We start from the raw sequence: 57553 nt of genomic DNA on the forward strand, positions 1-57553 counted from the left end.
AACGAAGCAGGCAGTTTAATGACAAATTCATTGAACGAAGGACCATCGAATATCACTTCCACCCCTTTTGCCATAATTGCTTTTTTCGCATAATGAGCTTTTTGAATATTTTGCACGGCCATTTCTTTGACACCCTTTTTCCCAAGCGCGGTCATTGCAACAGAAGCTGCCAACGCATTCAAAGCTTGATTGGAACAAATGTTGGATGTGGCTTTGTCACGGCGAATGTGCTGTTCACGAGCTTGAAGCGTCAGTACAAATCCCCGTTTACCATTTTCATCCACTGTTTGACCGACGAGTCGGCCCGGAACTTTCCGAACAAGTTTATTAGTAACGGCAAAATATCCACAATGAGGTCCACCGAATGCCGCTGGAATGCCGAATGGCTGAGCATCCCCCGTTACGATATCTGCACCAAGTGCACCAGGGGATGTCAATGCTCCCAATGCAAGCGGATTACTGGAAACGATAAACATCGACTTGACGCCATGAATGATTTCCTCCATTTCTTTCAATGGCTCGATGCGGCCAAAAAAGTTCGGATATTGCACGATCACTCCTGCAATGTCCTCATTCGCCAATTCCCTTAAAGCAGCTAAGTCCGTCACACCGTCTTTAAAAGGAATTTCGATCACTTCCACGCGTTGCCCTTTCGCATATGTCTTAACGACTTCTCTTGATTCAGGATGAACGGCTCCTGAAATGAGAATCTTTTTGCGTCGTGTCTGGCCTGAAGCAAGCATGGCTGCTTCAGCCAGCGCTGTACCGCCGTCATACATGGAGGAGTTAGCCACATCCATGCCCGTCAATTCACATATCATCGTTTGATATTCAAAGATGGCCTGAAGCTCCCCCTGTGAAATTTCAGGCTGATAGGGTGTATAAGCCGTGTAAAATTCAGAACGGGATAGAACATGATCGACGATGACCGGCGCGTAATGGTCATAGACACCCGCACCAAGGAAGGAAGCATAGTTTTTAAGGTCCGCATTCTTGGCAGCAAGCCTTGATAATTCTTTCATTAATGCAGGTTCAGATTTAGCAGGCTTGATATCGTATTCTCCTTGAAAACGAACGCTTTCAGGGATATCACTGAAAAGTTCTTCAGCAGTGGATACCCCTATCGCTTTCAGCATTTCTTGTTTATCTTGCTCTGTCATGGGTAAATAACGATGTTTCATCTAATGACCATTCCCCTCTATTTACGTGGTTTTTTATAAAAAGGTGTTTGTATTATAACGGCTTTCAAACGTTTGGAACGGATTTCCACTTCGACTTCCGCATCCAGCACCGAAAATTCCTTATCGATAAGTACCAAACCCACGTTTTTCTTCAACGTTGGTGATTGGGTACCGGTCGTGACCTCGCCAATGACTTTATCACCGCTGTAGACCTTATACCCATGACGTGGAATGCCACGGTCAATCATTTCAATTCCCACAAGCTTGCGGGAAGCTCCTTTCTCCTTTTGCTCAGCAAGAACGGCTTTCCCGAAAAAATCAACTTCCTTATCCACTTTTACTGCAAAACCAATCCCGGCTTCTATCGGGGTGATGTCCGCTGAAAGCTCCTGCCCATACAGCGGCAGTTTCGCTTCAAAACGCAGGGTATCACGAGCACCTAAACCAATCGGCTGAACCCCCTCTTCGTTTCCGGCATCCATAATCGCCTTCCAAAGGGCAGGACCATTTTCACTGTCACTATATATCTCAAAGCCATCCTCACCAGTGTACCCAGTACGGGATACCAGCGTGGAGATGCCGTTAATCATGACATTTTCCTTGAACTTGAAAAATCCTATTTCACTTAAGGCAGTATTTCCCGATAGTTTTTGTAATATCTTCTCTGCAGCTGGTCCTTGAAGTGCCAGCTGTGTATAGTCACTCGATACATTCGTAATTTGGACATCTTCCGTTAAATTAGCTTGCAGCCAATTGAAATCTTTTTCTGTATTCGCTGCATTGACCACGAGCAGATAGTCGTCCTCAGCCCTTTTATACACGATAAGATCATCGACCGTGCCTCCGTTTTCATAACACATGGCGGTATATTGGGCACCGCCCTGTTGCAGCTTTGATATATCATTGGTCAGCATCTTCTGTAAAAAGGAAAGGCTTCCGGGACCCTTAACATCGACTTCACCCATATGGGAAACATCGAATAACCCCGCTTTTGTTCGTACGGCTTCATGTTCGTCCTTTATACCCGAAAATTGGACAGGAAGTTCCCAGCCGCCAAAATCAATCGTTTTACCTCCGTATTCACGATAAACCTCAAATAGTGGTGTTCTTTTTAAATTGGTCAAAAAATGACCCCCTTCAGATTTTTTTTAATTAATTGGCTTCATTATCAAAAGCTTCTTGTCATTACGCATCAGATATTTCCTGATTCATGATGTGAAAAAAGCACAAAAAAGGACAGAGAAAGCCCGTTTGAGCTTTTTCTCTGTCCTGAAACCTGAAAGTTTACCTATGTAATAGGTTTTCCCCTTTGGTGGCCGTCCCAAAATGGGCGGCGCTCTCCAGAGTTGCGTCCAATAAGAGTTCTTTTGCCTGAGAGATTCACTGCTAAGTTTGCTCCTTCGGCGCTACATCCGTAGTCTCTCCCCTTATCTTCACCCGCATATAAATGGTCTACCAATGAAAGGAAGCGAATAAGCCACCAAGCATCGGTAAAACCCCTGAGCATCGTGGAATGCATTCTCTGCCAATTCTCCTGAAACTTCAGAAACCGTTTGATTGGTCTCCTTCAGTAATCTTGGATAAATTAGGAGCCTATAGCCCATACTAAGAAAACGCGAACTGCAAAATCGATGTACAAAGATTCTTTGTAGCGTTTGGAAATTGGAATTTTCTAAATATACTTATATCCTACCCTAAGAAACTTATCTCTGCAATATCTTTTGAAGAGAAATATTTTTCTTACTTCACATATGAAATGTTCGGGTTTTGACCTTTTATTAAGGAAATTATGATTTAAGAGGGAGTTATTTCTATGAAAATCAATATATCCTTTAATTCTGAATGGACTGACGAGTTTCTGCAAAAGATGGAAAATGACGGTCCATGGGGGAATTGGGAGCTTTATAAGCTGGCGGTTCAAATGGAGGAAAATCTTATCATCCCTGATTTTGAAGGTTTACAGGCGCCCAAGCACCTTCCGCAGTTAACCCCGCTTCCGCATCAATTGGAAGCAGCCAAGCAAGTGGTGGAAAAGATGAATGGAAAGGCCATTTTAGCTGATGAGGTAGGGCTCGGAAAAACAATTGAAGCTGGATTGATACTAAAAGAGTATATGATTAGGGGCCTTGTAAAAAAAGTTTTGATCCTTGTTCCGGCTTCCCTTGTCACACAATGGGCTTTTGAATTGAATACCAAGTTTCATATACCGGCAGTCGTTCAGAGAAAAAGTTATGTTTGGGACTCCTGTGATGTGGTCATTTCATCCATTGATACAGCCAAACGCGCTCCACATCGAGATATCATTTTCAAGCAGGAATACGACTTCATCATTATTGATGAAGCTCATAAACTTAAAAATAATAAGACAAAGAACTATGAATTCGTCCAAAATCTGAAAAAGAAATTTTGTTTACTCCTGACAGCCACTCCGATTCAAAATAAAGTCGAGGAAATTTTCCACCTCGTTTCGTTATTGAAACCGGGCCACTTGGGAAATGCCTCACTTTTTTCGGAAAAGTATAAAGGTAAAGGCCGGAACATAATTGAAGATGAACACCTAAAGGAACTTGTCAATACTGTCATGATTCGAAACCGGCGGGCCGATACTGGCATTGAATGGACAAAACGGCATGTGGAGACCATCACCATTGAATTTTCTCCAACGGAACAAGCATTGTACGATGCCGTTTCCAAATTCAAACCTATTTCGGATGGTTCTAAAGGAAGCGCATTTTCGGCTCTCACTCTCCAAAGGGAAGCATGCAGCAGCAGAGAGGCGGTCTTTTATACATTAAAGAATATGAAAGCTAAATATGATCAGCCTTCCCCTGACTTTTTGGCAAAGCTTGATGATTTATTTTCTAAAGTGAATGAAACGGTTCAGAACTCCAAGGCTGAAAAAGCTTTGGAACTGATCAAGAAAATTGATGATAAAGTCATTATCTTTACCGAATACCGGGCGACTCAGCTATATCTACAATGGTACCTACAGCAGAATGGAATTTCTTCAGTTCCTTTCCGAGGCGGTTTTAAGCGCGGAAAGAAAGACTGGATGCGAGAATTATTCCAAAAGAATATACAGGTATTAATTGCAACAGAAGCTGGCGGGGAAGGGATAAACCTTCAGTTTTGCCATCACTTGATTAATTTTGACCTGCCATGGAACCCGATGAGGCTCGAACAGAGAATTGGACGGATACACCGCCTTGGTCAGGAAGAAGATGTGATGATTTATAACTTTGCCACGAAAAATACAGTAGAAGAACATATTCTGAAGTTACTATATGAAAAAATAAATTTATTCGAGAAAGTAATCGGCGAATTGGATGATATTCTAACCAAACTGGATATTAACAACATTGAAGAATATTTGATTGATGTGGTCGGCGAATCCAAAACAGAGGGTGAAATGAAAATTAAGATGGATAATTTTTCATCGTTAATCCAATTCGCTCAATCAATGAAGGAAGGTGAGGTTCATGCAGCAACGGGAAATTCATGATTTTTTATTAACTTACTTTAAAGCCAACGATTGTGAAATACTGGATAATGCACCAACCCACCTTACAGTCCAATTGACGATTGATATGGATAAAGAATTAATGAACAGACCCTTTTATTGGCATTATCTAGAAAAAACAGGTGGCGTTCCGAACCCAGCACAGATGACTTTCATTACCGATCCAGAACAAGCTCCATCCGATTTAAAGGGAGAAATGATTCATTTTGGCTCCCCTCGCCTTCACCAGATTATTCAATCTACCAAAAAGCTGGCAGGGTATACTAGACTTTTTGAGGATACCCCTCCAACAAAAGGGGGAAATAATCCTTTGTTTCCTTGGCTGACCCTGAATGTGAAAATATCCTATCAATGCGACCGTAAAAAGGATACCTTCATGTCGATCGGACTGAATTTAATCTCAGGTGAGATCATGGAAAGATTTCACCATCGGGTTTTACCGATAAAGGTCACCCCAAAAATACCGGATTACTCCTTTACGCTTTCACCGCTCATCATGCCCAAGAGCGGATTGGCAAGACTCGATACATACATCAGGACCAGTTTCGAGGATGATGACCATTCCTGGGCAGAGGAAGCAATGCTTCGCTGGCAGAATGACTTGAATTTATTGGAGCATTTTTACAAGGATATGGACGAAAAAAGTGAGAGCTATTTTACCGAAAAAGATGCCTTAAAAGCTCAATATGAACCCAACATCCGAATATCCATCATCAACGGAGGGTTATTTTACCTTTCAGATAGGGCATTGGGATAAGTAAGAACAATAAAAAAACAGATGCCCTAAGTTCAGGACATCTGTTTTATTTTTTGATATTTTTCCTTACGAACATCGACAAAGCAAAAGGGACAATGCCAAACCAATGGGACATACCATGATTTTTATCCTCTTTTCTGTGTCGGCGCTTTTCTTTTCGTTCTTTTTTCGTCAGATTAAAATACTCGACAAGCTGCTGAGTCAGATATTTAATATAAGCGTTTGTAGACATATAAAATCATCACCCTATGCAAAGTATGCCCCGTTTACGCTTCTTTTATTCTTTCGCTTGTTCCCTGAACACGTGTACCTGTCGCTTTCCGTTTAATGTTGATTTTGCGTATTACACAGCCTGCTTTTCCAACCATTCTTTCACTTCCCCCGCTTCTTTATCATATTGAATGATGACCCTTCCCTCGCGGTCATTTTTAGTCGTGGAAGAAAACTCGATATAGACGTAAGGCCCTTCTTCTTTCATTAAGGAATACCGCACCACACCATTAGGGTATGAAATTTCCCCCTGGATGATTTTGGGGATCTCTTCGCCCCACTCTGCCGTCACATCCTTGATCGCTAAATGGACAAGATGGTCGGCCACAAGCGATTCTTCCACTTCTTTATAAAACTTTTTATCGATGATAAACTGATCGATCATTAGTATCGTGAACATGATGAAAACACTCGCTACAATCATGACCATCGGGAAAACGACTCCTTTTTGATTATTCATCGACTTTCGTGACATTCCTAAAGAAAGGATGAAATCTTCGACTGAAAGTAGTCCCTGCTTTATCCGTTATATTTATAACAATGACACTGCCATCCTTCTCAACCCCGAATTTCGAAATGTTCTGTAAGATGACCTCATGCCCCATACCATTCACTCGTCTTCGGACCTTATCTTCATATTGTTCAAACGATGATAATTGTTCATCTGAATGCAGCAAATATAATTTATTTCCCATTACATCCTGAGCTTTGGAACTCCGGACCTCCTGCTTCATTTGCATGGTAAAGACCTCCCACTCTTTAGAATGTAATTCATCAACGGACCCCATCTGGTTGTGAATGATTGAAAAAAGCTGTAGAACAAAAAGGGACGTCGTCATTAATATCATTAATGAAAAAAACATTTCAATCATCGTAAAGCCATCATTTTTTCGCAGCATCACAAATGGATTCAAGATTACCCGATTCATCTTCATAACGTACACACCCTTCAATCATCCCCGGGAAATCCCCATGGTCCTTCCAAACCAATTCATAGGATTTTTTTTTGTAGAAGATTTCCTGACCAATTGCTTTTATCTCCCCATCCATGAACGCCGTCAATCTTTCATATAATAAATGGTGGGCTTCTGTCCTTACGGCAATATCTTTCCGATGCGTCATTAACTCTTCAAGAATCGGTAAAATGGCAAGGACCAGGAAAATACAAATGGAAAATGCGGCCATCAGCTCAAGGTAAACGTAACCTTTACAATTTCTCAATCCTGAACCTCCCTTTACCGATATTGAGGACTAATTTGTACATTCCTTTTGATGTATCAATCATAATCGTCCCGGCTTTTGAAGCATTTCCATACTGATTAAAATGGAAGCTGAACCCCAAAGTGTCACTTAAAAACTGAATATCCTTTGGTATGCTTCTCTCTAGAACGATCCCCTCCGTATAAGACGAAACGGTATAAACCTTTTTGGCATTATCTATATGGAGGTAAATGAAGCTCTCATGACTGATGGCATACTGTTGTGCATAGAAGAGATCTTCATGGAATTGAGAAAGAAATAGCCTATTTTCCATGCCTTTAGTGAAGCTAGGATATAGATTAGGACCGATGGAAATCAGGAGTACAACAATAACGAGGACAATAAGGGTTTCAGATAGTGTATACCCCCCATCGGAATGCCGTATATTCCCTTCTCTCCTACTCAACGACCGTTATCTTTCCTTTACTATCCAAACTAATATCATCCCCATTAGGACAGGATGTCTGTTTGAGATAGCCTTGACTTTCCAATTCCCCGATACTTCCGGGCAGTTTAGCATTATCAATCTCATAAGCCTGTACCTGTGCTTGGGCCATCTTCACGAATGCTTCACATCCTTTGGACTGAATCGTAGATTGGTTCTTTGTGATATTGGGGATTGTTATAATCAAAAGGATGGAAATTACCAGTAAAACAATAAGCATTTCAATTAGTGTAAAACCACGTTCATTCATCACTTTCTTCAACATATCCATCATGCTCCTGAAACCACCTGAATACCAGATGGCCTTCGAGCATTTTCACCTCCGGAATACAATAATAAAATTCTATATACTTTCGAGCAGTGAGAACATCGGCAGCAAAACCGCCAAATAAATGGACACGATCAACAGACCTATCAGTGAAAACATGAGAGGCTGAATGATTTTTAAGATTACATTCATTCTCTCTTCAATTTTCTCCAGTATAAAACGACTGTAATGAAGTAGCTCCGCATCAAGTCTGCCGTATTTTTGACCATTTGCAGCGACCACCGGCAAATTACCATCAAAATATGGAAGCTCCCGAAAAACCAATTCAAGTGATCTGCCCTCGATCAGATCATCCTTAATGATATTGCATAGTTTTTGGTAAAAAGGCTGCTGTTGATTTATCGAGAATAATTTAATGCTATCGTTAATCGATAGCCCTCCGGAGAGTAAGCCACTTAATTGGCTTGCAAAAAAATAAGTTTCGTATAATTTGATGAAGGTCCCGAATATCGGAATTCCCATCAAAATCCTCCGCTGCCTTAATGGGCACAATCCGTTAAACCAAAATCGTTTGAGTACATACAAGAATAGGAGCAATCCGAGTAAAAAGAAGGGGAGTGCTGGAAGAATGAATGTGAAAGCTGACATTAATCTCAAGAGTGTATGCTGATCGACATCCATCGTGATATAGATTGTCTGGAATTTAGGAAGGAGAACACTCTGAAGAATATAAAAAACGATACCTACAAAAAAGACTAAGAATACAGGATACACCATTAACTTTTTTACTTTATCCATATCCTCGGTTCTTTTCTTCCAATATCGCCCGCCTTCTTTCAACGCCCGTTCCAGGTCGCCGTATTGTTCTCCATAAAATATATAACTTACAAGCTGCGGATGAAAATTCAGATGGGACAGCACCAAGTGCAGCGGGAAACCGTTCCTTAAATCGGCTTTAGCCTGAGTGAAGTCTTCCGCTTTCTTCTTTGATTCCTGAAATTCAAGAAAATGTAAAGCCTCCGCCAAGGGATAACCATGCTTCAATAATTCACCTAGCTTCGAAATAAAGACCGCCTGCTCTTTTACCCTCCATTTACTTTTTGGTTTCATGGTATACCAGCCGTTCATATTCCTCTGAATCCACATAGCCCATCGCAACCGCTTTTCCGATTTCATCCTTCAATTGGCGGTAGCCTACCGTTGCCATTCCTTTTTCATCTCCCATTATCCTGAGAACCTCAGCCAGGCTTTTTCCATAGAGCAATTCATATACACTGGCCCTTTTATTCCTGGCAGTCATTTTGCAAGCAAAAGCACAGTCCCCTTTACATGGAAGACATCGCAATTCAACCAGCCGCTGTGCTGTCACGCCAATCAAACTCTGTTCAACCTCAAGCAAGCTGACACCAAATTCCAGTAACCTGGAGATGGCTCCCTTGGCATCCCTTGTATGCATGGTTGTAAGTATCAAATGACCGGTTAATGCGGCACGCACTGCAATTTTGGCAGTTTCTGCATCCCTGACTTCCCCAACCATAATCACGTCGGGGTCATGTCTCAGGACAGCTTTTAGACCTACAGAATACGTAATGCCCGCCTTTTCATTGATTTGGACTTGCAGTACCTTTTCGGATACATTTTCAATGGGATCTTCAAGTGTAATGATATTTCGATTGATCATTTCGTGGGCATGGTGAAGCAGGGAATATAATGTCGTGGTTTTTCCACTGCCGGTCGGGCCGGTAAAAATAAGCATGCCATGGGAATGCTTCAGGAGTGCAATCAATTTTTGGACGGTGTTTGGAAATAAGGATAACTGTTCGAGAGGGAGGATATTCTGTTGGGGTATTAAACGGATGACCAAACTTTCGAGATGGGCAGTGGGTAAAGTGGAAAGGCGGAGTCCGACAACCTGGTTAGCCAATTTAATGGTGAGGGCACCACTCTGGGGCCTCCTTTTCTCCCCTATATCCATCGAGGCAAGGAACTTCAAATGAGCGATCAGCCTCTCAGCTTCAAAGAATGATAATGTTTCCTGGGGTACAAGCTTATTGTCTATCCTGAATTGGATGAGAGGTCCCTCCCTCCGAAAAAAAATGTGGATATCCGATGCAGATTCCTGAATGGCACGGGTTAATATTTTTTCTGCGGTCTTTTCAATCGATATCAATTCATTCATCACCTCCTATATTTCTTGTTGTAAGGATTCGACAATCCACGACAAATTCCTGCTCCAGAATAAAAAAAATTCCCGAAAAGAACTTCGAGAATCATTTACATGCTAACTTTCAATTCAAGCCTTTGGGAAACCAAATTTCTTAAAGCGTCTACATTATGACCTATCACCAGTTTTTCCCCGTCTATGAGGATGGGCCTTCTTAATAACTTCGGTTCTTTTGTTAATAATTGGATGACATCAGAAAGCATCATTTCGTCAATATTAACTTGTAAGTCTTTGTAAGCTTCACTTCTTGTAGCTAATACTTCATCAAGTCCTTCCGTTGTCAATTCAAGGATTCTTTTTAACTCTGCTGCAGTTGGAGTTTCTCTGAATAAATGTCGTTCATCGAAGGAAACATGATTGGCCCTTAACCATTTTTTTGTTTTACGGCAAGATGTACAACTTGGGTACGAAAAGAAAGTTAACTGTGCCATACTAATCACTCCCCGTTCACATTTTGTATACAATTATATTTTATATAATGATTGTATAACATTTGTACAATTAATGTATATTTTTTTGCATTATAAAACAGTTTAATTTGTGAACTTTTTTTAAACTAAAGGGAGTTAGCGCTTTCTATTATTCCATTTTTTTCTGCCTGCATTATAATGGACATAGGTAAACTATGGAATACAGGAGGGGTGTAATGGAACAAACGTTAAAAATAACAAACGTGTTAGCAGATCCCACCAGGTATTATATATATCAGCATATTGTGAACAACCATGGCGCTGTATCGGTACAGCAAATTGCCGATTCTTTTAACATCCATCCAAATGTTGCCCGTCTACATTTGTCAAAACTTGAAGATATCGATATGTTGACCTCGGATGCCCGAAAGACCGGTAAAGGCGGTCGACCGAGCCGGCTTTATCGATTATCTGATAAAGTCATTCAGCTTCATTTTCCATACAGGAACTATCAGCTGCTTTCCAGAATTGCAATCCAGACGATGATGACATTAGGGGAACAAGGAAAACAGGCTTTTTATGAAACGGGAAAAGCTTTCGGGGAGGAACTGATCAAGCAGCAACTAGCCCTGAACTCGAAGTCAATCGATCGAATTGCTTTTGCAGAAAAAGTCAGCATGCTTAAAAATGCGGCTACCATCGCAGGGTTATCTCCTGAAATACAAGCAAGCGAAGAAGAAAATAAAATATCCTTCCGTATCTTCAATTGCCCGTTTAAGGAAGTTACTGAAGTGGATCCAGGGACAATCTGCTCCATGCACAATTCATTTTTAGAAGGTATGTTCGAAGCCTTGTTTGATAATGTCAATATTGTGGAATTAGAAAATATGATGTCCAATTGTGCAGCATGCTCATACCAAGCTTCGGTTCTCACATAGAAACAAAAGGCATCCTTTACATTACCTTACAATTTCATTTATAATTATTTAGAATGTACACGACTAGACATAAGGAGGGATTCGGATGGAACGCATGTTCAGAGTATGTGGATTTTGGACAGGAATTATGGCAATTTTCTTTTATCTTGGCCATATGCATCAAACGTCTTTGCTTTTCTTTGCACAAACGATCTTTTTTGTACTTTTAAGTTATTTGAAATTATCTGAGCGCATGTATATTTATGTTTTCGGCGCCTATCTTACCGTTTTCTTTGCAGGATTTTCCTACTGGAGCGTATTTATGATGACTCCTGGTACTGCGCATTAAGAACAAGCAATATTACATAACCCATGAATTTTGATTCATGGGTTTTTACTTGTCACCATTCAGGAAAGATCCTTACATCATTTGCTAAATTCTTCAATTGAAGCAACACTTTGAAATGTTCACTAACTCCCCCTGGAACGATAAGTCCGCGAATTGCACGATTACGCTTCGCCGTTTTCGAGAATGGATCAGTTCCTTGATGGTCCCTCAGTTCCTCTAATATCCCTGCTTTAAGCAAGAATTCATTTTGAAGAAAAAGCCCCTGATTGGAAAGACCCTTTCTTTTTCCAATCTCGATTAATGTGTCAAAATGGATATGTGTCGTCAGATCCATATCACCAGGATACATAAGTGGATCTTTAATCATTTGGTGCTCATAATAGCCCCTCAAGCTCCCTTGAAGATGAGCTGGCTCCTTCCATTCCTTTTCGGTATAGCCATAATCAATTGTAAGGAGTATACCCGATTCGATACAGGAAACGATCTTCTCATATTCACGGACCATTTTTAACGGAACTTCATATCGTTGTTTTTCATTTAAGGTGACAGTTCGTTCTGTAAGGTAAGATAGAATGTCAGGGTTGTCCAAAGGTTCCCTCACCTCTACCAACTCGCCTTCCTTTTCAGTGACGAATACCTCTACGAGGGCTCCCTTATACTTTTCAATCACATGTATAGGCAACGCGTCGAAAAGTTCATTTGAAAAGAGGATACCATTTACCTTCGTCCATTTTTCCAAACTGGCAGCAGAAACTGCCTGTTTGAACATCCCTATACGTTCTTGCTGAAGCCTTCTATGAAATGGACTTTCATCCACAAGGATATAAGTCAAAGAGTCCCATATCTGCGGTTCCATTTCCTTCATGGAAACGAGGATATCATAAGCGAGCTTACCGTCCCCTGCGCCGACCTCGATGATTTTTGGTGAAACTCCGCAGTTTTTTATTAAATAAACGAACCATCTGGCCAGAGATCTCCCAAATGCATCCCCAACATTGCCAGACGTATAAAAATCCCCTCTGGAGCCAATCTTCTTTTTTGCGCGTACATAGTAGCCTATATTTGGCGCATATAAAACAGCTTCCATATAGTCATGATAGGAAATTCTTTTTTGGGGGCTTCCTGCAATCAATTCCTTTAAGTGATTTTTCAACACAATGCCTCCGTCTCCATGCTTCCATTAAATGAAAATTAAATGTCCTTTCTTTACAAAACACATAAATAAGTTTTTATCGACAATCATACTCAAAACAAAATTTAAAGTTCACAAAATGTTCAATTTTTTCATCTCGCAGTCATAAGCGTGCCATGATTACAAAATGAATGTTTTCCAAATCTTAGTTCAGAGCTGAATTAAAGTCTGCACACAAGGCAAGGTTCCGGTTTCTATATTCAGTATAGTTTGGTAAATGACCCATTTCAATATTTTTACATAATTAAGAACTTAAAATAAAACAGGTGCCAATCGGCACCTGCAAAAGTCATTATCTCAAAAAGGGATTAGTATTCTTTTCATCCAGAATGGTCGTGACAGGCCCATGACCAGGAAAAACGATCGTATCATCAGAAAGTGTCAGCAGCTTCGTTTCAATGCTATTTAACAGCACTGCCTCGCTTCCGCCTATTAAATCGGTTCTGCCTACGCTTCCTTGGAACAAGACATCCCCTGAAAAGAGGAGCCGTTCGTCCTTTACATAATACGAAACGCTCCCTGGTGAGTGTCCGGGGGTTTCGAATACTTCGAAAGTGAATCCCCCAATAGTAAGTTGTTGCTCATTTGCCAGGAAGTGATCGGCAGGCTTCATGCGCATTGGATTTTCCGGGAACCAGTTTTGAGAACCATTCAATGCGGGATCAAGTAGCCACTTGGCCTCTTTTTCATGAATATATGCAGGTATCCCATAATGATCCCGAATAGCATCAAGAGCACCGATATGGTCAAAATGTGCATGTGTCAATAAAATCGCCAAAGGCTTTAAATTTTTTGTTTGTATGTACTGTATGATTTTCTGCGGCTCTTCACCCGGATCGAAAATGATGCAATCCTGTCCATCAGAAACTACATAACAATTCGTTTGCAGCGGGCCTAGAGGTATTTGTGTCCATTTCATTTCCATCAACTCCAATATGATTTTCTATCTTCATCTTACACTAATTAAGCTGCTAATGTTAATCCAGTTTACTCAAGTCATAGAAGTGTCACCTATTAAACCTCGACAAATAATTGAAAAAATATTAAGATATTAACAAATGCAATCTTTTCTACATATTTTTGGTAGTTGCTTTATTCTCTGGGTATATTATTAAGGATTAAGTTATTCATTACGAAAAAGGGGGTTTTGACATGATATTAATGGTAGTTTTCGGACTTGTGGCTATATTAGGAGTAGTAGCTGTGTTTACCTCATTAAAAAAGAGAAACTTCTTAGGATTCATTTTTGCTGCCGGCAGTGCAGTCGTGTTTGGCTGGTTCACTGTCATGACTGTCATCAACAGCGGTTTTCCAGTTGCCCATTGAAGAAAAAAGCTCGCCAATCCGGCGAGCTTTCAGTTTGTAGACAAAAGGGGTGTAGAATCGACGAATACGCATTCTGCACTTTAACTTTCTATAAGCTGCTGTCTTTAAGAGTGCCTGGAACGGAAATCAACGTCCAATTGTACAAGCCATAAAAAAACTGTAGGCAAACGATTTTCATCGAGTTTCCTACAGTCTGAAAGCTCGCCATCCGGCGAGCTTTTGTTTTAGGTCATCATGTTTGTTTGAACAATCTTTGTATTTGATGGGTTTTCATATCAATGATTTTCTCAAATTGATATCCATATAAGCAGAAGTTGCCATCAAGCGAACAGCTTAATGGTTCATTTTCCATGTCCTTCATCAATTCTTCTTGTGTGCCTTTTTCCCAATTTAATTTAGTTAAGGTAAACCTTCCCTCATATTGGTCCGCATCTTTTGATTCATTAGGAATAAATGTTATTAATTCCTTGTCTTTTTCAATGAAATCATAGGAGGGAATCATCCAATCTGAAAAGCTTTTCAATAGTGGTACGGAAAAAGAGTGGATCGGCTTGTTTGTTGGATCATAAAATGCATATGTACCCCGATCTTGTTTTTCTGTCTCCACTTGAATCGTCATTAGCGCTTGTTTCATTTTTTTAAAGTGAATGACATCGAGCATAAGGCTGTCCGTTCCATCCCCATTAAGCGCTTTTCTTTCTAGGGGTGCCGTCAAAGCAGGTTCTTCCCTGTCCCAATCGAGAAACATCAAATCTTTTTCACTTGCCCATTGAGCAAAGGGCTGTGGAAAGTCCAGAGTTTCCATTGTTTGTTCATCTGGATTCAACACATAACTGTTGTATGTCCAATCTTCATAAAAACTCGATAAAAACAACTGGCCATCTTTAAATGAATTCCACTCATAAGCTAATTCATAGGCTGGGATCGCCACGGAATACAGTGGATCTCCCGTTTTATCGAGTATTGTGATTGATGCTTTACTCGAAGAGGTGAAGGACGATAACAAAATATGCGTTCCAGACGGACTGATCGATACTTCAGAAAACTCAAAAGCCGGCTGATAGAAAACGGAAGTATCATTCGTTTCCAAATTCCATGCCATCAACTGGGATAATTCATTACCATCCCGCTTCACAGAATATAAAATGGTTTTAGAATCCAGCCATCCAACAATGGCTTCGATTTTATCCGTTTCTGCAGTCGGGACCTTTAGATTGCTTACTGAAGTTTCCAGGTTTGATTGGGAGTGTTCTTTTTCCGTATCATTTACGGGTTTACTAAGGTCCTTGGAAGGCTCACAAGCCGAGATAAGAAGGATAGTGGAGATAAATAATGGGATGAAACACAACATCTTACAAATGGAAAGCCGCATACAAAGTGCTGCTTTGGATACTTTAATCTCCACACACCTCCCACTTCAAAACTAAAACGCCTGGCATATGTGAGCGAGACATTAGAAAGAGAGTAAGGATTAACCAATCGAATCCTTACGACTTTCATTATAAAGTAAAAAAGAGAAAATGTGGCGAATAATGATCTTATATTTTTTTGGAAGTATATCCCTTAGGGGGAAATGTATCACATATAAAGGCCTGCCACCAATATCTTGACGGTATCTTCATATATACCAGGCAAATGGGAAAGCGGAAGCGGATTGATGCCCTTTCCCAATTCGATTGTGAAACCGCCGCGTTTGAATTCCTGAATGAACCAATCTTTATACCCGGCATGGCTGTCAACGTATTGTACTGCCCGATATCCGCTGCGTTCCTCAAACTCCCTTGCAACATTCGCTGCCTCTTCAGGTTCATGTCCCTCATATCCCCAATAGAATTCTTTTCCCTGGGTGTGAAGTGCAAGCACTCTTTCAAAATTCCGCTTCATTGCCAGCTCCTTCATGGCCAATGCTTCTGGTTCTGATAACGCGGTCTCTCCTGGGAAATCTCTTGGGGCAGGGGCTTTTGGAATCTTTCTACGCTTTTCAATCTCCCAATTGGCAGGATATTGATTATTCAGATCTATACCGCGTATATTGGCTTTCCAAGCATAAAAGGCAGGATTGCCATTGTTTATTTTTAAAACATCGACCTTCCCCTCTGCCGCCTCCTCCCCCTTTAGGACAAGCTCGACTCCATCCGGATTCACCATTGGAACCATCGAAATGGTCATATCCCGATAGAAGGGCATACAATCCATTCCGCAAAGTGTACGATCATTCGTTACTGCCAGCAGAAAATCATTCAGCCATTTCATCAAAACCGCCGAAGTGATCCATTCATTAGCATGGAATGAACCGTTATAATGTATGATCTTATCGCCTTGACCGATCCTTACCTCAAGGAGTTCTTTTCCCAACACACTCCTCCCAATCGATTCAACCTTAATAAAGGGGTAATGAAAAGATAGAGTATCAAGATCGTCAAGAAGTGATTGATAATCATAGGGCTTGTCGGTGACAATCATGGGATTCATGACCCGGACGGGTACGGAAAAAGGTTTTTGTCCACCTTGATTCAACAATGATACCCCATCGATGGGCAGGTGATATTGTAAAGCGATTTCGGCTAAATCGATATCTAACCGGGACTCTTCCTGAACAATGTATCCAGGTATCTGTACTTCCATGCCATTTGGCAAAACCCCGCCAGTAATGGCGGGATTGGCATCCTCTATCAAAACCCGGGGAATTTGGAACAATTGACTGTAATATGCCAAATCATCCCCGCTTCTGCTCACGACTTTCATTCAGCCTCCGCCCCTTTCATTGTTTTATCTTTATGAAGGGAAAAACAGAAAGATGTTCAGGAAGTCTCTTGTTTCATAATTGTAATGGGTACTGATTCTCCTGAAAAAACGAAAAAACCTGGATTGCGCCAGGTATCAGTAGACAAACTCGATGAAAATCTCCTACCGTTTTTTTAGGTTTTGTGCAATTTGAACGTCGATTTCCTCTTCAGGCACTCGCTTTCCGCGGGCGGTCCGGGAGCCTCCTCGGCGCCTTTGCGCCTGCGGGGTCTCCCCTAGACTCGCTTTTCTAAGCAGGAGTCTCGTATTACGTTCCAATCAACTTTGTTTTACCTTTTAGATAGAACACTTTTGTCCACAGTCTTTTTTGTTTAGTATTAAAACTTGAGGTGACTAAAGATTCTTTCAAAACATGATTGTATTCAGCGATATCGGCTTGAAATGATTACTTTAGATAATTGATCCATTTAAAACGTTATTTTTAGCCAGTACAATCGTAACACCAGATACCACCTCGATACCTTTTTGTCTACAAACTGAAACCTGGATTGCGCCAGGTTTCTTTTTTCAACGTTGCTCATAAAATCGGAGCAAATCCCCGTAAATGATTTTGTCGGAGTAATCAAGCTCTTGTTTCGCCTTTTCCAAATACTTCTCACATGAAACTTTTTCAGTCGCCGCTCCAGTCTTTTTATCATAGCAGGTATCCATCGTATAGAGATAATCCTTCGTGATGAAACTGCTATCGCGAAGAACGGTGAATTCTAATTTCTCTTCAGAAAATAGATCTTTGCCGAATTCGATATAATCATCATTATCAATCCCCAATAAATGAAGGAGTGTCGGCCTTACATCAATTTGGCCGGAAACGGTGGAAATCGTTTTTCCCTTCTGACCGGGGATATGTATGATGAGCGGGACACGCTGAAGTTGGATGGATTCGAAAGGCGTGATTTCCTTCCCAAGGAACTGGCTCATGGCAGAGTTGTGATTTTCCGAAATTCCATAATGGTCCCCATATAGCACAATTATGGAATCATCATATAATCCATCACGTTTCAAATCGCCGACAAATCGTTCCAAGGCTTCGTCCGTATAACGTACGGTCGGAAAATATTGATTCAATGTTTTGGAATTGGAATCGTATGGCTCCAATGTCCGGTCTTCCTCATTCAAAGTGAATGGGAAATGATTGGTTAACGTTATGAACTTGGCATAAAAAGGCTCAGGCATCCTCTTCAAGTGAGAGATTGATTGTTTGAAGAAAGATTTATCATTCAAACCCCAATTGATGGAATTCCCTTCAGAGACATTGTATTCATCACTGTCATAAAACCGCTGGTATCCAAGAGAATCATACATTATGTCACGATTCCAAAAGCTTTTATTATTGGCATGCAAGGAAGCCGTATAGTAACCTTTTTCCGTTAAGATTTCGGGGGTGGCTTTGTATTCATTTTGGGCATGAGTGAAAAATACTGCACCTCTACCTAAAGGATAGAGGGAATTCTCAATAATGAATTCTGAATCGGATGTTTTCCCCTGGCCAGTTTGGTGATAAAAGTTATTGAAATAATAGCTTTCTTTAATGAATTCGTTCAGAAAAGGAGTGATTTCTTCACCGTTGACAGTTTTATTGATGACAAAGCTTTGAGTGGATTCCAATGATACAAGTATCACATTTTTGCCTTTTGCCAGACCATAGAGATCATCATTAACCTCTTTTTGATTGGCACGGACATAATTTTCAATTTCCGACAATTCACTGCCGTCCGCAAGGGCACGTTGAGCTGATGATTTCGTCTGTAATATTGCATCATAGAGGTGATAATGGTACGTACCGATATTCTTAACGAGGATTTCGCGGTCAAACGTTCTTGTCAATAGTTCAGGACGCGCCGCTTCAGCTAAAGCTAAGTTAAAAAATGTTACTCCTAAAGCGATTAACATAAAGAATTTACGATCCTTTGGATTGTATCTACATTCATGGAATGTTTTTGGTTTGTATTTCAGCAGCAGCATCAAGAAAAGAATATCGGCAAAATACAATAGGTCACTCGGATTGATCAATTCATGTACACTGCTTCCAAGGTCGTTCATATTGCTCGTTTGAAAAAGAACGGGAATGGTTAAAAAGTCATTGAAAAAGCGAAAAAAAACAAGATTGGCAAAGAGGATGAAGGTGATGGAAAAACTCATGATCAATAAATATGCTGTCCTTCTATTTTCTTTTAAAAATATATGCACGCCAAGAGTAAGCAATAGGAAACTGACAGGATTGATGAATAGTATGAATTCCTGGAGCCAATTATCAATATCTATCTCAAAACTTGTTTTATAAGCAATATATGTTTTAAGCCAAAGTGAAATGAATACGGCCCAAAACAATGAATACCCCTGTTTTTTGAAGACCCTTTTCAATCCTGGTCCCTCCTCATCGAAGAAGCGCTGGAGCCATGGTCCGGAGCGCCTCAATCATGGGTCCTGGTTCTCCCCTCTATATAAATGCAGGAACGATTGCCCCCACCCCTCAAAACGGGGAACTTTTTTCAAGATTCCATTTTTTTCTTATAACCCTGTTACACAGGGCAGCAAGGTATCACGTATTCAGTTGGCTTTTAATGAGCCAGGCTCCACCTATCACTCCTGCATCATTGCCTAGTGTGGCCAAGCTGATTTTCGTTGATTTACTAACCCGTTTGAATGCATACTTTCCGAAGGCAGTACGGACAGGATCAAGCAAAATGTCCCCAGCTTGTGAAACTCCCCCGCCAATGACGATTTTATCTGGATTCATGACATTCCCAACATGTGATAGTGCCAGCCCCAAGTAATTGCCGACCTTATCCACCACAGCTTTGGACAAAGGATCACCTGATGCAGCGCATTGGAATAACAGTTTGGAAGTAACCGCATTTCCCTCGTCGACTTTCTGCTGAAGCAATGACTTTTCATCAGCGGTATTCAAGGCTTCTAAAGCCATACGGACGATTCCCGTTGCCGAAGCAACCGTTTCCAGACAACCAGTCTTGCCGCAATTGCATGGTGCCCCTCCGTCCGTTACGACCGTTATATGCCCTATTTCTCCAGCAGCCCCACTGGTACCATGGACGATTTGCCCATTATGGATGATCCCGCCGCCTACACCAGTTCCCAGAGTGACACAAACGAGGTCTTTGGCACCATTACCGGCGCCTTTCCACATTTCTCCCAAAGCTGCCATATTGGCATCATTATCGATCACAGCTGGAAGAGATGTCTCCACTTCCAGTAAATCTTTTAAAGGATAGTCCTTCCAGCCTAAATTGACGGCTTCATATATGGAACCGTTAACAAATTTCACAGGGCCTGGAGCACCCATTCCTATCCCTACTATCTTACTCTTCGGTTCATTAAGTTCCACGAGCTTCGCATCAATTGCTTTGGCTATATTAATCGTAATGAATTTTCCCTTTTCGGAGATGTCCGTGCTGATCTCCCATTTATGTATAATCTCTCCGTATAAATTGATCAGAGCCAGTTTGGTAGTTGTACCGCCTAAATCCACACCCATCAGCCACTTTTCCATCATTCTCACCTTTTTTATCAATTTTTTTTCTGTTTTTCCCTTTCAAGAGACAATTGCTGTCTAATTAAAAGGATCGCCATTTGATAATCTTTCGTATCCATCATCTGCATACGGTGGATTTCCCTTATTTCGGCTTCCATCATTTCAAGCTCGGCTAAGCGATCACCAATATAGATAAATGTACCGAATCTTTTCAAGTATTGTTGAAGATCATAATATGTTTTCATAGTAAACCTCTTTACTCTTTTCTTTAGGAAAGTATATCGAATCAGCCTTTTTGTAACAAGCGACCAATTCCCCTTTTGATAATTTCCCCCATCCCCTCATACATGTCCAACTGTATTCATATGATGAAATATCAAGAATGTGGACTCTTTCGATTTGATTCAACAGCTTAATGTTTTTAACCACTCATCACGCGCGAAAACGGAGGGGAAAAATGAAAGTACAATTGAAGTATACCGTCTTTTTGGTCTTGACCACCATTTTTGTCATCCTATATTTATCAAATCATAAAAGGGCAGAGGAAACCATCATTTTTTTTCCCATCGATTCCTCGCTCCATTTTGAACATGCTTCCACCCACCTGACACCGGAGGGTACCGGGGATTCAACCTATACCATCACTTGGAGGGTGGATTCTTCATTGGACCAGACAGCTTACTTGCGTCAGGACGTATCGCTTTTATACAAAAATGGAAAATTGGCAGGAGCTTTAAAAAATTGGCGCCAAAATAAACAAGAACTCTCTCAAAAAGCGAAAACTAAAGAAACCGAGAGTGGTCGTTATGAAGCGGTAACATTTCATTATGCCGAGGTTCATCCAAGTGATACAATTTTCACCAGTGCCCAGCAGCTCAGTAAAGATAAACTCTATACAGTAACGACACCGGTTTTTCAATATTTCCACCGTCCCCTTTCAGAAGAACAGGTTCAGTGGAAAAAAACGCTGGACGGCTTGACAGATCAAACGGTTCGAAATGGTTTGGAAAAAGCCGGTCAAGCATTTCAGGTTAATCTGGATCAGTACAAAATCATCTCTTTAACAGATCTGCCGTCAAAGAAAAATCAATGGCTTGCTGACTTCCCCCAATTCAAACGGGAAGAAATTGTGGGAAAACTGTGGGAAGGACTTTACAAAAATTACGTGTTGGGAATAAAAAAGGAGGATGGATCCACTGTGAGTCCACAAGGCAGCACCATCCCCCTATTGCTCATGGCGAAGAATCAAAGTGAAATACTTGTCTTGTTTACCCTGAAAGACGGTTCCCCAATCATGCTGCGTCAAAAGTTATAGTCGCTTTTCAATTTCTGCCAGCAGTTTAGTATATGATTTATTATCCGGGGCAAGCTCAATAGCCTGAACAGCTTGCTCCTTAGCTTGATCGAATGATTCGAGATTCATGTAGACTAGGGCAAGATTGTAATGGGCTTCATGCAAATCCGGATTGCTTTCAATCGCTTTTTCATAATAATCCCTGGCTTTATATATGTCCTTATTATCAAAAGATAAATTTCCCAGCATAAAAAGCGATAGCGGTGCATCAGGATTTGCATCAACATAATTGTTTAGCATCTCTAAAGCTTTATCCTCTTCATCATCATCAATATACTTTTGGGCCAGCATGGCCATCGTATTATCATCTATAGCTGCACTTTCCTGATGATTGAAACCAAAGTGAAGCAAGGCATAGGTCAGTATTGCCGACCCGATCAGAAAAGCCAGCTGCCGAAAGACATTCCTGGATTTTGGCAGATGCACCACTCCAGCAGCCAAGAACCCTCCGATCAAACCTCCGATATGCCCTGCATTATCAATTCCCGAAACGGTGAAACCATATATTAAGTTAATGATGATCAACACAATCACCGATGAGCCCATCGAGCGCATGAATAATTTCGGATAGACGATGCCAAAGTACAGAAGTGCCCCAAAGCAGCCAAAAATGGCTCCGCTCGCCCCTGCGGAAAGATTCGGGGTCATGATGAAGCTGCCTAGAGTTCCAGCGAAACCAGCGAATATATAGATGAAAAGGAACCTGGCATTACCGTAAATCCTTTCAACTTCAGCTCCGATTAAATACAATGAAAATGTATTCATCAATAAATGAATGAACCCAATATGGACGATCATCGGTGTAAAGAACCGCCACCATTCCCCTTGTATGATATAAGGGGAAAATTTAGCGCCAAACTCAATCAAAGTTTTGGAATTGGTGCTGCCCCCATTAAACACCATCAAGATGAACACAGCTATTTGTAACGCCATGAATATATATGTAAAGAATGGCTTATTGGCATTTTGAAATACCTTCTGCTCAGCCTTAGCCTTTTTGACTGACTCCGAGATGGCGTCTTTCTTTACTGCGAGAATCTTTTCCTCATCTATTTCATTATCTTCAAGAACTTGAATTGAAAGTGGTTTTTTCAAAACATGTTCAAGGTTTTGCAAAGAGTCATGAAAGTTTTCACAAGTTAAAAGAAACGTGTTAACATTCGTTTTTTTAAAGGAAGCCACGCGTGAGCTAAAGTCATGATCATCCACCGGGGCGAATTTACTAACATAGATACTTAATATGTTAATGGGCTTTTTATACAATTTCCTTCTGATCCTTTCCCCATTCTGTAAAGTTCGGTCGATATCGCGTTTCAGCCAATTAGCCCAATCCAAATCATGTCGAATGAGTCTTATGACAGGAAATTCTTTATTCTTATCGCTTTCAAGCCAAATCTCCTGATGGTTTTCCGTGACAGTGATCATTCGATAATCATAATGGGCTGACAACTCCCTTATGGTTTCCCAAAACAAATAATCCTCTTTAAATCCCAATGCCTTCCCCACTTTCCAATGAAACTTAAGCTTCTAAAATTCCTGTTTCTTAATTAAAACTATAGACGAAATCATGAAAAAAGTAAAAAAGGAGACTGCTTTCCCGGTCCTTAAAAATAAAAAAGGAACCCCTGATCAGGTTCCTTTTTAAGATGCCGGCATTCTCATTTGGTCTGACTGAACATGCTTTGCATCATTTTATCCCTGAACATTGGCATATCCAAGGATTTAGTCACTAGAAATCTTCTTAAAATGCCGTTGGACAGCGCAACATTTATCAGGCGGTACCGGTTTTTGTAACCTGCATAAACAGCTAAACCAACCAAGAAGATTTGAATAATTAATCGAAGCATAACAATCCCTCCTATCAATAGTGTGATACAGGACAGGATTTTTATGAGCTAAAAGTGATAATTAATAAACTTCTTCTAATGGGCGTACGTACGTATTACCCTGGATGGGGTAATGAGTTTGCCTACCGCTATATCATGGACTTCTATCGGGAGTTCATCCATTAATTGAAGCTCGTATGTAAGTGCCAATGTATCTCCTCGGTAATAAGATAGGAAACGGTCATAATAGCCGCCTCCAAAGCCTAGGCGATACCCTTCCTTGGTAAAAGCAAGACCGGGTACGATCAATGCATCCAATTCCTCTTTCCGAGCCTTGGCTGTTTCAGCCACTGGTTCAAGCAACCCGTAATAAACAGACTCCAGCTGATTGAAGGACGAGATTTTCTTGAATTCCATTGTCTTTTTTTCAGGATCACATTTTGGTACTGCCACTTCTTTTCCTTCACTCCATGCTTGTTCGATGATCCGTACAGTTGGAACTTCGGGCGGTATGGAGATGGTGATGCCTATGGTTTTTGCTTTTTTCCATTCCTCCAGTGAAAATAAGTTTTCAGCAATTCTATTCGAAAGTTCTTCATGTTCCTCTTTAGTTAGCTCCATTAAACGGGACCTAACTTCTTGGCGGAGCTTATTTTTGTTTTCTCTCATCTCTTCTGACTCCTTTAGTCTGCTTCTATCATTATCTCATAATATTTGTTCATATACGAAAAATACGGTGTCGGAAATCGCCGAACCATTAATTCATCTGAAAATATCCACTAAAGGAAAGAGAGGAAGAATGGATTAAAAAAATGTATAAAAAAAACAACAGGAAAAATCCTGTTGCTTACTTTGTTTCACGGTGAGTCGTGCTGCGTTTTTCTCTTGAGCAGTATTTTTTAAGCTCAAGACGGTCTGGATTGTTACGTTTATTTTTTTTAGAAATATAGTTACGGTCTCCACATTCAGTGCAAGCTAATGTAATATTTACGCGCATTGTGTATTTCCCTCCAAACATATTGACTTTTTCACATAGGACTTTTCTATAATAGCATTATTCAATGCGAATTGCTAGTATGTTTTTTGGGAAATCCAACATTAACTTTTTTGAATTCTTAATTGTTTACGTTTTGCATCGTCAGGAGGAGCTGATTATTTATGACTTTCGCTTCTTCTTTCGTTTCAGCATGAATGACCCAGGCCACAGCTTCCACACATTCCTTCGGCAAAATTTCAGTCTCTAGCGTAAACACGCTGGTAACTTCCCCTTTGGCGAGCGGTGAATAAGCCAGGAGCCCCTCCTTCAATGATTTGAAGCACCCCTCTTGATAAAGGCTTCCCTTACCTTGGATGCAATATTGAGAGATGCTTTTTCCTTTCACCAATCCACCCAATAAGGCAATCGATTGGGGGGCTACATGTAAAATCGCCCGTTCATTCGGGCTGTAAAAAGCCACCGCCTGCCTTTCGAAAGCGTTTTCATAGTGAAAAAACACTTTTGGGCGCTTCGTCTCGAATGAGGTATTTCTAATCGTGAACTTCGAAAAGGTCACCTGCCCTTGGGTATATGTTTGTGAAAGTGTCCGGATCTCTCCATTAGGATGACTCATCATATCTTCTTCAGGATACCAATCAAAACTCTCATCCATCCATAACCCAGCTTTTAATCCCTTACGAAATATATCCTGGTTATCCTGCGGCATATACGCGAATAGCGAATTCATATAATCATCCCTTCCCCTTCTTTATCCTTATATATAGCTTATCGTTAGGCGCTGACAGTGAGACTATCCACTTTAGAAACTGCACACCATTTTCTTATAGGTAAACGATTTTTAACTATTCAAAATATTTTGTTTTTTCGATTTATTCTATCTTTATGTTAGCACTGAATTGGCTGATGGACAATAAACACATTTTGTCGAATTTTATGTATGTTATCTCTTAAAGGTTTTTTTCCCATTTTGATGCCTAATTTTTTTTCTTCATCGACTGTCTTAAGGATTTTCGACAATATCTGAAACAAAACAGACAATAAATGAAGTTGAAGGCCCACTTCCGAAAATATAAAAATATGAAAATCTCCAATTTTTTTTAAATATGTGTAAAATATAAGTATATTGTCGAAAATTATCTTCTGAGGTGAAAACATGGAAACACTTATCGTCCTTCTTTTTTCATTAGCGATCGTCCTTCTCATCATTTCCTTTTTCGGTAAAGATAAAGTTGCCAAATTAGAGGAAGATTTGGAGCAGATGACACTAACGTATATGCAGGATATCTACCAATTAAAGAAGAAGGTGAAGATTCTTGAAGAGGAATTCGTTATCCCGGACGAACCCGTTCCCCCTGAAAAGGTTAAATCAACTGTCAATTCCAATGATAGCGAACCCATTCATGAAATTCTAAAAAGCCAGGTTCTATCTTTATATAGTCAAGGCCTTTCTTTGGACCAGATCGCCAGACAATCCTCGTTAACGAAGGAACAAACCATTGCAGTGATCGAGCAGCAAAGATTGCGGGGTGAATGAGAATGAACAAAGCAAGACTGCAAGGTCTTTCCGCCGGTATCATTTTTACAACAACAATCTTTGCTGGCTTTTATTATGGCACCGGATTATTCGAAGGCACCACTCCGACTGCGGAGGAAGCTAAGGAATTGCTCGTGAAGAAAGGATACGTCGTTACACTCCCTATGGAGGAAACTAAAAAGACCGTCCAACCAAAGGATCCGGATAAGGATCCGGATAAGGATCCGGATAAGGATTCAATGGAGAAAGGGGCTTCAAAAAAAGATCCCTCCATCGTCACCTATACAATTAAAGTGAAAACGAATATGACCACAACCGAAATTGCCGATAGCCTTGCCACTGAAAAAATCATCGATGATGCTGCTGAATTTGAAGCGTACATGAATGACAATGATTTCTCAAAAAAAATACAAATCGGTGAGTTTGTTGTTACGAATAATATGACATATAGACAATTGGCCAATACTTTGACCCATTAATGAATAAGAGAGACTTTTAAATGGACGATGTCCGAGAAAAAGCCTCTCTTTTTTTCAATCAGGATGGGTTCATTCATTCCTGCTGATATATCTCCCTCTTACCAGGAAGTAAATATTCTCTGCAATATTCGTTGTATGGTCCGCTGTCCTTTCCAAATATCGAGCAATTAAGGAAAGCTGTGTAACCTGCTGAAGGTTTTTTTCATCTGAAAGGCGAAGGAGACTCCGAATCATATCTCCATAAAAGCGATCAACCTCGTCATCCATTTCAATGATTTCTCTTGAAAGAACAACATCTTCCTTCTCAAATGCTTCTATTGAAAGTTGAATCATCTTTAATGTAATATCATGCATCTGCTTTAATGGCGTTAAAGGCAGAATAAATGGCTGGTCACCGATTCGGATGGCTGATTTAGCAATATTCACTCCAAAGTCCGCCATCCTTTCAATATCAGAGGCGATTTTTATGGCAGCAATGATACGCCTTAAATCAATCGCAACCGGCTGCTGCTTAGCAATCAGCAAAATCGCAAAGTCATTAATTTCCTCTTCTAGTAAATCAGCGATTGTATCATCATCAATAACTTCAAGAGCATCATCCACATTATTGTTTTCCAGTGCGGCATATGATTTTGATATGGCACTTGATGCTAAATTAGCCAACTTCACGATTTTCTCCTGTAACTCTTTCAATTGAAGCTCGAAATTTTCACGAACGATCATTATCGCATCTCCCTTTCTCTTTAACCGAAGCGTCCGGTAATGTAATCTTCTGTTCTTTTATCATTCGGATTAGAGAAGATGGTGTTTGTATCAGAATATTCGATGACTTCCCCATTTAAGAAGAAGGCTGTTCTATCAGAGATACGTGCTGCCTGCTGCATGTTATGGGTAACGATGATGATGCTGAAATCCTTTTTCATTTCTTGGACCAATTCTTCTATTTTCAAAGTGGATATCGGGTCAAGGGCAGAAGTCGGTTCATCCATTAATATGACATCAGGTTCGATTGCCAAACATCTGGCAATACAAAGACGCTGTTGCTGTCCACCTGAAAGTCCATATGCATTTTCATGCAGTCGGTCTTTCACTTCATCCCAAATGGCTGCCCCTTTTAAACTCTTTTCGACGATCTCATCAAGAATTTTTTTATTTTTAATTCCATGGATTTTTGGTCCGTATACAACATTTTCATAAATTGATTTAGGAAAGGGATTAGGCTTTTGGAAAACCATTCCCACCTGTGTCCTTAAATCTTCCACCTTATAGGACTGATCGAGGATATTCCTGTTTCTATATTTAATCTGACCTGTCGTTTTCACATCCGGGACTAGCTCTATCATTCGGTTCAATGTTTTGATGTAGGTGGATTTCCCACATCCTGAAGGACCAATGATGGCGGTCACTTCATTTTGGTGCATATCCAGATTAATATTTTTCAAAGCATGGTTTTCTCCATACCATAAATTGAGATTGGATGTTTCATACACCTTTTCCGTCAAGGCAGCTGATCCGACATTTTCGATTCCGATTGCCGGTGACTCTTTTTCTCTCGTTAAGGTCATATTCATGCTTCCTTCCTCCTATCAGTATCTTTTCTGGAATTTATTTCGAATTATAACCGCTATTGAATTCATGAATATTAACAGGATGAGTAAAACGATGATTCCCGCGGCAGCAACCTGCTGGAATTCCTCCTGTGGACGGGATGTCCAATTATAGATTTGCATTGGCAGCACTGTGAATGTATCCATGACCGTTTGAGGTAAAAAGGCGATGAACATTGGTATGCCAACCACCACCAATGGAGCCGTTTCACCGATTGCACGTGATAAAGCAAGTATCCCCCCAGTTAAAATGCCAGGTATCGCAGCAGGCAGGACCACTTTCAATATCGTTTGCCACTTTGTTGCACCCATTCCAAATGAAGCTTCCCTTAAATCACGAGGTACGGCACGTATGGCCTCTTGGGCAGCTACTATGATGACAGGAAGAACAAGTAGGCTCATCGTCAAGCCTGCTGCCAATATGGACCGGTCCAAAGCTAGAGCACGAACGAAAACCGTTAAACCCAAAAGCCCAAATACTATTGACGGCACACCCGCCAGATTGGAAATATTCACTTTGATAAAAGTGGTGATCCAATTCTTCCGGGCATATTCCTCTAAATAAATGGCCGTTCCAACACCAAGCAGCAGGGAAACCGGGGCCACCACTACCATCAACCAAATTGAACCGATCAACGCTGCCTTTATACCAGCCTCTTCAGGTTTCCTGGAAGCGAAATTCTGAAGGAAATCCCCATTCAGACTGCCAATTCCTTGAGTGAATATCCGATAAAATAAGATGGCCAATACGAGGAGGCCAACCAATGTTGCCAAGAAGAATAATCCTTTACAAATCGTGTTAACAGCCAGCCTAGCAGGCATTTTTTTTGCAACATGACTTTTGTTTATCAGTTTCATGTCTTAATATTCCTCCCTGAACTTGCGAGAGATGAACTGCGCCAGTAAATTCATGATAAGCGTAAAGACGAACAGTGTCATTCCAACCGCATAAATGCTGTAGTAAATCGTTGTCCCATATCCTGCATCTCCCGAACTTACCTGTACAATATAAGCGGTCATCGTTTGAATCGATGAAGTTACATCCATGCTCATATTTGGGGTCGAGCCACCGGCAACACTCACAATCATGGTTTCCCCGATCGCTCTGGATAGAGCAAGAACGATGGATGCCACAATTCCTGAAAGGGCTGCTGGCAATACCACTTTAATTGTCGTTTCGAGTTTCGTTGCTCCTAAGGCATACGCACCTTCGCGAATCGACTTCGGTACTGATACAAGGGCATCTTCCGACAAAGAGGCTATCATCGGCATGATCATGATTCCTACAACGATTCCAGGACTAAGAGCATTGAACATATCAAGGGAAGGAAATAAATCCCGTAAAACCGGTGTTACAAAAGTTAAGGCAAAGAAGCCGTAAACGATAGTAGGAATTCCAGCTAAAACTTCTAAAATCGGCTTGATGATTCTGCGTGTTTTCTCTGATGCATATTCACTCAAGAAAATGGCTGTTGCAAGCCCTACTGGAACTGCAACCACCGCTGCTATGACTGTTATCTTCAACGTTCCCACGATAAGCGGCATAATCCCATAGGACGGTGTAGATGCAAATGGCAGCCATTTAGCTTCTGTAAAAAATTCGACGATAGATACTCTGTCAAAAAAGATAAATGTTTCAAATATAAGCGTCAGGATGATCCCGATTGTAGTAAAAACGGAAATTGCCGCCGTAAGGAACAAAAGCTTAGGGATGACTTTTTCCATATTCATTTTTTTCTTACTTTTCTTTTCCAGAATCATTTGCTGTACAGAATAGGTTTCTGTTTTTCTAAGTTCCAACTTGCATCCTCCATTTCAGACACACAATATTTGGATTTACAAGCTGTTACCCCCGCCTTAATCGAGTCAAGGCGGGATTTCAGTAGCCTGTAATATCGTTTATTTTTCCAGTTCTTTTAATTTATCAAGATCTTTCTGGTACTCTTCTTCCGGCAGGCTGATATAACCCACTTCTTCAGCAAGCTCTCCTGCATTTTCAATGACGAATTGAGTATAATCAGCAACTTGTTCTTTTTCAGCTACCGACTTATTAGCTACATATGTGTAAAGTGGACGTGACAATGGTGCATACTCCCCACTTTTAATCGTTTCATGTGTTGGCTCTACAGCACCTTTGCCGTTGTCGATGGAAATGATCTTTAACTTATCTTTATTTTCAGAGTAGTAAGCATAACCGAAGAAACCAATCGCATTTTTATCACCTTCTACACCTTGTACAAGGACATTGTCATCTTCTGAAAGCGTAGCATTTTCCACCATCGGTTTTTCTTCAAGGATTACTTCATTGAAATAATCATATGTGCCTGAATCTGTTCCCGGAGAGTAGAATTTAATTTCTTCCTTCGGCCATTCAGGACGTATATCAGACCATTTCTTCACCTTTCCATTATCAATCCACAGTTTTTGAAGTTCTTCAACTGTTAGTGAATCGATGAATTCATTATCTTTATTGGCGACGATTGAAATACCGTCAAATGCCAGTTTCAACTCTGTATATTTAACTCCCTTTTCATCAAGTAAGGCAGTTTCTTCTTCTTTGACCGGGCGGGATGCATTGGCTAGGTCCGTATCACCAGCGATGAATTTCTTAAATCCCCCACCTGTTCCTGACGATCCCACTGAAACCTTCACATCAGGCTGTGTAGCCATATATTCTTCGGCAACTGCCTCCATGATCGGAAAGACCGTTGAAGAACCATCCGTAATTACTTCTCCCTGCAGTTGGCCAGATCCTTTTCCTTCACCGCTGCTTGTCTTAGTGTCATCGGATCCACAACCCGCCGCTACTGCAATTACTCCACCCATCATTACAGTCATTGCCATACCTTTGAAACGTCTCATTTGTAAATCCCCCTAAGAATTTTATATGAATATTTTGTCCTACTCTCACATCATACTTTTAGACTGTAAACTCCGTTTGAAGCAAATGTAAATATTCAGTAAATAATTGTGTGTTAATTGTAAAGACGAAAGAACTGTACTGATCCCGTTCTTAAAATGCAAAAAAAAACACGTTTCCGGTTTTACCCAAAAACGTGTTTTTAACCTTTTGTTATTCATTTTCCTGGCTTTTTCTAACTTCAGCCTGGTCCTTTTGAACGTCTTTACCATTTTCCACTTTCAAATCAGTCGAGGTTTCGGTATTTTCCTTTTTAGCCCGTTCTTTTTTCAGTTCGAAATACTTATCCATAATCTCTTCACCAATTTTTTTACTCATATCATGACCCGAATGGCCCTGATACGCCCACGGGACAACAACAGAAAAAGCAACTTCTGGATTTTTAGCAGGGGCATAGCCGACCAACGTGATATTCATCGTTGCTTGGGGCTCGCTATAATCCATCCGGTTCGGGCCGTCATAGAATGCTTCCGCCGTCCCGGTTTTAGCTGCCACTGTATACGATTTTTTCCCAAAATAGGTATAAGCCGTTCCGCCTTGTTCCATCGCAACTTTCTCGAAACCGCTCTGCACACGTTCTACCCATTCTTCCTTCATATCAAGACGATTAAGGACAGTCGGTGCAACGTCTTCGGCAACAGGACCCAATTCCTCATTATTATCAACCGGATCACGGATTTCCTTAACCATATGCGGCTTCATGCGGTTTCCGCCATTCGCTATCGTGGAAACGTATTGCACAAGCTGCATCGGTGTGTACGTATCATACTGTCCGATTGAAAGGTCAAGCAACTTACCCGCTAACGTTTCTGAACCTTTGAATCCACTCATCTCATTCGGGAGATCGATTCCCGTACGAACACCCAAGCCAAACTGGGCGAATGAATTCCGGATGGTTGAGAAGGCGCTTGAGCTAATATTTAAAGGTTCATTCGGCACATAATGCGCACCTGCAATATTAATCGCCGTTCTGAACATATAAACATTGGAAGATACTTTTAAAGCCGTTAAATCATTAATGTTCCCAAAGTTTTTATATGAGCCTTTTTCCTTTGTCCCCTTAATCTTCAGCTTTGTATCATAAAAGTATGTCCCCGGCTGGATTGCGCCTTGCTGATAACCGGTCAAAACAGTTGCGCCTTTTACTGAAGAGCCCATTGTATAGGAAGTCGTGATATTCCCTAATGCAAAGTCCTCTATGGAAGATTTCCCTGTTTTTGAATCCTTCTCATATTTCTTACCCGCCATCGTTAAAATTTCCCCTGTATTAGGATCCATCATGACGACAAAAGCCCTATCCAAGAATTTGGTGTTACCCATTTTTTTCTTGGCAATCAATTCCTTTTCAATGATTTCCTCTGTTGCAAGCTGTAAATCCATATCAACTGTCAATATAAGATCTTTTCCTCGCGAACCTTCAGTAATCACTTCGGAATCGACGACATTTCCTGATTTATCGGTCACATTCCTTACTTTCGCTTTCTGACCTTGGAGGACATCTTCATATTGCGCCTCAATATAACTCTTACCTACACGGTCATTCCGGCTATAATCGCGTGCTAAATAATAGTCCAGACTTTCACTAGGCAGGCCTTCTTCAGATGAGGAAACTTTACCCAAAACAGATTTAAGTGTTTTATTATATGTATAAAAACGATCCCAATCTGTAGATATATCGACCCCTGGGAGCGAATCAAGGTTTTCACTCACCTTGGCGAATTCTTCTTTTGTTACTTTCTTGTTTTTCACAATTTGCGGGGTAAGGGCATATCCGCTTGCAAATTCCCTATAGATGGCAAGAACTTCAAGATCTTTTTCCGAAAGCTCTGTTTCTTCTTCAGTAATCCGATCAAGCTGAAGCTTATACAAATCACTTTCTTCCATCTCGCCTTCTTCCACTTTTTTCCTCTCTTTATCGGTAATCTTTTTCTCGGCCAGCTTTGGATTCTTCAAAATCCAAAAATCCTTTTTATCGCGTTCAGTCACTTTGTCTGTTTCCTTTTCGATCAACTTCGCGAGTTTCTCAGCCGTTTCCACCATTTCTGTTTGTTTCGTACCTTGTTTTCGTGTATATGTAATTGCATCCAGTGGTTGGTTATCGACCATCAGTTTCAAATTCCGGTCATACATTTTCCCACGGGGCACCGAATTATTCACGGTCACTTCCTCTGTTCTTTCAATCTCACGGCGGTAATCATCACCATAAACAATCTGTACAACACCCAAGCGTAAAATTAAAGCGGAAAACAAAACAAACACTAAAAAGAAAAGAATATTCAATCTGAAAGGCACATGCGTCTTTTTCTTTTTCTTTTTATTCACACTAAGCCACACATCCTTTTTACATAGTCATAATAGGTCCTATACCATTCTATAGAACATTTATATTTTTTTCTACCTTAGTGTTCTAGAAATATTAAACATCTAACGAACTTTACATAAAAAGTGACTTACGGCTCATAGATCCTAAAACCGTAAGTCCTGATATTGGAAAAGAGGCCTCTAAGGCCTCTTTTTCAATCTTGGTCAATGATATCGATTTTCCGTATAAACCAATATATCACGGTATGCCCTGCCCCGACGATTAACAGATAGATCGGCAGTACTTCCTTTAGGTCGAATAACATAACGGAAAGTATGAATCCTGATATCGATACGATCCTTCCAAGATGAACGAACAGTTCCCGGACAACGATATATTCAATCCTCATTTCCGCTGCCTTCCAAGCACGGCCTATAATGTCATACGTCAACGATATATAAGGGACCAAAAGAATAGGATAAGCGGTAGCGACAATTGCCCCATAAATAAGAAGCTTCCCGAATGTGATATCAAATGCAATCAATAAGACCCCTGCATACAACAGGATTCCTCCAATAAGAATGGCCTTTTTTCGCATCGGCTGTTTTATATATCGTGAAGCAAAAAAATACGCAACGAATGAAATGGCCGAATTTAACAGACCATAGCTCCCTAAGGCAAGTTCACTATCCGTCTGAATGAAAACGTTAATCGAAATGATGAACATGAAGGTGCCCTCTCGTATCCCTTGAAAAAAGTGAGCACGTGTGATCAATAGCCAATTCCGATTATTTTTCCGTTCCTGCAATATCCGAAGGAAACAGTATCTGCCATGTGCTGGACGTCTTTTTATCGAAAAGCTAAGAAACACCGCAACGGAAAACAACAGCAAAGACAATCCGAATACAATGGAATATCCCGTGAATTTTTCAAGCCTCGAAATGATGAACCCTGAAAGAATCGGACCGACCATTCCCCCAAGGGATGATAAAATCCCTAAAAAACCATTGAAGAAATCCCTTGTTTCCGGTTCAGTTATCTCAAAAGTCAAGACATTATAGGCAAGCCAATAAAACCCATAACCGATTCCTAACAGTCCACCAAGCAACCAAAGGAAATCCGTTGCCCGTGTGCCGACCAATAGGACTGATAAATAAAATAGGGCCAAAAAGATAACACCCAGACGCAAAACGATGATTCGATCCACTTTTTTCGCCAGTCTGCCAGCAAAGACGAAGGTAAGCGGTTGAAAAAGCACCACGGTTAGATTATATACGGCAATATCAACAATTTGACCGGATTGTTTCCACAAGTACACATTAACGAATGTATTGGATAAAGCAATACTTAGGCTGTACAGCCCGCCAATAAACAAAAGGAGGTGCAGATCCTTCTTTCCCCCCGCTTCACCCAACCATCTCTCTAAAATACCCATTGTTTTAACTCTCCTTTAAATTCCACTCTAGTGTTTGAAAAAACAAAAGAATTTATGTAAAAAAAGGTAAAGAAAACTCTTCGATTGGCGAAGACAGAGAAGTAGTTGCCCTTATACTGTTTTCCTTAAAAGCTCTTCCCTGTTAATTCAAGAACAGTATAAAGAAAACTCTTCGATTGGCGAAGACAGAGAAGTAGTTGCACTTATACTGTTTTCCTTAAAATCTTTTCCCCTTAAATCAAGAACAGTATAAAGAAAACTCTTCGATTGGCGAGACAGGATGGCGAAGTCAGAGAAGTAGTTGCCCTTATACTGTTTTCCTTAAAAGCTCTTCCCTGTTAATTCAAGAACAGTATAAAGAAAACTCTTCGATTGGCGAAGACAGGATGGCGAAGTCAGAGAAGTAGTTGCCCTTATACTGTTTTCCTTAAAAGCTCTTCCCTGTTAATTCAAGAACAGTATAAAGAAAACTCTTCGATTGGCGAAGACAGAGAAGTAGTTGCCCTTATACTGTTTTCCTTTTGAATTTGAAAAAGAACAGTATAAAGAAAACTCTTTGATTGGCGAAGACAGAGAAGTAGTTGCACTTATACTGTTTTCCTTAAAATCTTTTCCCCTTAAATCAAGAACAGTGTAAAGAAAACTCTTCGATTGGCGAGACAGGATGGCGATGACAGAGAAGTAGTTGCACTTATACTGTTTTCCTTAAAAGCTCTTCCCTGTTAATTCAAGAACAGTATAAAGAAAACTCTTCGATTGGCGAGACAGGATGGCGATGACAGAGAAGTAGTTGCCCTTACACTGTTTTCCTTTTGAACTTGAACAGAAACAGTGGAAAGAAAACTCTTCGATTGGCGGAGAAGAAGGGGATGTTTGAATTTGGAGTGTTTACTCGTGAATTTGGGCTTTTACTCGTAAGTTTTAGGATTTTACTCGTGAATTCGATGCTTTTACTCGTAAGTTTTAGGATTTTACTCGTGAGTTTCGAGATTTCACTCAGGAATTGGAGTGTTTACTTGTGAATTTGGGCCTTTACTCGTGAGTTTTGAACTTTTACTCGTGAATTTGATGCTTTTACTCGTGAGTTTTGAGCTTTTACTCGTGAATTTGAAGAGTTTACTTGTGAATTTGTGCGTTTCTCGTAAATTAGTAGCTTTTACTTGGAATTCGCAGTTTTTACTCGTGAATTTCTTTCACTTCTTTTGGCGAAACAGCAATACGAGTTGCCTTTATATTGTTTTCTTTAATGTTCCCGTTCGGATAAAAGAAACAAAAAAAGACAGGATTCCTTTTCACCAAAGGAATCCTGTCTTTTTAATTACAAATTATTTTGCAGCGCTGTAACGTTTTGCAACCTCATCCCAGTTTACAACATTCCAGAAAGAATTGATGTATTCAGGACGACGGTTTTGGTAGTTTAGGTAGTATGCATGTTCCCAAACGTCCAATCCAAGAAGCGGTGTTTTACCTTCTGATAATGGATTGTCTTGGTTTGGTGTACTTGTTACTTCCAACTCGCCATTGTTGACTGCAAGCCAAGCCCAGCCAGATCCAAAACGAGTAGTAGCCGCTTTAGCGAACTCTTCTTTAAAGCTGTCAAAGCTTCCGAATTTTGAAGTGATAGCATCCGCTAATTCACCAGTCGGTTGTCCGCCGCCGTTAGGTGAAAGGATTTCCCAGAATAAAGTGTGGTTAGCATGTCCGCCACCATTGTTGCGTACAGCAGTACGAACAGATTCAGGTACTGCGTCAAGGTTAGCGACGATTTCTTCAACGCTTTTGCTTAGAAGTTCTTGGTTACCTTCTAGGGCATTGTTCAGGTTTGTCACATATGTGTTGTGATGTTTAGTGTGGTGAATGTTCATTGTTTCTTTGTCGATGTGTGGTTCTAATGCATCATATGCATACGGTAATTGTGGAAGTTCAAAAGCCATAATAAAATTCCTCCCTATGTAAGCTTTTTTTTTTGAGGGCTTCAGTTCTCGAAAGATACCTAAAGCTCGCTAGAAATAGAGTATCAAATTTTTGTAACCGTTTCAAACCTTATGCCTCAATTTTTCATTTTTCGATTATATTTCCTATGAGAATACCACGAATAGAAAATATCCAATCATCAGAAGTTGGATGATGCCTTTTGTAATGACGCTGCTTATAAAGCCTACAACGGAACCAAGGCCGATTTTCGAAGCAGTAACCGGGTCTTTTTTATGTACTATGATTTCTGCCAGGAATGCCCCGATGAATGGTCCTATTAGTATTCCGAGGAACGGGATCACGAATGGCCCGACCAGAAGCCCAATCGTACTGCCCCAAATTCCCGCTTTCGTGCCTCCATACTTTTTGACCCCGACCATGTTCGCAATATAATCAGCTGCGAATAAAAGGATGACGAATAAAATTTGGACCGTCCAGAAAAACCAGCCAAATGGTTCAAAAGAATAAAATAGTCCATAGAGCAATATTCCGCCGAAAATGAATAAAACACTTGGGATGATTGGAAAAATCAGACCGACAAACCCCATTATGAACATGAGGGTAATTATTATCCAAAATAGTGTATCCATTTACTAAAACTCCCCTTTCTCATTTGATATATAATTTGACTTTATCTCTTCATAATTACCTCATTACTGATGGTTAAAACCAATGAAGCAGAATACAGGTTGTTTTATTTTTCCCGTATAGTTAAAATTGGTTAGGAATCTTATATAGTTAGGTGCTGAAAACATTGAACATATTCAAACAACTATGGGTAAGCTTGTATTCTCCTAAAGATATCGCTTCCTTTCAAAACCAAGGTATCGGGAAAACGATTTTATTCGTTTTCTTTATCAGTCTCATCGCCTTTCTCCCTTCAGCTTTTTATTTTGGGACAATGATAGTTGACGGGATAGATGCCATGCACGAAACAGTATCCGAAGACTTACCGGCATTTGAAATCAAAAATGGCACGTTGACAACTGAACAAGATAAGCCATTTAGCCTTAATAAAAACGGATATCAAATTTTCGTAGATGGCACGGGAGCCTTGACCCCGGAAGAAGTAGCCGCAAAAGCTGATGAAGCTGTCGCACTTTTAAAGTCTGATCTGGTTTTCGTATCCGGAGGCAACGTGCAATCCTCTCCATATTCAGTTCTGGAGGGAGATAATCAGGAAATATCCACTTGGCTTGATTCAGTTGAATCTGTTCTGCCTATCATCCTTCCATTGCTTCTACTTATATTATACCTGTTTACTGCTACCGGAATCTTCATTAAAGTGACAATCCTTGCCGCTTTCGGTCTTTTTTTCAAAAATGCTCTTGGCCGTCCTCTTTCCTATAGGCATCTATGGAGAATCGGTGCTTACAGCATAACGCTTGCCACCGTATTCTTCACCATCATGGATGCTTTTCAAGCAATGGTACCGTTCGCTTCCATCATTAGCTGGTTTGTGACATTGATGATGTTATATTTATCCATTAAAGAAACATCAGCCAATAAGATCGGAAATTGAAAATTTACAAGAATGGACTCAGACTGTAGGCAAACTCGATGAGAATCGAGTTTGCCTACAGTCTTTTAAGGCTTTGTAAAATTCGTGATTGACCAGGGCGGTCTTTGCGCCTGCGGGGTCTCCCTAAGACACGTTTTTCCCACAGGGATCTCGCACACCCGTTCCAATCAACTTGTTTAAAATTCAGATAGAACCCCACTTGTCTGCAAACTGAGATTCGACCACCTGGTCCGGCTCTTTTTGCTTAAGCATAAAATCGGGTAATCATGCCTTTGCAGTATATGACTACAGTCATCATTTTTTTATATCTACTTAATTCGACAAAATACTCACTAAGTTATTCCTATACTTATTGTTGAAATAGTATTTAAGAGGTGATAGACGTGAAGGAGAGTCATATTGATGTACAGTGGTTGTTACTCATAACGGAGGCAAAAAAGAGTGGTCTGACCCCAAAGGAAATTCGCTCCTTTCTTAACACTCATTCAAATAATAAGGATGTTACTCAACTGAAATAGAAAAATTTGAATGGTCACTCTCACATTCCATTTGAAAAATCGCCCATTTTTAGGCATATTTTTTGCCCCCTCCAAGTATAGATGAATTAAAGACAAGCTTGGGAGGATGGAAAATTGAAACGGCTACTGCTTTTTATCTCATTCTGTTTCACTTTATTTATTATTTATTTTGATTTGACTACGGGTACCCTGCCGGCTTCCCATCCACCGGCCTCAACAGGCGAACCGGCCGTCCCGGCCAGCCAGCCTGCATCCGCACCATCTGCCGCTTATAAAGAAATTACCATGAAACCGGGTGATACCTTACTTTCCATCGTCGAAACGGAAAAAGGCGGATCCAATCAGCCAATCGAAACGATCATCACTGACTTTCAAAGTTTGAATGAAGGATTGAAGCCCGAGGATATGCAGATTGGCAAAACATATAAGATTCCCGTTTACAAATAACCCCCAAAATAGGAATCTGCCCCTTCACAAGAACCTTTTAGGGGATTTCCCGGCACCGGTTGTATCCATAAATTAGGAGATTTCTCATCATAAAAAAACATTATGCGTCCTATTTCCTTGTCAAGCGGTATGTACATTGATACAATATTTCAGAGAAACAAATAAAAATCAAAACTGATTTTTTCCTAAAGGAGAGAATTCCACTTGAGTGAAATCATACATCGCACCAAGACGCGGCCAATTAAAGTCGGAAACTTAACGATTGGCGGCAATAATGAAGTTATTGTACAAAGCATGACAACGACAAAAACACATGATGTTGAAGCAACGGTTGCAGAGATTCTTCGCCTTGAAGAAGCTGGATGCCAAATCGTACGTGTCGCCTGTCCGGATGAAAGGGCAGCTGATGCAATCTCTGAGATAAAAAAACGGATAAACATCCCTCTTGTAGTCGATATTCATTTCGATTATAAACTTGCTCTGAAGGCAATCGAGGGCGGAGCTGATAAAATCAGGATTAATCCTGGTAACATCGGTCGCCGTGAAAAGGTTGAAGCAGTAGTGAAAGCTGCGAAGGCTAAAGGAATACCAATTCGCATCGGGGTCAATGCTGGTTCTCTAGAGAAGAAAATCATCGAGAAATATGGCTTCCCGACTGCTGATGGAATGGTAGAAAGTGCTTTACACCATATCAAGATCCTGGAAGATTTGGATTTTCATGACATTATCGTTTCCATGAAGGCTTCCGATGTGAATTTAGCCATCGAGGCATATGAAAAAGCTTCAAAAGCATTCGATTATCCCCTACATCTTGGGATCACGGAATCAGGTACACTGTTTTCAGGAACCGTAAAAAGCGCTGCCGGACTAGGTGCCATCCTAAGTCAGGGCATCGGAAGCACGATGCGTGTTTCCTTAAGTGCCGATCCTGTCGAAGAGGTGAAGGTGGCAAGGGAGCTTCTAAAAGTATTTGGCCTTGCTTCCAACATGGCCACTTTAATTTCCTGCCCTACTTGCGGTCGAATCGAGATTGATTTGATTTCCATCGCCAATGAAGTTGAAGAGTACATCCAGACGGTTAAAGCGCCAATCAAGGTATCAGTGCTTGGTTGTGCGGTAAACGGCCCTGGAGAAGCCCGTGAGGCTGATATCGGCATTGCCGGAGCCCGTGGTGAAGGTTTACTGTTTAGAAAAGGTCAAATTGTTCGTAAAGTGCCTGAAGAGACGATGGTCGAGGAACTTAAAAAGGAAATTGACAAAATCGCTGAAGAGTACTATGAAAAACAAAGAGCCGAAGCTGCTGCTGCAGCTTTACTAAATAAATAAAACAAAGAATCCCGAATTTTCATTATCGGGATTTTTTGTTTTATACCATTTGAAAAACCCTTTGATGCATTTTTGAAAATGACATCAAAGGGTTTACTGATGTTAAAAGAACGGCAGGATGAATATGCCAACGATGATGGAGATTGCACCAATGACGATCGCCCAAGTACCCAAGTTCGATCCCCGGCTTCTGGCCACTATCCCTACAATGATACCCACAATGCCTAAAATGAAAGGCATCATGAATAAAGATAAAATGGAGATGATCAAAGCTATGACACCAATCGCTTTCCCTCTTGATGCCACATCCCCAAAACCATTATCCTCTGCAGGCTCATCATTTTTATATGACCTGATTCGCTGAGGCGGTGTTGAAATTTCGGCAGACGTTTCTTCCTGATACCGGTTATCCATATTGGTTATGGTCCCACGACTTTCATATCGTCTGTCATCTTCAGGTGTATCTTCATTATAATACCGCTCATGATGCTGATCATCCACAACGGTTGGTTCACTGCCCTCTTTCGCCAATTGCATTTCATCGTCAATACTGGAGTATTGATCTTTTTCCATTCGTGCATCCCTCACTTTCATTTGTGAAGCATTTATAGTGTATGTAAAAATCGCGGAACCCATCGTGAAAATGGTTTCATGTCTTGGAAATAAATACGCGTTTTTACCAAAGCTATGATGGGATATGTTACACTATTACAAGTACCTGAAAACGAGGAGAGATTCATCATGAAAAAACGTTTTGGCATCGATATAGACGGGACTGTTACAAGACCTGATTCCATGGTCCCCTTTTTAAATAAAGCTTTTCAGCTGAATTTAGCTTATGAAGATATTACCGAATATGACTTATTCCCCTTCGTGAATGTTCCAAAAGAGGATTTCACTAAATGGTTCATTGAGAGCGAGCCACTTATCTATTCCGAATCATTATTGGCTGAAGGTGCGAAAGATGTATTGGAAAAATGGACAGAACAAGCTAATCTTTATTTCATCAGTGCCAGAAGCAACCGTTTATTGGATGTAACAAAAAATTGGTTCACGTCGAATGAAGTCCTATATGATCATATTGAGCTTGTAGGCTCACACGATAAAGTGGCTGCAGCCAAAAAATTCGAAGTCGATCTCTTTTTAGAGGACAAGCACGATAATGCAGTGGCGATTTCAGAAGAGTGTAAAATACCCGTGATTTTATTTAATACTCCTTACAACCAAGATCCCGTGCCTGAAAGAGTGATTCGGGTCAACAATTGGCAAGAAGCCTCTGCCTGGGTGAATAATTGGATGTCAGGGCAACCGGCAACTATAAAATGAGACAAGAAAAAAACCATTGACTGGAGGTCAATGGTTTTTATGCATCCAAAGATACGCTACATGCGGGACAGCGTCCGTAAATTTCAAATTTATGTCCCGAAACATCGTAGTCCTTCAAGCTTTCCTGAAGTTCCTGCATCGGGCACAATTCGATTTCTTTCGTTTTTCCACAATTCAAACAGATGAAGTGGTGATGGTGGGAAGAATGACCGCAAGTAAAACGAAAACGCTTTTCCCCTTCCAACTCGGTCGCTTCAAAGATGCCCAGTTCTACAAATAAGGAAAGATTTCTGTAAATCGTATCGAAGCTTAAACCTGGATAATCCTGCTTCATATTCTCCAATACATCTTTGGCCGTTAAATATTTATCGCTGGAAGAGAAAAGCTGAAGCATTTCTTCCCTCTTTCCTGTATGCTTAAAACCTTTATCTTTTAATAGTTGCATGGCAGTAGTTACGTTCATAATACATCACCCCATCTATCGATTTTTCCACTTATCAAACAAAATTGACAAGATGAGAATTAATACAGCTATTATTACAATGGTCCCGCCAGGAGCGAGGTCAAGGCTGTATGATAAGAATAATCCGCCTATGACGGATACTTCACCGAATAAGACCGAATATCCAATCATCTGCTTAAAACCCTTTGCAAAGCGGAGACTAGCAGCTACCGGGAGCGTCATGAGGGAAGAAACAAGTAATATGCCAATGATTTTCATGGAAGCGGCAATGACCAGTGCGACCATTACAATAAAAATAAAATGAATCGCTTTATAAGGTATCCCAGACGCTTTCGCATGCTCTTCATCAAAAGATAACAGAAATAATTCTTTATACAATAGGGTGAGCATCAAGGCTACGACTATCCCCACTGCCAAAATGACATATAAGTCAGCCCGGCTGACGGCGCTGACACTGCCGAATAAATAACCGTATAAATCCGTATTGAAACCATCTGCAATGGATATGAAAATGACACTAAGACCCATGCCGCCTGACATTATGATCGGGATTGCAAGCTCTTGATAATGCTTGTACACCCCTCTTAATTTTTCAATGAATAATGAACCACCTACAGAAAACGCCATTCCTATATAAAGTGGATTCAATCCTGCTAAAGATAGAAAGCTCTTCTGCAGTAATAAACTAAACGCTATCCCAGCTAGCGCTACATGACTTAGCGCATCGGAAATCATCGACATCCGCCTTACCACGACAAAAACGCCCACTAATGGCGCAATCGCTCCGATGATGATTCCTGTCAAGAATGCGTTCTGCAAAAATTCAAATTGCAATATCCCCGATATCATTGGGCTATCCTCCAAAACATATTAATGATCATGATTTAAAAATTGGACCCCATGTCCATAAATGGACGAGAGCTCACCTTCATCCAACTCATTATATTCACAGGCATCCCCGTGAAAATGAAGCTTTTTATTTAAACAGGCGACATGTGTGACTTTATCGGTCACAGTACCAACATCATGAGTTACTAAAATCAGGGTTATTCCTAATTTTTTATTCAACATCTCAAGCATTTCATAAAATTGGTGGACGTTTTTTGAATCAACGCCAACCGTTGGCTCATCCAATATCATCAATTCCGGTTCGCTGACCAGTGAACGGGCAATGAACACCCTCTGCTGCTGGCCTCCTGACAATTCCCCGATATTTCGGTTCTGATATTCAAGCATATCCACGGATTCCAGAGCCTTCTTCACCTTTTGCTTATCCTCTTTGCCTGCAAACTTAAACAAGCCGATTTTTTTGGTCAACCCGCTCTGAACGACTTCAAAAACTGTGGCAGGAAACCCAGAGTTGAAGGAGTTCGCCTTTTGGGAAACGAAACCGACCTTTTGCCAATCTTTAAAGCGTCGTATGTCTTCCCCGAATATTTCAATTTTTCCCTTTTGGAGCTTGAACAGACCAAGCAGCAACTTCAAAAGCGTTGACTTACCGGACCCATTCGGCCCAACGATTGCTAAGAAGGCCCCTCTAGGGATTTCAAGCGAAACATGTTCTAGCACTAGATCTTTTGTATATTTGTAAGATATATCTTCAAATTTAACTATGGGGTTTACTACATTATCCAAAGAGATCACCTATTTTTTTTAAGAATCATTACGATTAACAATCGTTAGTATAAATCAAAGAAGCCAAGATGTAAAGAAACCGGTCCTCTGAACAAGTTCCGGTACGCCCTGAACCATAAAAAAATGTGAGCTGAACCAATCTTACCGTAATCAAACAAAGTTTCATGTTCACATACGTCTTCCTCCTTCATATGTTTTAACAAAGGAGGAGATCGTTTGAAATTATTTGAAATGATGGTCAATCATAAAATCAACAGTATACGCCCTGATGAACTGCTTTCCCTTGCTAAACAGCATAAGGTTGCACTCACTCAAAAACAAGCACAGGATATCACCGCACTTCTAGCAGGTAAAAATATTAACATTTTTGATATACGTCAAAGACAGAACGTGCTTGGTCAAATTACAAAAGTTGCCGGAGCAAGCACAGCCAGGGAAATAGAATCCCTCTTCAACAACCTTACTTCCACTTTTTAAAGATCTTAAGCCAGCTGAGCTTTATTTGAGCATACTTAATCCAAATGCAAATGAAAGGACGATTCATCTTTTTCGATGAATCGTCCCTATTATGATTATTGTTGAAATCTGATCTTATCCAATAGATCTTCATCAAATTGATTATTCTTGAACATATCAATTTCAAATTTATATGGTGCCTTTTTGTCTTTTTTGTCTTCCCCTACATAAGGTGTTTCCAGGATTTTCGGAACACTGCTTAATTGCGGATGGTGAACAATAGCATTCAACGCCTTAAAACCAATATGACCAAATCCAATGTTTTCATGGCGGTCCTTGCGGGTGCCGCGTTCGTTTTTGCTATCGTTTATGTGAAGGACCTTGATGCGGTCAACACCGACCAATTTATCAAATTCATTCAGTACGCCATCAAAATCCTCGATGATATTATATCCGGCATCGTGAGTATGACAAGTATCGAAGCAAACCGATAGTTTTTCATTATGGGTCACACCATCAATGATCATCGCCAGCTCTTCGAAAGACCTGCCACATTCAGAACCTTTACCAGCCATCGTTTCAAGGGCAATCTGAACTTTATCGTCGGCAGTCAGCACCTCATTCAAACCTTCGATGATTCTCTTGATTCCCAGTTCACTGCCTGCACCAACATGCGCACCTGGATGGAGTACGATCTGCCTTGCGCCAATGGCTTCGGTCCGATCGATTTCGCTGCGTAAGAAGTTGACTCCAAGCTCGTATGTGGCTGGATTCGTTGTATTTCCTATATTAATGATATACGGGGCATGGACTACGATATCGCTGATTCCATTCTCCTCCATATGCAGTCTTCCGGCTTCGATATTTAAATCCTCGATTTTTTTACGTCTTGTGTTTTGAGGGGCCCCTGTATAGATCATGAATGTGTTGGAGCCATACGAAGCCGCTTCTTGACTCGCAGCAAGAAGCATACCTTTCCCGCTCATTGAAACATGCGATCCAATCTTCAGCATCTGATTTCTCCCCTATTTCTTTCTCTGTATACGACGTTCGCGTTTTTTAAAGTTTTCCACATCTCGTTGAATTTTCTTCTTGTATCCTGGCTTGACTTTAGTTGGCTTCTTGACGTGCCTGCTCGCTTTAACATCGATTTCAGATTTTTGTTTTTTACGGTTTTTCCGTTTATTACGTTCGTCGATATCAACCCAATCACCGTTTTGGATATCGGCATCATGGAACTCAATGCCCATTTTTTCAAGCCGGTTCAATGAATCTTCATCGGAAGTATCGTAAATGGTAGCGGCAATGCCTGAATATCCTGCACGAGCCGTCCTTCCCGTCCTATGGATATAAAAATCCAAATCTGAAGGCAATTCATAGTTAATGATATGACTTACACCTTCAATATCGATTCCACGGGAAGCCAGATCTGTCGCTACGATGAATTGATACTCCAAATCATTGATTTGCTTCATCATTTTTTTACGCTCACGAGGCGTTAAATCCCCATGTATACGGCCGACGTTCAACCCTTTTTCGATCAAGGAATTAGCCACATGGTCCGCCATTTTCTTTGTGTTCGTGAAAACAATCGCCAAATATGGATTATAACGAACGATGATATCATGAAGTAACTGCTCTCTGTTACGGTGGCGAAGCGGCACGAGAACATGTTCAATTTTCGAAGCGGTCGCCTGCTTGGGATTCACTTGAACATACTTTGGATTCTCCATATATTTATTCAAAAACGGCTTCAATTTTTCTGGGATGGTTGCCGAAAAGACAAGCATTTGAATTTTTTCAGCCATACGTGATGCAAATAAATCGACATCTTCAAGGAATCCCATGTCTAGCATAAGGTCCGCTTCATCGACTACAAGCATTTTTGCTGTATACACCTGTAATGCCTGAGCTTCAACCAAGTCCTTGATTCGGCCCGGCGTACCGATTACCAATTGCGGCTGTGTCTTCAATTTATCTATCATTCGCTGTTTATCGGTACCACCGATGAAACAACGGACTTGAATCTGCTCATCCTCAGGGAAATGGTCAGCAATTTTCAAAGCTTCTTTGTAGATTTGGTTCGCTAACTCACGGGTTGGTGCGGAAATAATCGCTTGAACCTCATTCTTACCGGCATCAAGCCTGTTCATGATCGGCAGCAAATAGGAATGTGTCTTCCCTGTTCCTGTCTGCGACTGTCCAATTAAGCTACTTCCCTTTAAAAGCGACGGAAGCACGCGCTCTTGAATTTCCGTCGGCTTATCGAACCCTAAAGTACGAACCGCATCTAGAATGTAGCTTTTCAAATTAAATCGTTCAAATTGATTTTGTTTCATCAAAAAACTCCTTTATCCTGTCAGTCATTAGACATGTCCTGTTATTATAATAAATTTTACACAAAAAGCGCAAGCGCCTGGGTTGCTCGTGAAGAAAATAGGGATTGACCCATAAGGCGCTTTTTGCCTTATGAGGGCGATCATCTTTTTCACAACGAGCTAGGCGCTGAAGCTGGATTACACAAAAAGCGCAAGCGCCTGGGTTGCTCGTGAAGAAAATAGGGATTGACCCATAAGGCGCTTTTTGCCTTATGAGGGCGATCATCTTTTTCACAACGAGCTAGGCGCTGAAGCTGGATTATACAAAAAGCGCAAGCGCCTGGGTTGCTCGTGAAGAAAATAGGGATTGACCCATAATGGGGCAGGCCATCATTTTTTTCATTGTGACCCATTTACTTAACAATAGCGCTTGCGCTGAGGTTAGTTCTCTTAAAATGGACTCTTGCAAACGAAAAGCCCCTGTCCTGGTCATAGCGTATCCCCCGCAGACATGGAGCTAAAAGACTACCGTTACCATCTTACCTTCTTTCCGGTTACTTCACAACTGCCCAGTCACTCTTTCCTCAAACCTTTTTTGTCGAGTTGCATAATTTATATAGAAGAATACACCAGCATATAATATCTGAGGAGGTGAAACCTATGTTCCCAAATAGAAATCGTCAACCCGGACCCGGTTTTCAGCCACCCAACGGCCGAAGGATGCAGCAGCACCCTGCTCCATTCAGACAGTCACCGCAAATCCCCCCTTATCAGCAGATGCAGCGGCCGATGGCACAAAACAGACGGCAGGTGCCTCAGGGCCCTCAAGGTTTCCGCGGCCCTTTCAACCAACCGCAGCGGCAGGAGATGCCGCCAGCAAAGAAAGAAGGGTTATTGGCAAAAATACTAGGTAAGTCGAAACAAAAAGCAGCATCGCCAAATTTGTTTGCGCCAGCCGGGTCCTCAAACCAAAGTTCTTCAAGAAGCAGCGGAGGCGGTATCTTAGAAACATTAAAAAACCCCGATTCCCTTAATAACATGCTTTCCAACACGCAAAAAGTATTGCAAGCAGCGGAACAATTCACACCCATGGTGGAACAATACGGACCAGTGATTAAAAACCTGCCTTCCATGTGGAAAGTTTTCCGGAGCATTTCATCAGCCGGTGATAACGAGGATCAGGAAGCTTCCGTTGAAAGCGAGACAAATGTTGAGGTACAAAAAAACATTGAGGTAAAAACGGATTCGAAGAAAAAAGAAAAAGCTAAAGAAGCTAACCCCATCGCCCAAGTCCGTACCGAAACCAAAAGGGAAAGGTCATCCGGTCCGAAGCTTTATATTTAAAGGCTGCAAAAAATTTACCAATAACTGATTTTATGTAAATATGATGTTTTGTAATATCATCTATGGTCTTATATAATAGAAAGGTATAAAAAGTGAGAGTTTCTTGCCTTGAAGGAGGACACATAGATGAAAGTGATTAAAATTTCACCGCGCGGCTATTGTTATGGCGTTGTCGATGCCATGGTCATCGCCCGTAATGCGGCTTTAGATAAAACATTGCCACGTCCCATTTACATTTTAGGAATGATTGTGCATAACAAACATGTGACGGATGCGTTTGAAGAAGAAGGCATCATCACGTTGGACGGCAGCAACCGCAACGATATCATCGAACAGGTGGACAGCGGAACCGTCATCTTTACTGCTCACGGCGTTTCACCTGAGATCAGGAAGATCGCCGAGAAAAAAGGTCTTGTCACGCTCGATGCTACATGTCCCGATGTTACCGCAACACATGACTTAATTCGGGAAAAACAAGCGGAAGGCTATCAAATCATTTATATTGGCAAAAAAGGCCATCCGGAACCAGAGGGTGCTGTCGGAGTTGCTCCTGATGTCGTTCACCTGGTTCAAAAGGATGAAGATGTGGAAGCCTTGACTTTGAATAGCGATAAGATCATTGTCACCAATCAAACAACGATGAGCCAATGGGATGTATTGGATATCATGGATAAGGTCAAGGAAAAGTTTCCACATGCCGAAGTCCATAAGGAAATTTGTTTAGCGACACAGGTTCGCCAAGAAGCAGTTGCCGAGCAAGCTGGCGAAGCTGATGTTTTAATCGTTGTTGGAGACCCCAAGAGTAATAATTCAAACCGCCTTGCACAAGTTTCCCAAGAGATTGCCGGCACGAGAGCTTATCGGATCGCTGACATTTCCGAGCTGAACCTTGAATGGCTAAAAGATGCAGAAACGGTTGCCGTCACTTCAGGGGCTTCAACACCAACTCCGATCACGAAGGAAGTTATCGCATTTTTGGAGCAATATGAAGCAAATGATGAATCGACTTGGAATACCGAAAAGAAAACGCCATTGCATAAAATTTTACCTAAAATTAAAGTGAAAAAATGATTTCACAAAAAAGAAAGGCAGCCACTAATGGCTGCCTTTTTCGTGTTATTTAAATGAAACGGAAAGGGTCTGTATTCAGCCGGGATGGAATGAATTCCACATCGTAGTTCTTTTCGCGGCACACTTTTTCAAGGATTCGTGCCACCCCTTTTTTCATCACCTTTTCAACATTGTGGCCTGGATCCACGATATTCAATCCAAGCATCATCGCGTCATGGGCTGTATGGTAATACATGTCACCTGTAACGTATACATCAGCTCCCTTGAACTTCGCTGTCGTAAAGTATTTATTGCCGTCTCCGCCCAACACGGCCACTTTTTTGATTGGGCTTTGCAAATCTCCAACGACACGCACCATTTCAACATCAAGTGTCCGCTTCACATGTTCGGAAAATTGTTCAAGTGTCATTTCTTCAGGAAGTACACCGATCTTCCCTAAGCCAAGAGACTCCCCTTTATTCTCCAGTTTATATATATCGTGGGCAACTTCCTCATATGGATGGGCTTTGATCATCGCAGATAGCACTTTCTTCTCGATATTTTCCGGGAATATCGTTTCGACCCGCATTTCAGCTACTTCTTCAAGCTTTCCTTGGGAGCCAATTACCGGCTCACTGCCATCACCTGGCAAGAAGCGTCCGGTACCTTCCCCGGAAAACGAACAATTGCTGTAATTCCCGATCGCTCCGGCCCCTGCCTTACCTAGGGCTTCCCTCACCTTTTGTGCGTCGGTCTTTGGAACATATACGACCAATTTCTTTAGAGCTGTCTCGGTAGTTGGAATCAATACTTCTGTGTCCTGCAATTGCAGCGCTTCGGCAAGTAAATCATTCACTCCGCCCTTAGCGACATCCAAATTGGTATGCGCAGCATAAACAGCGATATCATGTTTGATCAGCTTTTCGATGATGCGGCCTCCAGCAGTGTTTGTATCGATCCTTTTCAATGGTCGGTAAATAAGCGGATGATGGGCGATGATCAATTCCGCGCCATGTTCTATCGCTTCGTCTACAACCTCTTCCAGCACATCAAGGGCAATCAGCACTTTAGTCACCGGCTTATTGAGCTGACCGACATGCAGCCCGATCGGATCTCCCTCCATTGCATAATGCTTTGGGGAGAATTGTTCAAACGTTTCAATGATTTTGTGACCATTAACTGTCTTCACCTTTAAGCACCTCCTCAATTACGGAAATTTGGGATTTTAATTCATTGCGCTTCGTTTCCAGTCCGCTTCTTCCGCTTTCATCCAATTGTTCGATGATTCTCTCCAAATGTTTTTTCTCTAGCTGCCATTTTTTTATGAAAATGTCACTGAATTGCTCTTTTAAGTATGGACCGAACGTGAGGCCTGCTTGCTTGTTTACCCGATAAGGGCGGAGCGGGTCCCCTTTTTCGGCAATTAAGATTTCATAGATTTTCCCATCTTCCTCAAGGATTTCCTCTCCACTAAGTTCCCAGCCGTTTTCGATTAGCCAGCTGCGAACATTCGCTGCACCGACATTAGGCTGAAGGATAAGCCTTTCTGCCTTGCCGAGTTTCCCTTTTCCGCTTTCCAATATACTTGATATTAAAGTCCCTCCCATGCCTGCAATCGTAATGCAAGTCGCTTCATCGGGCTTCAATACTTCAAGCCCGTCTCCTTTACGGACCTCTATCTTGTCCCCAAGACCCGTCATTGCCACTTGCTTGCGTGCTGACTGATATGGCCCTTCTACAACCTCACCTGCTATTGCGCTGTCACACAAGCCGTTAGTCACAGCATAGCACGGCAAATAAGCATGGTCGGAACCTATATCTGCAAGGATGCTTCCTTTTGGTATATGTATGGCAACACGTTCTAATCTCATCGATAGTTTTTCATGATTCATATTTATCAACTCTCTTAATTCAAATAATTTCTTACTATATTAGCTTCCCATTCGATTATACCAAGTTCAATCGAAAAATTACAGAAAGGAGAAAAAGGACTCTTTCTATCAGTGGGCAGAAGAAACTTTCCATCTGGAATCTTCCTTTTCTGAATAAATGAAAAACTGACTCAAAAAGTTCGCTTTCCAACGATTTCTTGAGTCAGTTTCATGAATTATTTCAGTCCATGAATATATTCGGCCATGGCGTCAATGTTCTGTTCTTCGACTAAACCTGGTGGCATTCCACCTCGTCCATTAGTGATCACGTCTTTGACCTCGTCCACCGACAGACGATCGCCAACTCCTTTTAGGGCAGGTCCGACGCCGCCTTGATAGGCATCACCATGACAAGAGATACAGTTTTGCTTATAGATGTCCTCAGGTGATGCTGAGGCACTTTCTGTTTCTTCTGTCTTTTCGCCGCCCTCTTTTTCCTTAGCAAGATCTTTGGCATCACCCAAACCTTTAAACGAAAGTAAAAACATAAGTCCAATACCAAAAACCATGATAATAATAAAAGGCATTACTGGATTGCGATTCATAGTATTTCCTCCCCTATGTAGAACCTAAACTTACCATATTTAATATTATATACAAACAGCTATATATTATTTTACTTGAAAAGAGTTTCAAGTAAAAGCCCAAAAATAGAAGATATTATATAATTTCTTAAAATTGTCAAAAACTTATGTATATTTCCAAACAGTTTTACTTTTTCTTACATATATTTCATAATACCCTAAAACCACTGATTAAAACCGCTAGAATGTCTTAAAAAAAAAGTAAAGAGTGATCATTGCTCCCAGGCCTCCCGCTATGGAAAAATGGAGCAGCTTCAGTTTTTTGCCCATTAAAATCCAGAGTCCGCAATTAATGAACAAGAAAATATAAAGGATACTCACTTGGCCGGGTGCCATGAATTCGGCAAAACTGACAGTTAATAAAAGCAAAGATAGCGTCATTCCCATCAAGGCCATTTGAAAAATGATTTTCCTGCCGGTAAAGCGGCGGACCGCCAGCCCAAAGACAAGAATTGAAATTGTTGTCATAAGCATTTGCATTCTTATGGGTATTTCAGTAAAATAATTCAAAAATACAATAAATGCAAAAAGGGCCCCAATCAACAACCCGGAAAAGATGTCGTTTTTTACGCTCCCGGTTTTAGCCGAATTGGATGGCGGCAGTTCGCCTTGACAGTATAATGCCAGCAGATAATTACAATATTGCTCCGGAAGCATACGACTTTCCTTCCAGGAGTTTATTTCTTGAATGATGATTTTCTTTCTCATCTCATCCATGAATCTCACATCCTCATGATGATCATTTCTTTTAACGACTTAGCTTTTGAAATTTTTTACATTCAATTGGTAATTATTGTTCTTGCAGGATATTTTTACATCGAAACTGAAAAAAAGAGCCGCTCCCGAACGCTGGGCATTCAAAGAGGGCTCTGTGAAGGGCATATATTCTATTCCAGGAAATCTTTCAGGCGTTTGCTGCGGCTTGGATGTCTCAGTTTACGCAGCGCTTTCGCTTCGATTTGACGGATACGCTCGCGGGTGACCCCAAATACTTTCCCTACCTCTTCAAGAGTACGGGTGCGGCCATCATCAAGTCCAAAGCGGAGTCTCAAGACGTTCTCTTCACGGTCAGTAAGAGTATCCAATACATCTTCAAGCTGTTCTTTCAATAGTTCATATGCTGCATGCTCCGATGGCGAAGTTGCATCCTGATCTTCAATGAAATCACCTAAATGTGAATCGTCTTCTTCACCTATTGGCGTTTCCAATGAAACAGGTTCCTGAGCTATTTTCAAGATTTCACGAACTTTTTCAGGTGTTAAGTCCATATCCTCCGCAATTTCTTCCGGAGAAGGTTCACGTCCTAAATCCTGAAGAAGCTGTCTTTGGACACGGATCAATTTATTGATGGTTTCCACCATATGCACCGGTATCCGGATCGTTCTTGCTTGGTCGGCAATCGCACGGGTTATCGCTTGGCGAATCCACCATGTTGCATACGTACTGAATTTGAATCCCTTGCGGTAATCAAATTTTTCGACTGCTTTGATAAGTCCCATATTACCTTCCTGAATCAAATCAAGGAAAAGCATTCCGCGTCCGACATAGCGCTTGGCGATACTGACAACAAGACGAAGATTAGCTTCTGCCAAACGGCGTTTCGCTTCTTCATCTCCATCCTCGATTCTCGTCGCCAGAGAGATTTCCTCTTCTGCCGATAAAAGGTCGACCCGACCAATTTCCTTTAGGTACATGCGTACTGGGTCATTGATTTTAACTCCAGGAGGAACACTTAAATCATTTAAGTCAAACTCTTCTTCTTTTGCAAGCTTCTTCTCATCCGGATCATCTTCATCCTCGTCTTCCTCACCATCAGTGAGTATTTCGACGCCGTTTTCTGCTAACACCTCATAGAACTCATCCATTTGATCGGAATCCAATTCAAAACCGCCAATCATTTCAGCGATTTTTTCTAAAGTCAAAGAGCCTCGTTTTTTACCTAGCTCTAGTAATTTTTCTTTCACCTGTTCAAGGCTAAATTCATTATCAACTTGTTTGGAACGTGCTGGTTTTTCAGCCATTAGTTCCCCTCCTTCCAGGACTTACACCTAAACGACTACAACATTTTACGCAATTTAATGATTTCCATGGCAATTTGTGCAGCTGTGACATAATCACTTCGCCTAACTGCATCTTTTTCTTCAACTTGTTTTTCTTTTATCTTTAACAACTTTTCATATTTCAACACTTGATTTATACAATCGGTCAGTTCTTTATCGGTAACTTCCTCATTAACTGACATCATTTCTATTTCCGAAACGATCCTTCTCAAGTTTGGATCCGGTAAATAAGTAAGGAAAAAGCTTGTATCCGGTTCGTGTCCATCTTCATAGAACGCATATAAATAGGTGATGATTGCCTGATGTTCATCTACATGAAAGACCGTTTGTCCAAGCAATTGCTGAATTTTGAAAGTCGTATCCCTGCTTTTTAGCATATGGGCGATCAACTTCATTTCAGCATTATGGTGAGCAGGCTTTAATTTATGCTCATATTGCAGGGACATTTGCTTTTGGGCTGCCGGCTGCGGCAGTGTCCCCTTCTTGCGTTCCGTAAAGAACACCTGACGCTGCTGCTGTTCCAGAGCATCCAATGATAGGGAAAATTCAGAGGATAGCTGCCGAAGATAATGATCCCTCTCCACTGCATTTGGCAATCGTGAAATTTCTTTAAGGACTTCTTCGATATATTGAATTCGATCTCCTTCATTATTTACATTTTTCCCTCGACGCAAATAATGCATTTTGAATGCCATGTAGGTTAAACTGGCCCCTATTACTTCAGAAACAAAGCTTTTTTCACCGAATTCCTTTATGTAGTCATCGGGGTCCAAGTTATCAGGCATGAGAGCAACTTTCACGGTAAATTCATGGTCCTGTAGCATATTAACTGCACGATTGGCAGCGTTCAATCCTGCTGAGTCCGAATCGTAGCATATAAGTATCTGGTCAGTATTTCTTTTTAAAAGCTGGATATGCTGGTCCGTCAGGGCAGTACCCATTGTAGCGACCGCATTCTCCACACCTGCGCCAACAGCTGAAATGCAATCGGCAAAGCCTTCAAAAATGACTGCTTGTTCTTTCTTTCGTATGTGTGGTCTTGCATGATGGAAATTATATAAAGTTTTACTTTTATTAAAGATTGGCGTTTCAGGACTATTCAAATATTTGGGCTCGTCGTCCCCCATTGCTCTTCCTGAAAACGCAATCGTATTTCCTTGATGATCCATAATTGGAAACATGACTCTATTTCTGAAACGGTCAAAATATGACTCGTCTTTTTCCCTGTAAATAATAAGCCCTGCCTGCTCCATGTATTCCGCTGGAAACCCGCGTTTTAAAAGAAACTTGGACACGAAATCCCATGAATCCAAAGAGTAGCCAATTTGGAACTTTTCTATCGTTTCTTCAGTAAACCCGCGTTTAAGTAAATATTCGAGAGCATCCTGCCCCTCTTTCGTATTAACGAGGAGATGATGATAAAACTTCCTCAGCAGGTCATGTGCCTCAACCATTTGCTGCGAGCCTGCCGGCATGTTAGAACGCTTGGAATCCTTATTGATATCAACATCCAAAGGAACATTTCCTTTTTCAGCTAAAACTTTTGCTGATTCCACAAAGCTGTAGCCTTCTATATCCATTAAGAAGGTAAAAATATTCCCCCCTGCCCCGCAACCAAAACAGTGAAAGATTTGTTTTTCCGTTGAAACGGAAAACGAGGGCGAGTTTTCACCATGAAAAGGACATAGGCCAAAGTAATTGCGCCCCTGCTTCTTCAACTGGACATACTCCCCAATTAAATCAACAATGTCAACAGCTTCACGAATTTGATTAATTTTCTCATCTTCTATACGGCCATTTATCATTTTTCCACCTTGCAATATTGGTGATAGTTTTTAATTCGATACTGTTTCTTAATTCCCTGCAAAGTTCGACAATGTTTTCAAAAGTTTATTTGTAAAACATGCACGATCTTCCTTCGTGAATGCTTTCGGCCCTTTTGTATGCTTACCCTGCCTGCGGAGTTTCGCCGACTGATAGCGCATATCCAAGAGCATGAAAATATTCTCGTCAGTGTATTCTTTTCCCCTTGGCGAAAGGACATAAACGTTTTTAGGAAGCAGGGTCCCAGCCAAACCAATATCTGCAGTAACGACAATATCACCCTTTTTTACTGAGTTTACTATATAAAGATCTGCCGCTTCTTTGTCTGCATCGACATATACCCATTTACCTTCAGGGTTATTCATCATATTTTTATATGATGCAACAAAACAGACTTCAACATCGTGCAAACTTGCACAATGAAGGATTTCGTCTTTCACCGGGCATGCATCGGCATCGACGTGTATCGTAGGTTTATTATTCATACCTTCTAATTCTACATCTTTCTGCATAATCCTTTTTCTCCCCTAAACTTTATGAAGATATGGTGAATTTTCAGCATTATCCAGAGGGTTTCCTCTAAAAGAGCACACATTATTCTTCAGGGCATACCTGATCATTTATGTGAAAGCGCATCTTTTGCTTTGAAAAAGACCAGCCCCTCCTGAATTATACGGAACATGTCGAATTATTTTTATGATAAAAACCTTGACATCTCATTAACCTTTAGTTTATTCCTTATTAATTAAGTCTAAACCTTAAGATTACTTTTTTCTCACAATTTTTTATTATAGTCTATTTGATTAGAAGATGCCAACATTTAAATTCCGAATTTGTTTTCATTCAAATCAAAGGATTTACAGTTGGAAACAAAGAGGAATTTTATGTAATTATTTTGAACTTATTCTTTTTATTTCCTTTTAAACCTTGGCATTAAAATGTGAGCTGACACATAAAGTGCCTAGCTCACATTTTGATTTGCCTTAATTTATAAGGATCAACGGTTTTTGTTTTGAAGAATATTGATTATCAAATTGGCTGTCTCTTCAACAGCTTTATTGGTTACATCAATGATAGGACAGTTCAACCTTGATATGATTGTATCAAAGTATGTCAATTCTTCTTTTATGCGCTCCACATTTGCATAAATCGCATGATCATTAAGCCCAAGCGACTTTAATCGTTCTTTACGAATATGGTTCAGCTTTTCCGGACTGATCTTTAAACCAATGCATTTTTCAGGAGGTACCAGGAACAGCTCTTCTGGAGGTTCCACTTCAGGCACTAAAGGTACATTGGCCACCTTATAGCGTTTGTGGGCTAAATACTGTGATAACGGCGTTTTTGAAGTGCGTGAAACACCGACAAGGACGATATCTGCACGTAATATGCCCCGAGGGTCACGTCCATCATCATATTTTACAGCAAATTCAATGGCTTCCACACGCTTGAAATAGTCATCATCCAGCTTTCTTACAAGACCAGGTTCATTAAGCGGCCCTTTTGGCGCCCTTTCCTCAAGGATATCCATGAGCGGCCCTAAAATGTCATAAGCAGACAGGTTTTCTTTCTCGACCTGTGCTTTCATATACGCTCTAATAGCTGGCTTCACAAGAGTATATGCAATGATTGCCCCATCCAACTTAGCCAGCGATATCACTTCATCCACGTTTTGTTCATCTTCAATATACGGAATTCTCTTTATGGAAAATGCAGATCCCGAGAACTGGCTTGCAGCGGCTTTTGTAACCAATTCCGCTGTTTCCCCTACCGAATCCGATACAACATATATAATAGAACCGTTCATATTCTCCGTCATTCCTTTTGCAAGCCCCCTAATAGCCTTCATCAGCCAAAGCTACGAATGCTTTCGTAATATTGGTTTTTGTAATCCTTCCAATTACTTC

Annotated in this window: 63 protein-coding genes and 2 riboswitches (2 of these 65 running past the window's edge); of the genes, 16 read left to right on the forward strand and 47 right to left on the reverse strand. The window is 40.9% G+C overall.

What is annotated here, in order from left to right; translation table 11 throughout:
* Positions 1 to 1181 carry the 5' portion of an aminomethyl-transferring glycine dehydrogenase subunit GcvPA gene (gcvPA, locus tag ABOA58_RS18030; protein WP_350299459.1) on the reverse strand. The gene continues 166 nt to the left of window position 1, outside the view, so 1181 of the gene's 1347 nt are visible here — the first part of the coding sequence; it begins with the start codon at positions 1179 to 1181; its stop codon lies beyond the left edge, outside the window.
* Positions 1182 to 1198: 17 nt separating this feature from the next.
* Positions 1199 to 2305, reverse strand: coding sequence for a glycine cleavage system aminomethyltransferase GcvT (gene gcvT, locus ABOA58_RS18035; protein WP_350299460.1), 1107 nt, complete (start codon positions 2303 to 2305; stop codon positions 1199 to 1201).
* Between the two features lie 138 nt (positions 2306 to 2443).
* Positions 2444 to 2527, reverse strand: a riboswitch (glycine riboswitch).
* A gap of 3 nt (positions 2528 to 2530) precedes the next feature.
* A riboswitch (glycine riboswitch) is annotated at positions 2531 to 2618 on the reverse strand.
* A 376-nt stretch (positions 2619 to 2994) separates the two neighbouring features.
* On the opposite strand from gcvT, the gene ABOA58_RS18040 reads away from it, so the two are divergent.
* Together ABOA58_RS18040 and ABOA58_RS18045 are read left to right on the forward strand one after the other, a co-directional pair.
* Entirely contained in the window at positions 2995 to 4683 is a 1689-nt protein-coding gene (locus ABOA58_RS18040; protein WP_350299461.1) for a DEAD/DEAH box helicase, read from the forward strand.
* Positions 4661 to 5458, forward strand: coding sequence for a YqhG family protein (locus ABOA58_RS18045; protein WP_350299462.1), 798 nt, complete (start codon positions 4661 to 4663; stop codon positions 5456 to 5458). The genes ABOA58_RS18040 and ABOA58_RS18045 overlap by 23 nt, the downstream gene beginning before the upstream one ends.
* 46 nt (positions 5459 to 5504) lie before the next feature.
* On the opposite strand, the gene ABOA58_RS18050 is transcribed toward ABOA58_RS18045, so the two are convergent.
* The 9 genes from ABOA58_RS18050 to ABOA58_RS18090 form a co-directional block, all read right to left on the reverse strand.
* Positions 5505 to 5690 (reverse strand): YqzE family protein, encoded by a 186-nt coding sequence (locus tag ABOA58_RS18050; RefSeq protein ID WP_063233067.1) that lies wholly within the window; start codon positions 5688 to 5690, stop codon positions 5505 to 5507.
* 111 nt (positions 5691 to 5801) lie between these two features.
* Positions 5802 to 6188 carry a competence type IV pilus minor pilin ComGG gene (gene comGG, locus ABOA58_RS18055; RefSeq protein WP_350299463.1) on the reverse strand — a complete coding sequence of 129 codons (387 nt, stop codon included), beginning with the start codon at positions 6186 to 6188 and terminating at the stop codon, positions 5802 to 5804.
* Complete coding sequence (gene comGF / locus ABOA58_RS18060; RefSeq protein ID WP_350299464.1) at positions 6181 to 6663, reverse strand: competence type IV pilus minor pilin ComGF; 483 nt, start codon at positions 6661 to 6663, stop codon at positions 6181 to 6183. The genes comGG and comGF overlap by 8 nt, the downstream gene beginning before the upstream one ends.
* On the reverse strand, positions 6611 to 6949 hold the full coding sequence (locus ABOA58_RS18065) for a hypothetical protein (RefSeq protein ID WP_350299465.1): 339 nt from the start codon (positions 6947 to 6949) through the stop codon (positions 6611 to 6613). Before ABOA58_RS18065 ends, comGF begins: the two co-directional genes overlap by 53 nt.
* A complete protein-coding gene (gene comGD, locus ABOA58_RS18070; RefSeq protein ID WP_350299466.1) occupies positions 6936 to 7394 on the reverse strand; it encodes a competence type IV pilus minor pilin ComGD in 459 nt (152 codons plus the stop codon). Before comGD ends, ABOA58_RS18065 begins: the two co-directional genes overlap by 14 nt.
* Positions 7387 to 7698, reverse strand: a complete 312-nt coding sequence (gene comGC, locus ABOA58_RS18075; RefSeq protein WP_063233178.1) for a competence type IV pilus major pilin ComGC — start codon at positions 7696 to 7698, stop codon at positions 7387 to 7389. Before comGC ends, comGD begins: the two co-directional genes overlap by 8 nt.
* A 78-nt stretch (positions 7699 to 7776) precedes the next feature.
* Positions 7777 to 8811, reverse strand: a complete 1035-nt coding sequence (comGB, locus tag ABOA58_RS18080) for a competence type IV pilus assembly protein ComGB (RefSeq protein ID WP_350299467.1) — start codon at positions 8809 to 8811, stop codon at positions 7777 to 7779.
* A complete protein-coding gene (comGA, locus tag ABOA58_RS18085; protein ID WP_413018874.1) occupies positions 8795 to 9880 on the reverse strand; it encodes a competence type IV pilus ATPase ComGA in 1086 nt (361 codons plus the stop codon). Before comGA ends, comGB begins: the two co-directional genes overlap by 17 nt.
* Positions 9881 to 9975: 95 nt before the next feature.
* A complete protein-coding gene (locus ABOA58_RS18090; RefSeq protein ID WP_350299468.1) occupies positions 9976 to 10356 on the reverse strand; it encodes a Spx/MgsR family RNA polymerase-binding regulatory protein in 381 nt (126 codons plus the stop codon).
* 215 nt (positions 10357 to 10571) lie between these two features.
* Between ABOA58_RS18090 and ABOA58_RS18095 the strand changes: the two genes are divergently transcribed.
* Positions 10572 to 11273, forward strand: coding sequence for a helix-turn-helix transcriptional regulator (locus ABOA58_RS18095; protein ID WP_350299469.1), 702 nt, complete (start codon positions 10572 to 10574; stop codon positions 11271 to 11273).
* An 85-nt stretch (positions 11274 to 11358) separates the two neighbouring features.
* Positions 11359 to 11601: a DUF2626 domain-containing protein gene (locus ABOA58_RS18100; RefSeq protein ID WP_076365317.1), complete on the forward strand. Its 243-nt coding sequence runs from the start codon at positions 11359 to 11361 to the stop codon at positions 11599 to 11601.
* 52 nt (positions 11602 to 11653) lie between these two features.
* Here the strand turns inward: ABOA58_RS18100 and ABOA58_RS18105 are convergent, their stop codons facing one another.
* Positions 11654 to 12754, reverse strand: a complete 1101-nt coding sequence (locus ABOA58_RS18105; RefSeq protein ID WP_350299470.1) for a class I SAM-dependent methyltransferase — start codon at positions 12752 to 12754, stop codon at positions 11654 to 11656.
* A 331-nt stretch (positions 12755 to 13085) separates the two neighbouring features.
* Complete coding sequence (locus ABOA58_RS18110) at positions 13086 to 13712, reverse strand: MBL fold metallo-hydrolase (RefSeq protein ID WP_350299471.1); 627 nt, start codon at positions 13710 to 13712, stop codon at positions 13086 to 13088.
* Positions 13713 to 13945: 233 nt separating this feature from the next.
* Between ABOA58_RS18110 and ABOA58_RS18115 the strand changes: the two genes are divergently transcribed.
* A complete protein-coding gene (locus ABOA58_RS18115) occupies positions 13946 to 14119 on the forward strand; it encodes a DUF2759 domain-containing protein (RefSeq protein ID WP_101222560.1) in 174 nt (57 codons plus the stop codon).
* A 232-nt stretch (positions 14120 to 14351) separates the two neighbouring features.
* Here ABOA58_RS18115 and ABOA58_RS18120 read toward each other — a convergent pair whose 3' ends face one another.
* The 5 genes from ABOA58_RS18120 to ABOA58_RS18140 form a co-directional block, all read right to left on the reverse strand.
* Positions 14352 to 15524 (reverse strand): hypothetical protein, encoded by a 1173-nt coding sequence (locus ABOA58_RS18120; protein WP_350299472.1) that lies wholly within the window; start codon positions 15522 to 15524, stop codon positions 14352 to 14354.
* 173 nt (positions 15525 to 15697) lie between these two features.
* Positions 15698 to 16864: a M14 family metallopeptidase gene (locus ABOA58_RS18125; protein ID WP_350299473.1), complete on the reverse strand. Its 1167-nt coding sequence runs from the start codon at positions 16862 to 16864 to the stop codon at positions 15698 to 15700.
* 567 nt (positions 16865 to 17431) lie between these two features.
* Positions 17432 to 19285, reverse strand: a complete 1854-nt coding sequence (locus ABOA58_RS18130) for an LTA synthase family protein (RefSeq protein WP_350299474.1) — start codon at positions 19283 to 19285, stop codon at positions 17432 to 17434.
* Positions 19286 to 19463: 178 nt separating this feature from the next.
* Complete coding sequence (locus tag ABOA58_RS18135) at positions 19464 to 20435, reverse strand: ROK family glucokinase (protein ID WP_350299475.1); 972 nt, start codon at positions 20433 to 20435, stop codon at positions 19464 to 19466.
* 14 nt (positions 20436 to 20449) lie between these two features.
* Entirely contained in the window at positions 20450 to 20659 is a 210-nt protein-coding gene (locus ABOA58_RS18140) for a YqgQ family protein (protein ID WP_101222565.1), read from the reverse strand.
* A gap of 212 nt (positions 20660 to 20871) precedes the next feature.
* Here ABOA58_RS18140 and ABOA58_RS18145 point away from each other — a divergent pair, with 212 nt between their 5' ends.
* Positions 20872 to 21729 (forward strand): hypothetical protein, encoded by an 858-nt coding sequence (locus tag ABOA58_RS18145; protein ID WP_350299476.1) that lies wholly within the window; start codon positions 20872 to 20874, stop codon positions 21727 to 21729.
* On the opposite strand, the gene ABOA58_RS18150 is transcribed toward ABOA58_RS18145, so the two are convergent.
* From ABOA58_RS18150 to ABOA58_RS18170, 5 genes are all read right to left on the reverse strand, one after another.
* Positions 21724 to 23262 carry a rhomboid family intramembrane serine protease gene (locus tag ABOA58_RS18150; RefSeq protein WP_350299477.1) on the reverse strand — a complete coding sequence of 513 codons (1539 nt, stop codon included), beginning with the start codon at positions 23260 to 23262 and terminating at the stop codon, positions 21724 to 21726. The two genes, ABOA58_RS18145 and ABOA58_RS18150, sit on opposite strands and share 6 nt — an antisense overlap.
* Positions 23263 to 23426: 164 nt before the next feature.
* Positions 23427 to 23615: a hypothetical protein gene (locus tag ABOA58_RS18155; RefSeq protein ID WP_101222568.1), complete on the reverse strand. Its 189-nt coding sequence runs from the start codon at positions 23613 to 23615 to the stop codon at positions 23427 to 23429.
* 75 nt (positions 23616 to 23690) lie between these two features.
* Positions 23691 to 24263 (reverse strand): 5-formyltetrahydrofolate cyclo-ligase, encoded by a 573-nt coding sequence (locus ABOA58_RS18160; protein WP_350299478.1) that lies wholly within the window; start codon positions 24261 to 24263, stop codon positions 23691 to 23693.
* 178 nt (positions 24264 to 24441) lie between these two features.
* Complete coding sequence (gene rpmG, locus ABOA58_RS18165; protein ID WP_028391797.1) at positions 24442 to 24591, reverse strand: 50S ribosomal protein L33; 150 nt, start codon at positions 24589 to 24591, stop codon at positions 24442 to 24444.
* Between the two features lie 118 nt (positions 24592 to 24709).
* Positions 24710 to 25318 (reverse strand): hypothetical protein, encoded by a 609-nt coding sequence (locus ABOA58_RS18170; protein ID WP_101222570.1) that lies wholly within the window; start codon positions 25316 to 25318, stop codon positions 24710 to 24712.
* Between the two features lie 426 nt (positions 25319 to 25744).
* On the opposite strand from ABOA58_RS18170, the gene ABOA58_RS18175 reads away from it, so the two are divergent.
* The gene (locus tag ABOA58_RS18175; RefSeq protein ID WP_350299479.1) at positions 25745 to 26125 is read left to right on the forward strand and encodes a hypothetical protein; all 381 of its coding nucleotides are present in this window, start codon (positions 25745 to 25747) and stop codon (positions 26123 to 26125) included.
* Between the two features lie 2 nt (positions 26126 to 26127).
* Positions 26128 to 26604 (forward strand): hypothetical protein, encoded by a 477-nt coding sequence (locus ABOA58_RS18180; protein WP_350299480.1) that lies wholly within the window; start codon positions 26128 to 26130, stop codon positions 26602 to 26604.
* A gap of 69 nt (positions 26605 to 26673) precedes the next feature.
* Here ABOA58_RS18180 and phoU read toward each other — a convergent pair whose 3' ends face one another.
* The 9 genes from phoU to ABOA58_RS18225 form a co-directional block, all read right to left on the reverse strand.
* The gene (phoU, locus tag ABOA58_RS18185; protein ID WP_137016279.1) at positions 26674 to 27327 is read right to left on the reverse strand and encodes a phosphate signaling complex protein PhoU; all 654 of its coding nucleotides are present in this window, start codon (positions 27325 to 27327) and stop codon (positions 26674 to 26676) included.
* Positions 27328 to 27347: 20 nt separating this feature from the next.
* Positions 27348 to 28175 carry a phosphate ABC transporter ATP-binding protein PstB gene (gene pstB, locus ABOA58_RS18190; RefSeq protein WP_350299481.1) on the reverse strand — a complete coding sequence of 276 codons (828 nt, stop codon included), beginning with the start codon at positions 28173 to 28175 and terminating at the stop codon, positions 27348 to 27350.
* 15 nt (positions 28176 to 28190) lie between these two features.
* On the reverse strand, positions 28191 to 29069 hold the full coding sequence (gene pstA / locus ABOA58_RS18195) for a phosphate ABC transporter permease PstA (protein WP_063590620.1): 879 nt from the start codon (positions 29067 to 29069) through the stop codon (positions 28191 to 28193).
* Between the two features lie 3 nt (positions 29070 to 29072).
* Complete coding sequence (pstC, locus tag ABOA58_RS18200; RefSeq protein ID WP_350302911.1) at positions 29073 to 29972, reverse strand: phosphate ABC transporter permease subunit PstC; 900 nt, start codon at positions 29970 to 29972, stop codon at positions 29073 to 29075.
* 138 nt (positions 29973 to 30110) lie between these two features.
* Positions 30111 to 31073, reverse strand: coding sequence for a PstS family phosphate ABC transporter substrate-binding protein (locus ABOA58_RS18205; protein WP_137016284.1), 963 nt, complete (start codon positions 31071 to 31073; stop codon positions 30111 to 30113).
* 211 nt (positions 31074 to 31284) lie between these two features.
* Positions 31285 to 33453: a peptidoglycan D,D-transpeptidase FtsI family protein gene (locus ABOA58_RS18210; RefSeq protein ID WP_350299482.1), complete on the reverse strand. Its 2169-nt coding sequence runs from the start codon at positions 33451 to 33453 to the stop codon at positions 31285 to 31287.
* 194 nt (positions 33454 to 33647) lie between these two features.
* Positions 33648 to 34868: an MFS transporter gene (locus ABOA58_RS18215; protein WP_350299483.1), complete on the reverse strand. Its 1221-nt coding sequence runs from the start codon at positions 34866 to 34868 to the stop codon at positions 33648 to 33650.
* A gap of 1325 nt (positions 34869 to 36193) precedes the next feature.
* Positions 36194 to 36802 carry a superoxide dismutase SodA gene (gene sodA / locus ABOA58_RS18220; RefSeq protein ID WP_350299484.1) on the reverse strand — a complete coding sequence of 203 codons (609 nt, stop codon included), beginning with the start codon at positions 36800 to 36802 and terminating at the stop codon, positions 36194 to 36196.
* Positions 36803 to 36946: 144 nt separating this feature from the next.
* The gene (locus ABOA58_RS18225; RefSeq protein ID WP_350299485.1) at positions 36947 to 37432 is read right to left on the reverse strand and encodes a DUF456 domain-containing protein; all 486 of its coding nucleotides are present in this window, start codon (positions 37430 to 37432) and stop codon (positions 36947 to 36949) included.
* 164 nt (positions 37433 to 37596) lie between these two features.
* On the opposite strand from ABOA58_RS18225, the gene ABOA58_RS18230 reads away from it, so the two are divergent.
* The 4 genes from ABOA58_RS18230 to ispG all read left to right on the forward strand — a co-directional run bounded on the left by ABOA58_RS18230 (position 37597) and on the right by ispG (position 40655).
* On the forward strand, positions 37597 to 38364 hold the full coding sequence (locus ABOA58_RS18230) for a DUF1189 domain-containing protein (protein WP_350299486.1): 768 nt from the start codon (positions 37597 to 37599) through the stop codon (positions 38362 to 38364).
* A 383-nt stretch (positions 38365 to 38747) separates the two neighbouring features.
* Positions 38748 to 38882, forward strand: coding sequence for an anti-repressor SinI family protein (locus tag ABOA58_RS18235; protein ID WP_241665149.1), 135 nt, complete (start codon positions 38748 to 38750; stop codon positions 38880 to 38882).
* A gap of 114 nt (positions 38883 to 38996) precedes the next feature.
* Positions 38997 to 39329, forward strand: a complete 333-nt coding sequence (locus ABOA58_RS18240; protein WP_350299487.1) for a hypothetical protein — start codon at positions 38997 to 38999, stop codon at positions 39327 to 39329.
* A gap of 213 nt (positions 39330 to 39542) precedes the next feature.
* Positions 39543 to 40655, forward strand: a complete 1113-nt coding sequence (gene ispG / locus ABOA58_RS18245; protein ID WP_185116202.1) for a flavodoxin-dependent (E)-4-hydroxy-3-methylbut-2-enyl-diphosphate synthase — start codon at positions 39543 to 39545, stop codon at positions 40653 to 40655.
* A 102-nt stretch (positions 40656 to 40757) separates the two neighbouring features.
* Here ispG and ABOA58_RS18250 read toward each other — a convergent pair whose 3' ends face one another.
* Complete coding sequence (locus ABOA58_RS18250; RefSeq protein WP_350299488.1) at positions 40758 to 41228, reverse strand: DUF308 domain-containing protein; 471 nt, start codon at positions 41226 to 41228, stop codon at positions 40758 to 40760.
* Positions 41229 to 41396: 168 nt separating this feature from the next.
* On the opposite strand from ABOA58_RS18250, the gene ABOA58_RS18255 reads away from it, so the two are divergent.
* Positions 41397 to 41981, forward strand: coding sequence for a 5' nucleotidase, NT5C type (locus ABOA58_RS18255; protein ID WP_350299489.1), 585 nt, complete (start codon positions 41397 to 41399; stop codon positions 41979 to 41981).
* A 37-nt stretch (positions 41982 to 42018) separates the two neighbouring features.
* Here ABOA58_RS18255 and ABOA58_RS18260 read toward each other — a convergent pair whose 3' ends face one another.
* Genes ABOA58_RS18260 through ABOA58_RS18270 form a run of 3 tightly spaced genes read right to left on the reverse strand, consistent with a single transcriptional unit; the run spans position 42019 to position 44079 of the window.
* On the reverse strand, positions 42019 to 42444 hold the full coding sequence (locus ABOA58_RS18260) for a Fur family transcriptional regulator (protein WP_101222584.1): 426 nt from the start codon (positions 42442 to 42444) through the stop codon (positions 42019 to 42021).
* Between the two features lie 15 nt (positions 42445 to 42459).
* The gene (locus ABOA58_RS18265) at positions 42460 to 43293 is read right to left on the reverse strand and encodes a metal ABC transporter permease (RefSeq protein ID WP_350299490.1); all 834 of its coding nucleotides are present in this window, start codon (positions 43291 to 43293) and stop codon (positions 42460 to 42462) included.
* Positions 43294 to 43314: 21 nt separating this feature from the next.
* Positions 43315 to 44079: a metal ABC transporter ATP-binding protein gene (locus ABOA58_RS18270; RefSeq protein WP_053535720.1), complete on the reverse strand. Its 765-nt coding sequence runs from the start codon at positions 44077 to 44079 to the stop codon at positions 43315 to 43317.
* Between the two features lie 216 nt (positions 44080 to 44295).
* Between ABOA58_RS18270 and ABOA58_RS18275 the strand changes: the two genes are divergently transcribed.
* A complete protein-coding gene (locus ABOA58_RS18275) occupies positions 44296 to 44556 on the forward strand; it encodes a DUF2624 family protein (RefSeq protein WP_063233031.1) in 261 nt (86 codons plus the stop codon).
* 95 nt (positions 44557 to 44651) lie between these two features.
* Here ABOA58_RS18275 and ABOA58_RS18280 read toward each other — a convergent pair whose 3' ends face one another.
* Positions 44652 to 45548: a deoxyribonuclease IV gene (locus ABOA58_RS18280; RefSeq protein ID WP_350299491.1), complete on the reverse strand. Its 897-nt coding sequence runs from the start codon at positions 45546 to 45548 to the stop codon at positions 44652 to 44654.
* 12 nt (positions 45549 to 45560) lie between these two features.
* The gene (locus tag ABOA58_RS18285; protein ID WP_350299492.1) at positions 45561 to 46874 is read right to left on the reverse strand and encodes a DEAD/DEAH box helicase; all 1314 of its coding nucleotides are present in this window, start codon (positions 46872 to 46874) and stop codon (positions 45561 to 45563) included.
* 639 nt (positions 46875 to 47513) lie between these two features.
* Between ABOA58_RS18285 and vrrA the strand changes: the two genes are divergently transcribed.
* Together vrrA and ABOA58_RS18295 are read left to right on the forward strand one after the other, a co-directional pair.
* Positions 47514 to 48197 (forward strand): VrrA/YqfQ family protein, encoded by a 684-nt coding sequence (vrrA, locus tag ABOA58_RS18290; protein ID WP_350299493.1) that lies wholly within the window; start codon positions 47514 to 47516, stop codon positions 48195 to 48197.
* Between the two features lie 126 nt (positions 48198 to 48323).
* A complete protein-coding gene (locus tag ABOA58_RS18295) occupies positions 48324 to 49268 on the forward strand; it encodes a 4-hydroxy-3-methylbut-2-enyl diphosphate reductase (RefSeq protein WP_048685698.1) in 945 nt (314 codons plus the stop codon).
* Between the two features lie 49 nt (positions 49269 to 49317).
* On the opposite strand, the gene ABOA58_RS18300 is transcribed toward ABOA58_RS18295, so the two are convergent.
* From ABOA58_RS18300 to ABOA58_RS18340, 9 genes are all read right to left on the reverse strand, one after another.
* A complete protein-coding gene (locus ABOA58_RS18300; protein ID WP_350299494.1) occupies positions 49318 to 50436 on the reverse strand; it encodes a Nif3-like dinuclear metal center hexameric protein in 1119 nt (372 codons plus the stop codon).
* Positions 50423 to 51139 (reverse strand): tRNA (adenine(22)-N(1))-methyltransferase, encoded by a 717-nt coding sequence (locus ABOA58_RS18305; protein WP_350299495.1) that lies wholly within the window; start codon positions 51137 to 51139, stop codon positions 50423 to 50425. The genes ABOA58_RS18300 and ABOA58_RS18305 overlap by 14 nt, the downstream gene beginning before the upstream one ends.
* 215 nt (positions 51140 to 51354) lie before the next feature.
* On the reverse strand, positions 51355 to 51723 hold the full coding sequence (cccA, locus tag ABOA58_RS18310; RefSeq protein ID WP_095389799.1) for a cytochrome c550: 369 nt from the start codon (positions 51721 to 51723) through the stop codon (positions 51355 to 51357).
* A gap of 219 nt (positions 51724 to 51942) precedes the next feature.
* Positions 51943 to 52479 carry a hypothetical protein gene (locus ABOA58_RS18315; protein WP_350299496.1) on the reverse strand — a complete coding sequence of 179 codons (537 nt, stop codon included), beginning with the start codon at positions 52477 to 52479 and terminating at the stop codon, positions 51943 to 51945.
* Positions 52480 to 52649: 170 nt separating this feature from the next.
* Positions 52650 to 53783 (reverse strand): RNA polymerase sigma factor RpoD, encoded by a 1134-nt coding sequence (gene rpoD, locus ABOA58_RS18320; RefSeq protein WP_034308477.1) that lies wholly within the window; start codon positions 53781 to 53783, stop codon positions 52650 to 52652.
* Positions 53784 to 53818: 35 nt separating this feature from the next.
* The gene (gene dnaG, locus ABOA58_RS18325) at positions 53819 to 55624 is read right to left on the reverse strand and encodes a DNA primase (protein ID WP_350302912.1); all 1806 of its coding nucleotides are present in this window, start codon (positions 55622 to 55624) and stop codon (positions 53819 to 53821) included.
* 51 nt (positions 55625 to 55675) lie between these two features.
* A complete protein-coding gene (locus ABOA58_RS18330) occupies positions 55676 to 56131 on the reverse strand; it encodes a YaiI/YqxD family protein (RefSeq protein ID WP_101223469.1) in 456 nt (151 codons plus the stop codon).
* 512 nt (positions 56132 to 56643) lie between these two features.
* Positions 56644 to 57453 (reverse strand): pyruvate, water dikinase regulatory protein, encoded by an 810-nt coding sequence (locus tag ABOA58_RS18335; RefSeq protein ID WP_101223470.1) that lies wholly within the window; start codon positions 57451 to 57453, stop codon positions 56644 to 56646.
* Between the two features lie 28 nt (positions 57454 to 57481).
* Positions 57482 to 57553, reverse strand: the 3' end of a protein-coding gene (locus ABOA58_RS18340) for a helix-turn-helix transcriptional regulator (RefSeq protein ID WP_034308483.1). It continues 567 nt past the right edge of the window; the window shows 72 of its 639 coding nt (coding positions 568-639); its start codon lies off the right edge, out of view — the gene reads right to left on this strand; the stop codon is at positions 57482 to 57484.

It is taken from the genome of Peribacillus frigoritolerans, from assembly GCF_040250305.1.
In the GTDB taxonomy this organism is placed as follows: domain Bacteria; phylum Bacillota; class Bacilli; order Bacillales; family DSM-1321; genus Peribacillus.

Bases quoted from the DNA above. Each gene is read 5' to 3' on its own strand.
- ABOA58_RS18040 (WP_350299461.1), top strand. From the start codon at position 2,995: ATGAAAATCAATATATCCTTTAATTCTGAATGGACTGACGAGTTTCTG.
- ABOA58_RS18045 (WP_350299462.1), top strand. From the start codon at position 4,661: ATGCAGCAACGGGAAATTCATGATTTTTTATTAACTTACTTTAAAGCC.
- ABOA58_RS18050 (WP_063233067.1), bottom strand. From the start codon at position 5,690: ATGTCTACAAACGCTTATATTAAATATCTGACTCAGCAGCTTGTCGAG.
- comGG (WP_350299463.1), bottom strand. From the start codon at position 6,188: ATGAATAATCAAAAAGGAGTCGTTTTCCCGATGGTCATGATTGTAGCG.
- comGF (WP_350299464.1), bottom strand. From the start codon at position 6,663: ATGAAGATGAATCGGGTAATCTTGAATCCATTTGTGATGCTGCGAAAA.
- comGC (WP_063233178.1), bottom strand. From the start codon at position 7,698: ATGTTGAAGAAAGTGATGAATGAACGTGGTTTTACACTAATTGAAATG.
- comGB (WP_350299467.1), bottom strand. From the start codon at position 8,811: ATGAAACCAAAAAGTAAATGGAGGGTAAAAGAGCAGGCGGTCTTTATT.
- comGA (WP_413018874.1), bottom strand. From the start codon at position 9,880: ATGAATGAATTGATATCGATTGAAAAGACCGCAGAAAAAATATTAACC.
- ABOA58_RS18090 (WP_350299468.1), bottom strand. From the start codon at position 10,356: ATGGCACAGTTAACTTTCTTTTCGTACCCAAGTTGTACATCTTGCCGT.
- ABOA58_RS18095 (WP_350299469.1), top strand. From the start codon at position 10,572: ATGGAACAAACGTTAAAAATAACAAACGTGTTAGCAGATCCCACCAGG.
- ABOA58_RS18100 (WP_076365317.1), top strand. From the start codon at position 11,359: ATGGAACGCATGTTCAGAGTATGTGGATTTTGGACAGGAATTATGGCA.
- ABOA58_RS18110 (WP_350299471.1), bottom strand. From the start codon at position 13,712: ATGAAATGGACACAAATACCTCTAGGCCCGCTGCAAACGAATTGTTAT.
- ABOA58_RS18115 (WP_101222560.1), top strand. From the start codon at position 13,946: ATGATATTAATGGTAGTTTTCGGACTTGTGGCTATATTAGGAGTAGTA.
- ABOA58_RS18125 (WP_350299473.1), bottom strand. From the start codon at position 16,864: ATGAAAGTCGTGAGCAGAAGCGGGGATGATTTGGCATATTACAGTCAA.
- ABOA58_RS18135 (WP_350299475.1), bottom strand. From the start codon at position 20,435: ATGATGGAAAAGTGGCTGATGGGTGTGGATTTAGGCGGTACAACTACC.
- ABOA58_RS18140 (WP_101222565.1), bottom strand. From the start codon at position 20,659: ATGAAAACATATTATGATCTTCAACAATACTTGAAAAGATTCGGTACA.
- ABOA58_RS18145 (WP_350299476.1), top strand. From the start codon at position 20,872: ATGAAAGTACAATTGAAGTATACCGTCTTTTTGGTCTTGACCACCATT.
- ABOA58_RS18155 (WP_101222568.1), bottom strand. From the start codon at position 23,615: ATGCTTCGATTAATTATTCAAATCTTCTTGGTTGGTTTAGCTGTTTAT.
- ABOA58_RS18160 (WP_350299478.1), bottom strand. From the start codon at position 24,263: ATGAGAGAAAACAAAAATAAGCTCCGCCAAGAAGTTAGGTCCCGTTTA.
- rpmG (WP_028391797.1), bottom strand. From the start codon at position 24,591: ATGCGCGTAAATATTACATTAGCTTGCACTGAATGTGGAGACCGTAAC.
- ABOA58_RS18170 (WP_101222570.1), bottom strand. From the start codon at position 25,318: ATGAATTCGCTATTCGCGTATATGCCGCAGGATAACCAGGATATATTT.
- ABOA58_RS18175 (WP_350299479.1), top strand. From the start codon at position 25,745: ATGGAAACACTTATCGTCCTTCTTTTTTCATTAGCGATCGTCCTTCTC.
- ABOA58_RS18180 (WP_350299480.1), top strand. From the start codon at position 26,128: ATGAACAAAGCAAGACTGCAAGGTCTTTCCGCCGGTATCATTTTTACA.
- phoU (WP_137016279.1), bottom strand. From the start codon at position 27,327: ATGATCGTTCGTGAAAATTTCGAGCTTCAATTGAAAGAGTTACAGGAG.
- pstB (WP_350299481.1), bottom strand. From the start codon at position 28,175: ATGAATATGACCTTAACGAGAGAAAAAGAGTCACCGGCAATCGGAATC.
- pstA (WP_063590620.1), bottom strand. From the start codon at position 29,069: ATGAAACTGATAAACAAAAGTCATGTTGCAAAAAAAATGCCTGCTAGG.
- pstC (WP_350302911.1), bottom strand. From the start codon at position 29,972: ATGATTCTGGAAAAGAAAAGTAAGAAAAAAATGAATATGGAAAAAGTC.
- ABOA58_RS18205 (WP_137016284.1), bottom strand. From the start codon at position 31,073: ATGAGACGTTTCAAAGGTATGGCAATGACTGTAATGATGGGTGGAGTA.
- ABOA58_RS18215 (WP_350299483.1), bottom strand. From the start codon at position 34,868: ATGGGTATTTTAGAGAGATGGTTGGGTGAAGCGGGGGGAAAGAAGGAT.
- sodA (WP_350299484.1), bottom strand. From the start codon at position 36,802: ATGGCTTTTGAACTTCCACAATTACCGTATGCATATGATGCATTAGAA.
- ABOA58_RS18225 (WP_350299485.1), bottom strand. From the start codon at position 37,432: ATGGATACACTATTTTGGATAATAATTACCCTCATGTTCATAATGGGG.
- ABOA58_RS18250 (WP_350299488.1), bottom strand. From the start codon at position 41,228: ATGGAAAAAGATCAATACTCCAGTATTGACGATGAAATGCAATTGGCG.
- ABOA58_RS18255 (WP_350299489.1), top strand. From the start codon at position 41,397: ATGAAAAAACGTTTTGGCATCGATATAGACGGGACTGTTACAAGACCT.
- ABOA58_RS18260 (WP_101222584.1), bottom strand. From the start codon at position 42,444: ATGAACGTAACTACTGCCATGCAACTATTAAAAGATAAAGGTTTTAAG.
- ABOA58_RS18265 (WP_350299490.1), bottom strand. From the start codon at position 43,293: ATGATATCGGGGATATTGCAATTTGAATTTTTGCAGAACGCATTCTTG.
- ABOA58_RS18280 (WP_350299491.1), bottom strand. From the start codon at position 45,548: ATGCTGAAGATTGGATCGCATGTTTCAATGAGCGGGAAAGGTATGCTT.
- ABOA58_RS18285 (WP_350299492.1), bottom strand. From the start codon at position 46,874: ATGAAACAAAATCAATTTGAACGATTTAATTTGAAAAGCTACATTCTA.
- vrrA (WP_350299493.1), top strand. From the start codon at position 47,514: ATGTTCCCAAATAGAAATCGTCAACCCGGACCCGGTTTTCAGCCACCC.
- ABOA58_RS18295 (WP_048685698.1), top strand. From the start codon at position 48,324: ATGAAAGTGATTAAAATTTCACCGCGCGGCTATTGTTATGGCGTTGTC.
- ABOA58_RS18305 (WP_350299495.1), bottom strand. From the start codon at position 51,139: ATGAATCATGAAAAACTATCGATGAGATTAGAACGTGTTGCCATACAT.
- cccA (WP_095389799.1), bottom strand. From the start codon at position 51,723: ATGAATCGCAATCCAGTAATGCCTTTTATTATTATCATGGTTTTTGGT.
- ABOA58_RS18315 (WP_350299496.1), bottom strand. From the start codon at position 52,479: ATGGATGAGATGAGAAAGAAAATCATCATTCAAGAAATAAACTCCTGG.
- rpoD (WP_034308477.1), bottom strand. From the start codon at position 53,783: ATGGCTGAAAAACCAGCACGTTCCAAACAAGTTGATAATGAATTTAGC.
- ABOA58_RS18330 (WP_101223469.1), bottom strand. From the start codon at position 56,131: ATGAATAATAAACCTACGATACACGTCGATGCCGATGCATGCCCGGTG.
- ABOA58_RS18335 (WP_101223470.1), bottom strand. From the start codon at position 57,453: ATGAACGGTTCTATTATATATGTTGTATCGGATTCGGTAGGGGAAACA.